This is a genomic window from Streptomyces litchfieldiae (genome assembly GCF_031845365.1).
GTDB lineage: Bacteria > Actinomycetota > Actinomycetes > Streptomycetales > Streptomycetaceae > Streptomyces > Streptomyces litchfieldiae.
In genome coordinates this window covers 1-55,972 of the sequence record NZ_JAVREL010000031.1, presented here as the reverse complement: position 1 = coordinate 55,972, position 55,972 = coordinate 1, and the positions used below count along the sequence as shown (strand labels likewise).

The window sequence follows — 55,972 nt, the reverse complement described above, 5'->3', positions numbered from 1 at the left end:
GGCAGGCCCGTCCACCCGGGCAGCGCCGTGCACAGCCGCACCGTCCCGTCCGCCGCCACGATCCCCGGGCTGCCCACGCCCACGGCCCGCAGGGTGCCCGCGTCCACCGCGTTGCCCTCGAGCAGTTCGGCCACCACCGCGTCCAGCTTCGCCAGCCGCTCGGCCGCGGGCGCCGCCGTGTCCACATCGTGCGCCACCGTGCCCAGCCGCCGTCCCGACAGGTCCCCGAGCACAGCCGCGACCCGGCGCGGCCCGACCTCGACGCCCAGCAGCCGCCCCGCCTCCGCGCGGAACCGGAACCTGCGCGCCGGGCGCCCCGGACGCCGCTCCCCGGCCGCACCGGTCTCCGCGACCAGACCCGCCTCGCCCAGGCCCTCCAGCACGCCCTCCACCGTGGGCCGGGACAGCCCCGTCACCCGGGCCAGATCGGTCAGCGAGCAGGACGGCTCCGCCTCCCGCAGCGCCCGCAGCACCACCGCGGAGTTGATCTTGCGCAGCAGCGAGGGATCACCGCCCGTGAGACTCCCCACCATCCGCCTCCCGCGCGCCGAGTGAGAGCTGAGTGAGAGCTAGAGAATCGCCCCCGGAGCGTACGCCGCCGCCTCGGGGTGGCGCTTGACGACCTCCTCCACGCGGGCGAGCACCGCCGCGACCTGCCCGGCCGCCGCGCCCGTGAACGACAGCCGGTCCGCCATCAGCGCGTCCAGCCCGGCCCGGTCCAGCGGGATGCGCTCGTCGGCGGCCAGCCGGTCCAGCAGCTCGTTGCGCTCGGCGCCCTCGCGCATCGCCAGCGCCGACGCCACCGCGTGCTCCTTGATCACCTCGTGCGCGGTCTCCCGGCCCACCCCGGCCCGCACCGCCGCCATCAGCACCTTCGTGGTCGCCAGGAACGGCAGATAACGGTCCAGCTCCCGCTCGACCACCGGCCGGAACGCGCCGAACTCGTCCAGCACCGTCAGGAACGTCTCCGCCAGCCCGTCGAACGCGAAGAACGCGTCCGGCAGCGCCACCCGCCGCACCACGGAGCACGAGACGTCGCCCTCGTTCCACTGGTCGCCCGCCAGCTCCCCGGTCATCGACGCGTACCCGCGCAGGATCACCGCCAGGCCGTTCACCCGCTCACAGGACCGGGTGTTCATCTTGTGCGGCATCGCCGAGGAACCGACCTGCCCCGGCTGGAACCCCTCGGTCACCAGCTCCTGCCCGGCCATCAGCCGGATCGTCTTCGCCAGCGACGACGGCGCCGCCGCGAGCTGCACCAGCGCCGTCACCACCTCGTAGTCCAGCGACCGCGGATACACCTGCCCCACCGAGGTGAACACCTGCCCGAAGCCCAGGTGCCCGGCGACGCGGCCCTCCAGCTCCGCCAGCCGCCGCTCGTCGCCGCCCAGCAGGTCCAGCATGTCCTGCGAGGTGCCCACCGGCCCCTTCACCCCGCGCAGCGGATAGCGCGCCAGCAGCTCCTCCGCCCGGCCGATCGCCACCAGCAGCTCGTCGGCGGCCGTGGCGAAACGCTTCCCCAGCGTGGTCGCCTGCGCCGGGACGTTGTGCGAGCGGCCCGCCATGACCAGCTCCGCGTACTCGCCCGCCAGCCGGCCCAGCCGCGCCAGCACGGCCACCGCGCGGTCGCGCGCCAGCTCCAGGGAGAGCCGGATCTGCAACTGCTCGACGTTCTCCGTCAGATCGCGCGAGGTCATGCCCTTGTGCACCTGCTCGTGCCCGGCCAGCGCGTTGAACTCCTCGATCCGCGCCTTCACGTCGTGCCGGGTGACCCGCTCGCGCCGCGCGATCGACGCCAGGTCCACCTGGTCGAGAACCCGCTCGTAGTCGGCGACCGCCGCCGGCGGCACCGCCACACCCAGATCGGCCAGCGCGCGCAGCACCGCCAGCCACAGCCGGCGCTCCAGCACCACCTTGTACTCGGGGGACCACAGGCGCGCCAGCTCCACGGAGGCATAGCGGCCGGCCAGAACGTTCGGAATGCGCGGCTTGTCAGTCACGGCACCGGATTCTACGGGTACTCCTCCGCGGGCAGCGGGGCCAGCTCCGGGCGCTTGGGCGCCCGCCCGTCACCGGAGGAACGGCCGGTCAGCCGCCGTCCGATCCACGGCAGCAGATGCTCCCGGGCGAAGCGCGCGTCCGCGGCGCGCCGCGCGGCCCAGTTCAGCGGCGCGGCCAGCGGCAGCGGCTTGTCCCAAGCGAACGCCGCCCGGTGCCCCAGCCGCTCCCACACCGCTTCCGCGACCCGGCGATGCCCCTCGGCCGTCAGATGCAGCCGGTCGTCCGCCCACAGCCGCGGGTCGCCCAGCGCCCGCGACGCGAAGAGGTCCACCACCAGCGCGCCGTGCCGCTCCGCCAGCTCGTCGACGAACGCGAACAGCCGCTCCATGCGCGGCCGGTACCGTTCGAGCACGGGCCCGCGCCGCCCCGGGCTGCGCATCAGGACAAGCTGCCGGCAGGACGGCGCCAGCCGGGCCACCGAGTCCTCCAGCAGCCCGCACACCTCGTCGATGTCGCACCGGGGCCGCAGCACGTCGTTCAGCCCGCCGACCAGCGTCACCAGATCGGCCCCCATCGCCGCCGCGGTGCTCACCTGCTCGGTGGCGATCTGCCGCATCAGCTTGCCGCGCACCGCGAGGTTCGCGTACTGGAAACCGGCCTGGCGCGCGGCCAGCCGCTGAGCCAGGAGATCCGCCCAGCCGCGGTAGGTCCCGTCCGGCAGGGCGTCCGACATGCCCTCGGTGAACGAGTCCCCCAGGGCGACGAAGCTACGGAAATCAGATGCGCTGTCCATGGCGGCCAACATCGTAACCAGGCAGATGGCCCCGCCCCGACCCGGCGGGCGCCGACGGCCGGGCGGTGTGAGACTGATGCCGTCCCGGGAGGTGAGAGCGGCCATGGCTGACCCGGAGAGGCTGCTGGAGGACCTGCTCGCCGAGGCGAACGCCGCGGGTACGGACGAGCTGCCCGGCGTGCTCGCGAGCTGTGCCGGTCTGCTCGGCTTCGATCAGCTCGTGCTCTACCTGACCGACGTCCAGCAGCGGAACCTGCTCCCGCTGGCCGAGCGCGAGCCCGTCCTCCCGGTGGACGGCTCACTGGCCGGCTGGGCCTACCGGACGCTGGCCATCCGCGTGGAGGAGACCCGCACCCAGGGGCTCGCGGCGTGGTTCCCGCTGGTGGACGGCACCGAGTCGTTGACCGGACTACGGGAGGACACGCCGGGGAGACGCGTATCCCCTGCCTGGCCTAGTCGGTAGACCTTGCGCACCTCGAACGGTGAAGGAGCGCATAGGTGTTGGACGAGGCGACTCGTGATGTCCGGTCGATCCGCCTGCCCCGGTGGGGGCGGGTGGCGGCTGTTGAAGGTGTTGTGCCGTGGCTGGTCGTTGATGACGAGGACCGACTGGTGGAGCCGGTCCGGAGGTTCCTGATCGACTTCATCGCCCGGGACAACCGGACCGGCAGTGTCCGCAGCTACGCGTACGACCTGCTGCGCTGGTGGCGGTGGCTGCGCGTCGTTGATGTGCGGTGGGATCACGCGACCTCTGCCGAAGTCAGGGACTTCGTGCTGTGGCTCGGAGGAGCGACCAAGTCGCGCAGGTCGGCCCGCACGGACTCCGCGTCGACCACGGGGACCACGAATCCCATCACGAAGAAGCCGTACCTGGACGACCGCTACAAACCGCGGACGATCCGCCACAGCAACGCGGTGCTCCGGAGCTTCTACGACTTCTGGATCGAGAGGGGCACCGGGCCGCTGGTCAACCCGGTGCCCCTCGCACGGTCCGACCGGCGCCGGCCACATGCCCACCACAACCCGCTGGAGCCGTTCCGGCGCGGTGAAGGGCGGCTGCGCTACAACCCGAAGGTGCCCCGGCGCCGGCCGCGGCAGATGCCGGACCAGCGGTGGAACGAACTGTTCGGCGCCCTGCGTTCGAATCGTGACCGGGCGATCCTCGCGCTGGCGGTCAGCAACGGCGCCCGCGCGTCGGAGCTGCTGGGCGTGCGCGGAGTCGACCTCGACTGGGGCGACCAACTTGTCCGGGTGGTGCGCAAGGGCACTTTGGCCGAGCAGTGGCTGCCGGCCAGCCCGGAGGCTTTCGTCTGGATCCGTCTCTACCTCGCCGAGGGCCCGCCAGCTGATCCGCAGGCCCCGCTGTGGTTGACCTTGCGCCGCCGCGACCGCGGTGAAGGGCTGGCCTACCAGCCCATGAACTACGAGGCCCTGCGGGCGGTGTTCCGGCGGGTCAACGCCCTGCTGGGCACGAACTGGTCGATGCACGACCTGCGGCACACCGCCGCCCTGCGCATGGCCCGCGACGAGAGCCTGTCGCTGCGGGACGTGCAGACGATCCTCGGCCACGCCCACCTGAGCACTACCGCGGACATCTACCTGGTCGAAGAAGAGTCGCAGGTCATCCGCCGCGTCCAGGACCACCTGGCCGAGCTGAAGGAGCGGGCGAAGCGCCCCGCCCCGTCCGTCGCGGGGGGCTACGACGACAGCGACCTGGCCGTGCTGTTCGGCGGAGGTGCGGCATGACGCGCCAGGCACCTCGCCGCGCCAACTCCATCCGCCGAGCCGGGACCGGCCCGACACCGGCACGGCCGCTGTTCGTCGAGCACGACCTGAAGGCCGATGAGGACCGCATCGGCCCGCGCGAGCGGCTCAGCCGGGACGAAGTCCTCGCCCTGCTGCCGACCTCGCCAGTCTGGCCGCAGCGAAAGTACAGCCGCGGACTCGCACCGGGAACTATCCGCCTCGCCGGGGCGGGAAAGATCCTCGACTGGCTGCTGAGCCATCCCGGAGAGGGGTGGCAGGCTCGCTGGCGGGCCGCCGACGCCGACCGCGGCAAGGAATGGATCGACCCTCTGACCGAGGGCGACCCACGCTGCCCTGAGGCCCGACGCAATGAGATCATCATGGGGCTGAACAGCCTGATGGTCAGCAGGATCGTGCTGCCCCGCTACGGGTTCCTGCGCGGCTACGGGGCCCTGAGCCTGCTCAAGGACGTCCAGCGGATGTTCCCCGCCGGCCAGCTGAATCGCATGCGCGAGTACGGCACCGAGCTCGGCATGACGCCCCGCCACATCGATGAGGGGCTGCGGGTGATCTCCTCGATGATCCTGCACACCGGGCGGGACCTGGAACAGCTCACCGGCGAGGACGTCTTCCACCTGCGGGCGGTCGGCCGGCGCGACCGGGGCGAAGCCTATGTGGGCACCCACGCCGCCCGGGACCTGCTGCGCGGCATCGGAGTCATCGACTCCAAGGACACCCTCAAGGACGCGTTGCGGCACGGGCAGCGGCCCACCGCCGAACTGGTCGACGCCTACAACCTCCAGTCCACCCCGGTCCGCAACATGCTGGTCCGCTACCTCGAAGAACGCCGCCCCGGCGTCGACTACGGCACCTTCCGCGGCCTGGTCCGCGAGCTGGCCGGGGTGTTCTGGGCGGAGATCGAGGCCCACCACCCCGGCATCGACACCCTGCGCCTTTCCCAGGACGTGATCGACGGCTGGAAGGAACGGCTGACCACCTACACCGACAAGAGCGGGCGGGTGCGTGAGCGGCGTTCCCGGATCGACGTGATGATGCGCGTCCGCGGCTTCTGCCTGGACATCCAGGAATGCGCCCACGACGACCCGTTCTGGGCCCAGTGGGCCGTCCCCAGCCCGATTACCCGTGGCGACGGCGCGGGCAATCACAAGCTCATCGCCCAGGTCCACTCGCGGATGCACCAGCGCGTCCGCGAGCGTCTGCCCCACCTGCCGGTGCTGGTGGAGACCGCTGAACGCGTCCGCCGCGAGGCAGCCGCCCTGCTGGAGGCCGCCCGCGCCGCCCCGTTCGAGGAGGTCTTCGAGCACGAGGGCACCCGCTACCTTCGCATCCTGCCCAAGGTCAACCAGGTCCCCAGCCGCCTGGACCACGGCTCCCGGCACGTCTACATCAAGGAGGTCGGCAGCACCGGCCGCCGGATCAACCAGAGCGACGTCGAAGACGACGCCTTCTGGGGCAGGGCGGTCATTGAGACCCTGACGTCACACCGGCGTCCGGGCCGAGGAACTGACCGAGCTGACCCATCTTGCTCTGGTCTCCTACAAGCTCCCCGAGACCGGCGAGATCGTTCCGCTGCTACAGATCGTGCCGTCCAAGAGCAACGAGGAACGGCTTCTGCTCGTCAGCCCGAACTGGCCAGCGTCCTGGCCACCATCGTCAAGCGCCTGCGCGACGCGAACGACAGCAAGATCCCGCTGGTCGCCCGCTACGACCACCACGAACGCGTCACCGGCCCGCAGCTCCCCCACCTCTTCCAGCGGCGGCCCTACTGGCAGGCGCAGGTCATGAACGAGACCTCGGTCAAGCGTCTCCTTGACCGCACCCTCGCGGCCACCGGCCTGCGCGATGCCGCTGGCGAGCCCCTGCGCTACACCCCGCACGACTTCCGCAGGATGTTCGCCACCGAAGCCGTCACCGGCGGCCTGCCCGTCCACATCGCCGCGCGCATCCTCGGCCACAAGACGCTGACCACCACCCAGGCATACCTCGCCGTCTTCCAGGACGACCTGGTGCGGACCTACCGCAGCTTCCTCGACCGGCGTCGCGCCGACCGGCCCCAAGACGAATACCGCGAGCCCACCGAGCAGGAATGGCGCGACTTCCAGCAGCACTTCGAGCTGCGCAAGGTCTCCCTGGGCACCTGCGGCCGCCCCTACGGAACCCCCTGCAAGCACGAACACGCCTGCATCCGCTGCCCGGTCCTCCAGATCGACCCCCGCCAGCGGCCCCGCCTCATCGAGATCATCCAGAACCTCCGCGAACGCATCCGCGAAGCCCGCGGCAACGGCTGGCTCGGCGAAGTCGAAGGACTCCAGGTCAGCCTCGACGCCACCACAGCCAAGCTCAACAGCCTCACCCGGGCCCCGGCCGACGGCCGACCCCAACTGGTCGACCTCGGCATGCCCGTCTTCACCGACCGAGCACCCTCACCACCAGCGACAGGAAAACCAGACCATGGACCCGATACGACTGATCTCGTTCGGCTACCTTCACCTTCCCCAAGACCAGGACGGCAGGCCGATCCCGCCGACCGCTGACCGCGTTGAGGACGTCCGCGAGCGGCTCCGCGACCCGGCCGCCGCCCGCGACATCCTCGACTTCGACGGCTTCCACCCCCGCGTCCAGGACGTCGTCCTCCACACCCCCGGCGCCCGCGAACTGATCGACAACCTCGTCAGTTACGCGACGCTCCCCGCTGGTCCTCGCGGCATCGCCATCGGATGCGCCGGAGGTCTCTAGCCACAAGCCACTGTTGCTGGGATTTCAGTTACTGTGAGTTGCTTCATGTTCACTCGTTGATGATCGATGAACTTGAGGCGCGTACTTGCGGGCGTTGGTGACCAGCTCGCTTACGACCAGCTGCACCATGCCCATCGCCCGCTCCGACACCGGCAGCCCGTGCACGGCCTGCACCGTGGTGAGGAAGTCGCGGGCCATGGCACGGGCCTCGGCGATCTCCGCACTGCCCTCGAACGCGGCACCGGCCCTGATCAGACGGTCGGCAAGCGGGTCCTGGCCCTCATTTTGGGCAGCAGCATCCATGGAACGGCCTCACGTCCGAAGCGCCGGGCAGTGCCCACCCCGCATACCCCGGAACACCACAGCACACGCCAACACACGAGGTCACGGCGACGCGTAAACCTACGGGCCGTGCCTCCGCGGCGTCGAAGTGGGCCGACCGCATCAGATGCCTGTGCAACGAGGCCAGCCGTGCCCTTCTCAGCGGTGGCGCGGGCGAGGCAGCAAGGCGAACGCGCTCTCCGCTATCGAGGTCAGGCGGGCGGGGCTGAGGCCGTACGCGCCTACGACATCGGTCCCGCGGATGATGGTCAGCAGAAGGTACGCGAGGTCGTCGGGATCCGCGTCGGGGTCGATGTCGCCGTTGCGCTGCGCCGCTCGCACGCACTCGGCCACCGCCGTCGCGACCACGGAGAAGCAGTCGTTGGCCAGGCGTTTCACCTCGGGGTCGGAGGCGCCGATCTCCAGGGCCATCTTGGCGGCGAAGCAGGCCGCCGCCGTCCGGTCAGGGGCGGGGGGTACGTCGGCGGCGAGTGGCACCCCGTGGACGGCGCGGAGCAGGTATGCGTGCAGTCGTTCCAGGGCGCCCTCGTCCGGTCCGGCGAGCGCCTTCCGCGGACCCTGTGCCAGCCGGGCGAAGTAGCCGGTCATCGCCTGCAGCAGCACGCCGTGCTTGCCGTCGAACGCGGCATAGAGGCTGCCGCGGCCCAGGCCGGTGGCGGCGCTGATGTCGTCGACGCTTGTGCCGTTGTAGCCCGAGGCGCGGAACTGCCGCTCGGCGGCATGGAGGACGTGGTCGCGGTCGAAGCTTCGTGGTCTCGCCATGCAAAGACGGTAAAGCCGACCTGCCCTTCTTGACAAGTCAGTACAGAACCATCTAGGTTTCGGACTGTTCAGTAAACAACCGTCCTGAGCTCACCGGACAGGCTTGGTCCGGGCTTGCAGGACCGGTGCGGACCGTGTCGGCCTCAGCGCGGGCGACCCCGTGCAGCGCCCGATGAAGTCATGCCCACAACCGAAGGAACCACCATGCAGACAGCTCCCCCCGTGGCCCTCGTGACGGGCGCCTCCTCCGGGATCGGGCGGGCGGCAGCGCTCGCCCTGGTGGGCGCCGGCTTCGCGGTGGTCGGCACGAGCCGCAACGCGGCGAACGCCGAGCCGCTCGCCGGGGTGACGTTCCTCGATCTCGACGTGGCCAGCGACGAGTCGGTCCGCTCCCTGGTCGAGGAGGTGGTCGAGCGGTTCGGCCGGATCGACGTCCTGGTCAACAACGCAGGCGTGGGCGCGGTCGGCGCCGGCGAGGAGAGCTCGATCAACCAGGCCATGGAGGTCTTCGACATCAACGTCTTCGGCCTGATTCGGATGACAAACGCAGCGTTGCCCCACATGCGTGCTCAGGGCAGTGGCCGCGTGGTCAACGTCTCCTCGGTACTCGGTCTGATCCCAGCCCCCTTCATGGCCGTCTACGCCGCCACCAAGCATGCGGTCGAGGGCTACTCCGAGTCCGTCGACCACGAGCTTCGTGAGCACGGCGTCCGGATGCTGCTGGTCGAGCCGGCCTACACAAGCACGAGTTTCGAGGCGAGCAGCATGGCACCCGACTCGCCCCTGCCGATCTACGCCGCACAGCGGGAGGTCTCCCGAGACGTGCTGGCCACGGCCGTGCGCAACGCCGACGACCCGGACGTTGTCGCGAAGGTGATCGTCGCGGCCTCCACCGATTCCAAGCCCAAGCTCCGGTACACCGCTGGCTCGATGGCCAAACGCGTCAGCGTCCTGCGCCGGATCGTGCCCTCGCGCGCCTTCGACAGACAGATCCGCGAGCTCAACCGACTGGCGGGCTGACTCCGCAGTACACCCGGCGCCTGAGGAGTCGCACGTGTCCAAAACGGTCGCCGACCACATCCTGGGCTTCCTGAACAGCTGACCCCCTGCAACCACCCAGAACTCGAAGGGTTGACCGAACCATGACTGACAAGGAAAGGCAGGAGGCCGTGGCTGTGACGACTCCTCCGTACGCGAGCGACGCACTGGCCGAGGGGACCGTCGACGCGGTGGTGATCGGCGGGGGCGCCGCCGGGCTGAACGGTGCACTGATCCTCGCCCGCTCCCGCCGCTCGGTCGTCGTGATCGACAGCGGCTCCCCGCGCAACGCGCCCGCGGAGGCCATGCACGGCTTCATCGTCTTGGACGGCACCCCGCCGTCCGAGATCCTTCGACGGGGCCGGGAGCAGGTGCGCCAGTACGGCGGACGCGTCGTGTTCGGCGAGGTGGTCTCGACCGAGTCCGCCGCCCCGTCGGCGGACGGGGACCTGCGGTTCACCGTCACCCTGGCCGACGGCCGCCGCGTCACCGCTCGCCGCATCCTGGTGGCCACCGGCCTCACGGATGTGCTGCCGGAGGTGCCCGGGCTCGCCGAGCACTGGGGACACAGTGTGGTGAACTGCCCGTACTGCCACGGCTGGGAGGTGCGCGATGAGCCCGTCGGTATCCTCGCCACCGGCGCGGCCTCCATCGGCCACGCGTTTCTGTTCCGTCAGCTGACCGAGGACCTGACCTACTTCACCCACGGCACTGACCTGGACGAGGACAGCCGCGCCCGCTTCGCCGCCCGCGGCATCCGCGTCATCGACACCCCGGTCACCGAGGTCGTCAACGACGAGGACGGTGCCCTCGCCGGGGTGCGCCTGGCCGACGGCCAGGTCGTGGCCCGCCGCGTCCTCGCGGTCGCCGCGCCGATGCAGGCCCGCACCCAGGGTCTGGAAGGTCTGGGCCTGCCGGTGCAGGACCTGCCGAAGGGCCGCGGTTTCGCCTCCGGTATGGCCGGGACCACCGAGGTGCCGGGTGTGTGGGTGGCCGGCAACGCCACCGATCTGACCGCCCAGGTCGGGGCCTCCGCAGCGGCCGGCGCACTGGCCGGCGCCGACATCAACAGCATGCTGGCCACCGCGGACACCGACGCGGCCCTCCAGGGGATCGCCGAGGGAAGCCCACAAGGGGCCACAGGATGATCTCGAAGCCCGGAGATCTCAGCCCGTCACCCGCTCGCCTCATGGGCAATCAAATGATTCCGCTCGTCCGCCCCGTCCCTCTCAGGAGCTACTGATGCCCTTCCTTGCGAACACGCCCGTGGAGAAAATGACCGGGCCTTACGCGCGGCGCTGGTGGGCGCTGCTCGTGCTGTGCCTGAGCCTGCTGATCACGGTGATGGCGAACACGTCGCTGATAGTCGCCGCCCCCGACATGACCACCGACCTGGGCCTGAGCAGCAGTGATCTGCAGTGGGTCGTCGATAGCTACACCGTTCCGTACGCGGCGCTGATGCTGGTGCTGGGCGCGATCGGCGACAAGTACAGCCGGCGCGGCGCGCTGGTGCTGGGTCTGCTGATCTTCGCCGCCGGTTCGGTGATGGGGAGCATGGTCGACGAGACCTCGCTGGTCATCGTGGCCCGCGCGATCATGGGTGTCGGCGCCGCGGTCGTGATGCCGGCCACGCTGTCCCTGGTGGTCGCGACCTTCCCCCGGAGCGAGCGGACCAAGGCCATCACCGCCTGGGCCGCGACCTCCGGGCTGGCGGTAGCCCTCGGCCCGCTGGTCTCCGGCTGGCTGCTCGAGGACCACGCCTGGGGCTCGACCTTCCTGATCAACGTGCCGATCGCCGTCGCCGCCGTGTTCGGCGCACTCGCCCTGGTACCGCCGTCCAAGGCGGAGGGCATGGGCCGGATCGACTACGTCGGTGGTCTGCTGTCGATCGTCTCCGTTGGCTCCCTGATCTACGCCGCCATCGAGGGCCCGCACTCCGGCTGGGGCGCCGGCCCCGTCACCGCCGCCGTGGTCGCCGGTGCCGGTCTGGCCGCCTTCGTCGCCTGGGAGCTGCGGCACCCGCACCCGATGCTGGACGTCCGAAAGTTCGCGCTGCGGCCCTTCAGCGGCGCGATGCTCGCGGTGATGTTCTTCTTTTTCGGTATGTTCGCCGTGATCTACTACTCGACGCAGTTCCTGCAGTTCGTCCTCGGCTACGAGGCCCTGGACACGGGCCTACGGCTGCTGCCGCTGGGCGGTGCGGTGTTCCTCGGGTCCGCGGTGACCGGGATGCTCACCCCGAAGCTGGGGGTGAAGGCGATGGTCGTGACCGGCTTGGCCGTCGGCACGGCGGGCATGTTCCTGCTCACCCAGATCGACAAGGGGTCGACGTACGGGGACTTCCTGGCGCCGCTGATGATGCTGGGCCTCGCGCTCGGACTGAGCATCTCCCCGGCGACCGACACGATCATGGGCTCCTTCCCCGAGTCCGAGCTGGGCGTCGGCGGCGGTGTCAACGACACCGCGCTCGAGCTGGGCGGGGCGCTGGGCATCGCGGTGCTGGGCTCGCTGCTGGGCACGGCCTACCGGGACGAGCTGACCGACCTGGTGGGCAACCGGCTCCCGGCGGAGGCGATGGAGACCGCCAAGGACTCGGTCGGCGCCGGCCTGGCCGTCGCGGAGCGGGTCGCGCAGGATCCCTCCGCCGGGCCCCAGCAGGCCCAGGCCGCCGTGGACGCCGTCCACCAGGCCTTCGCCCACGGCGTCGCCCAGACCAGCCTCATCGGCGGGATCGTCATGGCCGCCGGAACACTGATCGTCCTCGCGGTCCTGCCGGGCCGGCGCGGGTTCGCGAGGAAGAGCGCCGAGCCGGGGGCCGGGACGGCGGCGAGCGAGGCGGCGACTGTGCGGGAGCACACCGGGGCCACCCGCTAGTAGATCGCCGGCGGGGCGTCCGCCGGGTCGCCGGGGACGCGTCCGCGGGATCGCCGGGCACCGCCTCCGCCGGATCGCCCGCCAGGCGCGTCGGGCAGGAGCCCCGGCGGCGCGAGACGCGCAGGGCGCGGGCGTGGTCCACGGTCCACGGCCACGCGGATCCTCTGCCGGAACACCTCACCGTCCTTGGCCTCCGGGCCGCCCCGGGGCTCTCCCTCCGGGGCGGCCCGGAGGCCAAGGGCCGTGAGGTGACAGCGGCGGTCGCCGCAGACGCCGCCCTGCGCCGACAGGCGACCGCCGCTACGCCGCACTCCGCTATGCCGCACCCGCCGCTGCTCGCACCCACGCGGCGGCGTCGTGCCACCGCCCTGCGGCCCTGCTCGCGCCCCCGCCCTCTGAGCCTCGCGCCCCCACGGCGCCGCTCGCGCCGGCACCTCTCTGCCGCCGTCACCCTCAGCTGCTCGCACCTCGCGACGGAGCCACGCACGTCACACCCGTCCCCCTCAAGGCGTAGGCCTGAGCCTCAGGTTCTAGGCCGACTGGCGGAGGGCCTCGACCACGGCCGCGGTTCGGGGTTGTGGGCCGGACGGGGAAGCGGGCCATACGGCCGCGATGCGGCGGTGGCCCGCCACCGGGACCGTGGGCAGGGCCACGGTTTCGGGTGGGGCGCCGGTGAGGGCGAGGGTGGGGAACACGGCCGCGCCGAGGCCCGCCCGGACCAGGGGCAGTACGCCTACACCCAGCATCGGGCGGCCACCGACAGCGACGTCGGCCAACGTGCGGGAATACCGGCTGTGCACCCGCGCCGACTCGCGACCGCAGTCCGGACACGCCACCGTCAATTCGCGGGTACGAGCAGCGATGCGGACCGTGCCGCCCGCCACCCACACCTGTTCCACCCGCACCGTGTCCAGGTGCGGAGACACAGTTCGTACGAGGTCGTCACACTCGCTGACACTGCCGCTATCTGTGACGGAGTGTCACCGGCGCACGGTGGCACATCCCGGCTTCACGAAAATCTTGCCAGGGCCACGTTCACCTGTACGCCGACATCCCGACCTGCTTGGACACCGTCAGCACCGCCGCGGTATTTGGTCGGGTACTCGGCCCGGTGCTACAGCACCAGCCGGACGGCTCGGGCCCTCAGCTCGGGATCCACCTTCTTCGGCATGACATGCATCCTTCCAACTCAGAAAGATGCGGCGTCAAACCGTCCCCTACCTGGTCCACGCTGAGTCTCGATCAGAGCGTGGCACTGCGGTCTTCTGCTGTTCGCCTCGGCGAGGACTTCGCCGGCATCTACGGGCCCGAAACACCCGCACGCAGCTGGAGGCCGCGCTCAAGCGGGCCGGTCGCAAGCGGGGCATCCCGCCCGAGGCCGAGCGGCTCCGTGGTGTCCTCCGCGCCGACTACCCTCACCAGCCGCCCATGGTCGAGGACGCGCTGGGCAAGCAGATGCTCGCGCTCCTGGTCCAGTTGGAGGCCGCCTGCACCGCTGCCGACGACCTCGCCGAGGCGGTCGAAGAGGCTTTCCCTCAGCACCCGGACGCTGAGATCATCCTCAGCTTCCCCGACCCCGGCCTCGGCGTCCAGCTCGGCGCCCGGGTGCTCGCCGAGATCGGAGACGACCGGTCCCGCTTCGCGGACGCCCGCGGCCTGAAGGCCTACGCCGGTGCCTCGCCCATCACCAGGGCTTCCGGCAAGAAGTCGAGCATCACCCGCAGGTGGGTGAAGAACGACCGGCTCAACGCAGCCGGCTACCTCTGGGCCTTCGCCTCCATCACCGCCTCCCCCGGCGCCAAGGCCCACTGTCGGCGACGCCGCGACGACCACGGAGACTGGCACGCCGCCGCCCAGCGCAACCTCGTCAACCGCATGCTCGGCCAGCTCTACTACTGCCTCCAGAACCGCAAGCTGTTCGATGAAGACACGGCCTTCCCCACCGCTCTCGCTGAAGCCGCTTGACATGTTGAGAGCCTGAGGTGTCTACGCGGCCGGGTCCCGCCGCCGGGACGCAAGGTACTGTTCCGCGCGCTGCCGAGACCGCGCACACCACCGTCGTCACCGCCAGTACGGTGACGTCAAGGCATCGGGACAACGAGCTGTACCGGCGGGTATGACGCACTGACGTCACGCAACGTCCATCTGTACGCGAAGTCCTCCCAGGTCAGCGCTAGCGCCGAGAGCCTACCGACGGGTCCCATGATCCCCCTTCAAGATCATCCCGTGCCCCTTTTTAGCTCACCTCGGCGATACCCGGAACCGGGACGGCAGACGAACCATGCTCGATTGACGGTGGAAGCAACAGCTCGCAATAGGCGAGAGAACTGGCGGACGTCACAGGGCATGCAACCTGACCGAAATCCTCGGCCACCGCATCCGTGACCTGGGCCGACACGTCGAGATCGAGCACCTCCACGCTCACCTCCCCCGCGTCCTCAAGAAGGCCAGCTCGCGAGCAACCCCTTAGTCCGGGAAAGAGCGGCTGGGCGTCCTGGGCGCGTGGGCCGGGACCCTGGACGCCGCCCGGCTGCGGCACGGCCGGGTGCTTGCCTCGCTGCTCGCCATGATGGTGACCTCCAAGCGCGCGCACAGCGACACCTTCACGCTGCTCACCCGGGCCGCGCCCATGCGCCTGCCCGCGGAGATGCTGCGCGCGTTCCTGCCACCACGCACCGTCGGCGATGGGCGGGTCGTCTCCACCGCCGTCCTGGAACCGGCCTACGAACTCGGCGGCGACGCCTTCGACCACAGCCTGACCGGCACCCATCTGCACGCCGGGATCTTCGACTCCATGGGGCACAATCTGGCCTCCGGACTGACCACCGCCGTCGCGCTGGCCGGCTGCCGCAACGCCCGGCGCAACGGCGCCGACCTGCCCGGGCTCGTCGGGGCCATCGACCAGGCGCTGGCCGAATGGCTGCCCGAGCAGTTCTGCACCGGCGTCCTGCTGCGCCTGGACCTGTCCAGCGGGCTGCTTCGTTGGTGCAACTGCGGCCACCCCCCCGCCGCTGCTGATCCGCGACCAGCGCATCGTGGAGCGGGCGCTGGAACGGCCCGAGCAGCTTCCCATGGGCGCCGCGCTGCAACTCACCGACGGCAGCCGGGAGATCTACCAGGTGATGCTGGAGCCCGGCGACCGGGTGCTGCTCTACACCGACGGCGTCACCGAGGCCCGCGTTCAGGGCGGGAGCCGTCTGGAGATGGGCCGGTTCACCGACGCGATCATTCGCGCCACCGCGGGGGGCGAACTCGCCTCCGAGGTGCTGCGCCGGCTGATCCACGAGATCCTCGACCACGAGGGCGGCCAGTTGCGCGACGACGCGACGATGCTGCTGATCGAATGGCGGCCGCCGCGCGGCTGAGACCGGCGGCCCCCGTGGACGGCTCAGGTACCGAACCCCTCGGCCCGTTCCTCCTGCTCGTCCTCGGCGATGTGCATCGCCGCCTCCTCGGCGGTCGCGGCGCCGCCGTCGATGCCGACGTCCTCGGCCACGATGCCGTCCGGGTGGCGGGTGAGCCCGCTGTCGCCGCGCAGCAGCCGGCCGGCCCGGTCCTCGCCGGAGATCTCGTCCGCCAGCGGCTCGCCGGCCATCCCGGGCTGGTCGCCGATGCCGTTGCCCTCCGGCTCGTGGACATCGGGCACCTCCTCGGCCAGGCGCTGGTCCAGGGGCTCCCGGTCGCGCTTCCCCCGGGCCGTGGTGCCGTGGTCGTTGACCGCCAGCGGCTTCTCCGGGGGCGAGTAGCCCTCGTCCAGCGTCTCGTCGAGCTGCTTCTGGTCCAGCGCGTTGTCGAGGTCCACATCGGCCGGGTCGTCCCGGGTCCCGTACTCGGGTGGCTGATAGACCTCGTCGCCCATCGATGCTTCGTCGGACATGGTCCGCCTCCCTCTCGGAGTGACAGCCGCGGGCGCCGCCTCAGCGGTCCGCAGAGCCGGAACTGCCCGCGAAGAGCATCTGGGCGAGGTCCTCGTCCAGGGACTGGCGGACCTTATCGGTCAGCCCGCCCACCGTGGCCTCGTCCGTCACCTCGATCACGCACCGGGCCTCGTGTATCGCCTTGCGCGGATCCGCCCCGGATCGCTGGGCGACCCGGTCGAAGAACTCCTCGCGGCTCATCCGTACGCCGGTGGCCGGCAGGTCGGGGGCGGCGGCCACCCGCCGCAGGTGTTCGCCTATCTCGTGTGGGAGCTGGGACGCCAGCTTCTCCGCGACCGGGGGCGGGATGCGCTCGGAGAGCGTCTCCAGGCTGGCTCTCGTGGCGGCCTCCGCGGCCCCCCGGCTGTCGAGCCGGGCCCGTGCCTGTACCTGTCCGATGAACTCGTCGTGCTGCATGATCGCCTACTCCTTGTGCGGGTCCTCGCCGGGTTCCCCCGAGCCAGTGGAGTAAAACGGTCATACCAGTGCATCAACGCCTGGTTGGGGCCCTGCCTCGGCAATCGATATCTACCGATGGGACGCCCCCCGCGCGCCCGGTCCGGCCCGGACCGGGCGCGCGGCGCGCTCACCTCAGCACATAGGTGAGGGTGCCGAAGCCGAGCTCGTCGAAGCCGCCGCTGGTGGTGCCGTAGTCGCCGCCACCGCCCTCCGGGCTGATCGAGCGGGCCATCTCGGAGAGATTGGGAGTGGAAAGGCCCCGCCTGGCCCAGTAGTGGTGGTAGACCCGCTCCCACACCGGGCGGACCTGGCCCCGGCCGCCGCTGCCGATGACCGTCTGCTCCCGCGCGGCGCAGTTCTGGCCGGTGCCCCAGCGGTAGGTGGTGAACGGCACGTCGTAGCCGAGGTTGTAACGGGCCACGTACTCGGCCGCCTTGAGGAAGCGGTTGCTGTCGGCGCCGTAGAGGTCGACGCCCTGGTTCCAGGCCATCTCGCAGATGGTGCCCATCAGGCCGATGCCCATGATGCTGTGGGCCTGGTCGCGCCCGCTCTCCTGCCACTGGGCCAGGTTGCTGCCGTGCAGGAACGGCACCGCGTGCGGCAGCGAGCCGTTGCCGGCGCCGTTGTAGAAGTAGTCCACGATGCGGTCGAACTTCGCCTGGTCGTCGCACAGGATCCCAATGGCCATGATGGAGGCCATGTTGCACAGGTCCCAGTTGGCCCAGTAGTTGGTGATGCAGGCGTCGTTGTGGTTGACCAGGAAGTGGTCGTTGAGCGGATAGAAGACGTTGAGCATCATCCGCTGGAAACGCGCGAGGTCGAAGCCCGAGTAACCACGCATGATCTCGGCGGCGTTGGCGAACTGGTAGCCGTAGATCCCGGCGGCCAGGAAGCGGTCGGCGTTGCCGGTGACCGTGGTGAGCGTGCCCGACCAGGCGTTGAGGATGTCGCGGGCCTTGTTGCCGTGCGCCGCGTCCCCGGTGACCTTCCAGCGCAGCGCGTTCTGGTAGGCGGCGTGGATGTCGTTGTAGAGCTGCGGGTAGTTCTGGCCGTCGCCACCGCGGATGATGGTCGCGGTCGGCCACCCGGCTCTTCATCCGGTCGAAGTCGGACTGCTTGCGGAGCATTCCGGGATGGGTGAACGCCAGCGGCCGGGCCGGGTCGGCCTGGGGCGTCGGGCTGTCGGAGGCTGCCATGGACTGTCCGGCATGCGCGAGTCCGGGAATCGCCACGGCTCCGCCGCCGAGGACGGCGGCTTTCAGGAGGCGGCGGCTCGGATTCTCCGGGCGGTGCGTGCCCTGGGCTACCGGCAGCCGGGAACTCGTGACCGCCGTCCGCTCCACCAAGCAGTTCCTGACGTATGTCTCGTCGGGCCCGTTCCAGTACGCCGTCGCCGAGGCACTCGCGCTTCCGGATGCGTACTTCGAGGCGTTCCGGGCGGACATGCTGGCCAAGCGGGACGTGCTGGCGGCGGGGCTGGCCGAGGCTGGGTTCGACGTGTTCACGACCGCCGGGACGTATTTCATCACCACCGACATCCGGCCCCTCGGCGAGACCGACGGCTTCGTCTTCTGCCGCGCGCTACCCGAGCGGGCCGGTGTCGTCGCCATCCCGAACGCCGTGTTCTACGACCACCGCGAGGCCGGAGCGCCCTTCGTACGGTTCGCGTTCTGCAAGCGCACCGAGGTGCTGGCAGACGCGGCGGAACGGCTCCGCAAGGCATTCGCGGGCTGACCGCCGCCCTGCCGGACTGGTCGATACGTTCCCCGCCGCCTGCCGCGCCTCGCCCGCCCGGCGCTTTCGCGCCGCGGGCCATCATGTCGGCGCTTGCCGCACCGACAGAGGCAGACGTACAATTTTCTGTACGTGGAAGGAGGGTCGATCGTGAAGACCATGACGTATTCCGAGTCGCGCGCGCGGTACGCCGAGGTGCTCAACTCCGTCACCGACGACCGCGAAGAGGTCGTCATCACCCGGGCCGGACATGAGCCGGTCGTCATCGTCTCCCTTGAGGACTACGAGTCCCTGAAGGAGACGGCGTACCTCCTGCGGAGCCCGGCGAACGCCCGGCGCCTGCTCGCGTCCATCGACGAGTTGGAAAACGGCGGCGGCACCGTACGCGAGCTGGCGACCGACGAGTAACGGCCGCGAATGAAGATCACCTTCTCCTCCCGAGCCGGGGAGGACTACCTGTGGTGGCAGCTACAGGACCGGAAGATCCTGAAGCGCATCAACACACTCATCGCGGACATCGCCCGGAACGGCAACGAGGGGATCGGCAAACCGGAGCCCCTCAAGCACGGATTCCAGGGCTACTGGTCGCGCCGCATCAACGACGAGCACAGACTGATCTACAAAGCCACCGAGGACGGCGTCCTGATCGCACAGTGCCGCTACCACTACGAGAGCTGACCGGACTCGAGCGGATCGAACACAGCCTCTGTCGGCCTCAGCGTCGCGCAGCGATCAGCGCGTCGGCACCTCATCGTCGGCGCTGGGATCCCACTTTGGTCGCGGACCTGCGCAGTCGCTTGGCCAGCGCCTTATCCCGAGCCCTCAGAAGCCGCCCTGCCGCCTCCAGCACAGCCCCGGTGGCGGGGTGGCGGCAGCGCCACAGGTCGTCGGCGGCCTGTTCCAGGAGCGGCAGCACCGCACCCCCCTCCTGTTCCAGGAACATGGCGAATGCCTCGTCCGCCACGCCCAGCGGGCCCCACAGATGGTCCACGAGCCCCCACATCTGGAGTTCCGGGCCGTGTCCTTCGGGGATCTCGCCGCGGTCGGCCAGTGCGATCGCCGCGGTCTCGGCGCAGCCGGGGACCTGGGAGGCCGCGGCTTTGCGCAGGACCGCCAGCGCTCGCGGTTCATCCAGTTCGGCGAGCACCGCCGCGGCGGCAAGGCGGCGGAGGGCGGCATCGGCTTCCAGACCGGCACAGGCGTCGATGAGCTGGACTGCGGCTGAGCCCTGGCCCCGATGACTGATCCATCCGGTGATCTCGGAGTGGGCGGCCTCCGGGTCGTAGTCGAGCAGGGCGTCGAGCAGGGTCGGGGCGTCCGCGTCGGCCAGTTCGCCGATGACAGGGGCGTGGAATCCCTCGGCGAGCAGGTACTCGCGCAGTCCGTGGCGTCCCAGCGCAGTGAGCCGGAGCCGTGTCCCGGCCGGCGGAGTGCCGTCGCCGTCCTCGGCGCCCGCCTCGATACCGAGGATGCCTAGGATGACGTGATCCCGCTGCCGGTTCGTCTCCGGACCGGTCTCGACCTCCGCCGCCTGATACTCGGCGAGGACAACGGCCGCCTGGTCGAGGATCTGCAGGAGGAGCAGTTCGACCAGCCGTGCCTCCTGCTTCGGAAGGCCCTCGCGAAGAGCGCCGACGAGCAGCGCGGTGTCCAGCCATTCGCCGTCGGGAACCTCGTACAGCGCCCGCAGCACCACCGCCGCCAGGCCGAGGCCGTCCTCGTCCTCTATGTCCACCGCGCCCAGCAGCGCCGGGGACAGGCCGAAGTTCCCGAGGTCGTTCAGATCGTCGAGGTCGTCTCCGAGCGCATCGCACCAGAGTTCCAGTACCTTCTCGTCTTCCGCGGCGGCGGGCAGGCCGGCACCGGGGTGGGCGACGCCCCTGCCGATCTCCACCAGGTCCGCGTACACGGCGAGCCTCCAGGGGTCGTCCAGGCAGGGCAGATCTCCGGAGCTGCGCAGGCGGGCCAGCCGCTTGTCGCGCTCTTCGGGACAGAGGGCCCTCAGTTCGTCGTCCTGAGTCCACAGCTCGAGTTCCTGGACGGCCCGGCGGCCCAGTGCGGGCTTGAGCACGTCCCGGGACGTGACGGCTCGTCCGCCCTGGCACCAGTGGGCCAGGCGAAGCGCGGAAGCGATCAGCGGCACCGTCCGGGCGGCCTCGGCGAGTTCCGCACGTGGTGCGAGGGAGACGGGCCGCACCGGAACGGACACCACCATGTCCAGGCCGTCGTCCTCGTCGATGTGGATTTCGCCGCAGGAACAGCGCCGCTCGCCGGGGGCGGCCGCGGCCTGGCCCGGTGCCGGGGCAACCGTGGGCGGCCGCGGGTCGAGGCCGGCCAGTTGCCGGTCCAGGGCCTCGCGGTCGAAGCGGGCGGGATCGAAGCCCTTCTCGCGCAGGGTTTCCACCAGGTCGGCCCACGGCTCGGGGGCCGGTGCGCCACGGTCCGCGACGGCGTCGAGTACGGCTTGCAGCCCCCAGGCTCCGCCGATGTCCTCGGCGCGGGGCATGGCGCGGCGCCCCCCGGTACAGCTGACCCGTCGGTCGGGGGCGGACGCGGGGAGGATCTTCTCCAGCGTGATCCGGTGCTGCCAGTCGTCGCCGAAGTCGTAGGTGTACTCCAGTCGGCTGCCTTCGTGGGGCAGCACCTCCGCCACGGTCACGGACTCCTCGTCGGCGTCGCGGAAAGGATCGCGGTCCAACGGTGCGTCGAAGTCGACGAATTGGCGGACCGAGCCAGGTTCGGTGAAGGAGTGCAGGTGCGAGTCGTCCCAGCCGAAGCATGTCTGGACGATGTCGTGCAGGCAGCCGAGCGAGGTGTCGGCGGGCAGGGTGACCCGACGCCAGATCGGCGGGCTGGTGTCTCGCAGGACGATCTTCAACTGGTACGTCGGCACGGGCTCGGCGGTCACGGCAGTCACGGCAGTCACGGCAGTCACGGCGGGAAGTTCCCTCAAGGCGGAGGCGGATTGCGGCACCGGTAACGGGCGGCGATCGCGAAGGGTCGCGCCGGTTTCCCGGCTGGTGCCGGTGACATCTTCCCGCACTGCGCCGAGTGGGCGAAGCGCTTCTGGCGGTCGGCGGCCATCGGCGCGGATAGCCTTGACCTTCCGAGGGCTCGTGGGCTACTGTCCGCGCCCTTCTGAACAGTTGCAAGGAGTCTGGCCAGGGGTGGACGTGAGGGCGAAGGTTGATCCGTCGGCGGAGCCGGAGTCGGCGACCCCGGACCTGGAACGGATGTCTGCCCGGTTGCCGGAGCTTGCCTTGGGCGAGGCGGTGTTCCTTCCCGCGGACCCGCCCCGGACGGGGCGGATGGCGTTCTGGACGCCCGGGAGCGAGCCACCGGACCTCGGGGTGGAACCCGAGGAACTCACCGTGGTCTGTCCGCACGGTTCGTCCGTGCGCCGGGCGCGGGTGGCCGCCGTGTCGCTCTCCGTGGAGCAGGCGCTGCCGCTGCTGACCCGCTGCCGGGCACTCGGCGCGGACGGCAGCGGGCGGGCGTCGGCCGGTACCGCGTTCTGGGGCACAGCGGCCCTGCTGGGGCTGCGTCTGCTCGCCCGGGGCCGGATACTGCCCGGGGTGTCGCCGGAAGGGTTCGACGCGTGGCGGGTCGGCCCGCTGGACACCGAGGACCACGAGCGGCTGGTCACCCTTGCCGCCGCCATGCCGCCGGAGGCTCGCGCGGTCGCGGTTCCCGGATCTTCCCCGCTCACGCTCCCGGCGGCCGAGCCGCTGCTGCGGGCCTTCCTGGACGCCGTGGCCGATTCCCTCGCCCGCCCTCCCGCCGCCCGCCGGGTGACCGGCCAACCGGCGTTCGCGGCGCGCGCCCCGCAGTCCGTACCCGAGCAGCGGAGGTGGGCGGCGGAGGTCGCCGCCGGCCGCGACGCGGGGCTGGCGGTGTCGCTGCGGCTGGAACTGGACCGTGCGGACTCCGTCCGGGCCGTGGTCCAGCTGCGCAGCCTGGCCGATCCCACGGTTCTCGCCGACGCCGCGGACCTGTGGTCCGGCCACGCCACCGCCCCCGAACTGTTCGGCCCACGGGCCAAGGTGGACACGCTGCTGACGCTGCGCCGGGCCGCCCGCGCCTGGCCCCCGGCCGGACGACTGCTGGACTCCGCCGCCCCGGCAGGTCTGGAGCTGTCCGACGAGGAGGCCCAGTCGCTGCTGGGTGACGCGGCGGAAAGCCTTGCCGCCGCCGGGGTCGCCGTGCACTGGCCCAAGGAGCTGGTGCGCGAGCTGACCGCCTCCGGAGTCCTGGAACCCGTACGCCGTCAGGGGACGCGGTCTGCGGCCGAGTCCTTCCTGTCCTCCGGCGGCCTGCTGGAATTCCGCTGGCGGGTCGCCCTCGGGGAGCGGGAACTCACCGAAGAGGAGCTGGAACAGCTGGTCCAGTCACACCGGCCGATCGTGCGGCTACGCGACCAGTGGGTGGTCGTGGACCCGGGGCTGGTCCGCCGGCTGCGCCGGGCCGCGCAGTCCAGGACGGCCCCGGCCTCCTCGCTCACCCCGATCGACGCCCTGGGTGCCGCGCTCACCGGCAGCATGGAGGTGGACGGCGAACAGGTGGCGGTCACCGCCGGCGGCGTACTGGAGGAGCTGCGCTCCCGGATCGCCGACCCCGAGGCCCGCGCCGCGCGGGAGCCCCAGGGGCCGCCGAAAGCCCTGGCCGCGACCCTGCGCGACTACCAGTTGCGCGGCCTGAACTGGCTGCACCGGATGACCTCGCTCGGCCTGGGCGGCTGCCTCGCCGACGACATGGGCCTGGGCAAGACCGTCACCCTGATCGCTCTCCACCTGCGCCGCCAGGAACGGAAGAGCACCGCCGGCCCCACCCTGGTGGTCTGCCCCGCCTCGCTGCTCGGCAACTGGGAGCGCGAGATCCGGCGCTTCGCACCGGCCACCCCGGTGCGCCGCTTCCACGGCCCCGGCCGCGACCTGGCCGGCCTCGACGACGGAGCGGACGACGGCTTCGTCCTGACCACCTACGGGACCATGCGCCGCGACGCCGAACGCCTCGCCGGGCAGCCCTGGGGCCTGCTCGTCGCCGACGAGGCCCAGCACGTCAAGAACCCGCACGCGCTCACCGCCCAAGCCCTGCGCCGGATCCCCTCGCGGGGACGGGTTGCGCTGACCGGCACCCCGGTCGAGAACAACCTGTCCGAGCTGTGGTCACTGCTCGACTGGACCACCCCGGGCCTGCTCGGCACGCTCACCTCCTTCCGTGACCGGTACGCCACGGCCGTCGAGGGCGACCGCGACGAACAGGCCGCACGACGGCTGGCCGCTCTGGTCCGCCCCTTCCTGCTGCGCCGGCGCAAGGCCGACCCCGGCATCGCGCCCGAACTGCCGCCCAAGACCGAGACCGACCAGCCGGTGTCCCTGACGAAGGAGCAGGTGTCGCTGTACGAGGCGCTGGTACGCGAACTCATGGCCGAGATCGAGGACAAGCAGGGCATGGCGCGGCGCGGCCTGGTGATGAAGCTCCTCACCGGCCTGAAGCAGGTCTGCAACCACCCCGCGCAGTTCCTGAAGGAACCCGCGGGCGCCAGGCTCCCGGGCCGTTCAGGGAAACTGGAACTCCTGGACGAACTCCTGGACACCGTTCTGGCCGAGGACGGGTCGGCCCTGGTCTTCACCCAGTACGTGGCCATGGGCGCGCTGATCGAGCGCCACCTGGCCGACCGCGGCGTGGGCACCCTGTTCCTGCACGGAGGCACCACGGTCACACGCCGCGAGGAGATGGTCGACGCCTTCCAGAGCGGCGAGAAGAAGGTGTTCCTGCTGTCCCTCAAGGCCGCCGGGACCGGTCTGAACCTGACCCGGGCCGGACACGTCATCCACTACGACCGCTGGTGGAACCCGGCCGTGGAGGACCAGGCCACCGACCGCGCCTACCGGATCGGACAGACCCAGCCGGTCCAGGTGCACAAGCTGCTCGCCGAGGGCACGGTGGAGGACCGGGTCGCCGAGATGCTCCGCCAGAAGCGGGAGCTGGCCGACTCGGTGCTCGGCTCGGGCGAGGCGGCCTTCAGCGAACTGAGCGACAGCGAACTGGCCGAACTGGTCACGCTGCGAAGGACGGGACGATGACCGGGCGTGGCCGGCCGGGCGAGTCGGCCGCCCGTACCTTCGAGGCACTCCCGCCGGCCAAGGGCAGCCGCGCGCCCTTCGCCGAGTCCTGGTGGGGCCGCGCATGGCTGCGCTCCCTGGAGGAGTCCTCCCTGGACTCCGGCCGCCTCTCGCGCGGCCGGACCTACGCGCGCGGCGGCGCGGTCGGACCGGTCACCGTCGCCCCCGGCTCGGCCGCCGCCCCGGTACAGGGCAGCCGCCGCACCCCCTACCGCGCCACGGTCCAGGTGGAGCAGCTGACGGACCGGCAGTGGGACCGGCTGCTCGACATGATCGCCGAGCGGGCCGCCAACATCGCCGCACTGCTGGACGGCGAGATGCCCGCCGGGCTCGCCGACGACGCGGCGGCCGCCGGCGTCCCGCTGCTGCCCGGCTCCCGGGACCTCGACCCCGAGTGCAGCTGCCCCGACTGGGGCTACCCCTGCAAACACGCTGCGGCCCTCTGCTACCAGGTCGCCCGGCTCCTGGACCGCGACCCCTTCGTGTTGCTGCTCCTGCGGGGCCGCGACGAGCGGGAGCTGATGGACGAACTCGGCCGCCGCAACACCGCCCGCGCCTCCGCCGAAGCCGCGGTGTCCGCGACGACGGCAGGAGCACATCCGGACGGGTCCCCGGCCCGGACCAGCGATCCCGCCGGGCCCGCCTTCGCCTCACGCAGCGAACTGCCGCCCCTGCCCGCCCCGCCCCCGCTGCCCGACCGGGCCGGCCGCGGCCCCGCGCTGGCGGGCTCGGCCGTCCCTGAGCCCGGCGTGGACCCGGCCGCACTCGAACTGCTCGCCGCCGACACCGCGACGCGTGCCCGCCATCTGCTCGCCGGAGCCCTCGGTCCGCGGCATGCCGACACGGCTCCACCCGTCCCGCTCACCGAATGGCAGGACGCCGTCCGCCTCGCCGCCGCTCACCCCACCCCGGAGGTCTTCGCCCTGATCGCCGCGAACTGCGGCCGCACCCCCCGCGAACTCGCCGCCGCCACCCGCGCGTGGCGGTACGGCGGCGCGGCGTCCCTGGACGGACTGGAAAGCTCTTGGACCCCGCCGCCCTCCCGCCTGGAGCGCGACCGCGAGGCGCTGCGAGCGGACTGGGCCGACGGCAGACCGCCCCGGCTGCGTTCCTGGCGCAACCGCTGGACCGTCGAGGGCCGCGACGCCCAACTGCGCCTGGGACGGGACGGACTGTGGTACCCGTACACCAAGGACCAGGGCACCTGGTCCCCGGCGGGGCCCCCTGACGCCGATGCCGCCGTCGTCCTGACCGCTCTCCTCGAAACATGATGCTCGGGGTGCCCCTGCGATCCACCGATTCCGTCCCGCCGCCGCCCATTGCATCGGTCGCGCGGCGAAGATGCGCGGATCCGGTCGGCGCCCCGACCCGGCGACGGCGGACTCCGATGAGCCTGTTGCACGACACACGAATGAGTGTGTGAACGAGGAGTCGCCTGCATGAGATTCCTCCCTGCGGTGGGGGGTTTGGCGCATCATGGTCGCCGCAGCTCGCAGAAAAGGTTGTCTACCGTGCTCGTACTCGAAACTTTGGTATGGGCGCGGCCGAAAACGGACCCCCGCCGGCCCACGCCGTCCCGGCCCTTTCGCGGCGGGAGTTCACCGGTCGAGCACCGCCATCGCCGCGTTGTGCCCCGCCACGCCGCTCACGCCGCCGCCCCGCAGCGCGCCCGCCCCGCACAGCAGCACATTGGCGTGCCGGGTGGCCACCCCCCAGCGCGCCGCCGCCCCGTCCAGCGCCGCCTCGTCCTCCGGCTCCACGAAGGGGAACTCCAGGTCGCGGTGGAAGATGTGGCCGCCCGGCAGCCGCAGGTCCCGCTCCAGGTCCAGCGGGGTCCTGGCCTCCAGGCACGGCCGGCCCTCGCCGTCCTCGGCCAGGCAGTCGGCGAGCGGCTCGCCGAGGTGTTCGTCGAGGGCGGCGAGCGTGGCCCGCAGCAGATGCCCGCGCGTCGCGTCGTTGTCCGCGGCGAACAGCCGGGCGGGGGTGTGCAGCCCGAACAGCGTCAGCGTCTGATAGCCGCGCGCGGCCAGCTCGGGGGAGAGGATCGAGGGATCGGTGAGCGAGTGGCAGTACACCTCGCTCGGCGGCACCCGGGGCGGCTCGCCCTCCGCGGCCTGCCGGTAGGCCGTCTCCAACTGCCCGTAGCCTTCCGCGATATGGAACGTCCCCGCGAACGCCTCCCGGGGATCGGCGGCCGGATCGCGCAGCGCCGGCAGGCGCCGCAGCAGCATGTTGACCTTGAACTGCGAGCCTTCCGCCGGGGGCGGCGACGGCCCGCCCAGCAGCCGCGCAAGCGCCTGCGGCGACGCGTTGACCAGCACCCACGCGGTGCCGACGACGCCCTCGCCGGTCTCGGTGCGGAAGGTCACCTCCGCCCGGGTGCCGTCCGTTGCCAGGGACGTCACCTCGTGCCCGAGGCGGATCTCGGCGCCCGCGGCGCGCGCCGTCACGGCCAGCGCGTCGGTCACCGCGCCCATGCCGCCCACGGGCACGTCCCAGTCGCCGGTGCCCTGGCCGATCACGTGGTAGAGGAAGCAGCGGTTCTGGAGCAGCCGCGGGTCGTGCGCGGAGGCGAACGTGCCGATGAGCGCGTCGGTGAGGACCACGCCGCGCACCAGGTCGTCGGTGAACGTCGCCTCGATCGTCTCGCCCAGCGGCCGTTCGAACATGGCGTCCCAGGCGGCCGGTTCGTCGATCGTGGCCCGCAGCTCCGTCCGGGTCGGCACCGGCTCGGTCAGCGTGGGGAAGACTCGGGCCGCGACGCGGGCCGTCATGGCGTAGAAACGCTGCCACGCGTCGTACTCCCGCTCCGAGCCGGTGAGGCGTGCGAACGCCTCCCGCGTCCTGGCCTCCCCGCCGCCGACCAGCAGCCCGGTTGGCCGCCCGCCGCGCTCCACCGGCGTATAGGAGGAGAAGAGGCGCTTGCGCAGCGACAGGCGCAGGCCCAGGTCCGTCACGATCCGCTGCGGCAGCAGGCTGACCAGATAGGCGTAGCGGGAGACCCGGGCCGCCACCCCGGGGAACGCCCGGTCCGACACGGCGGCGCCGCCGGTGCGGCCGAGGCGTTCCAGCACGAGCACCCGGCGGCCGGCGGAGGCGAGGTAGGCGGCGGCGACCAGGCCGTTGTGACCGCCGCCGACGATCACGGCGTCGTACGTGGTGAGGGCGGGCATGGCCCTTGGTAACACGCGGCGTCGGCCCGCGGCCAGTGTCAGGGCCGACACCGGCGGGCCGCGCCGGGCGCACGCCGCGCGGCCTGCGCGGGGACGGCTGATCGGGAGTTCTCCGCCGTAAGGTGGAGGGTTGTCATGTCTGCCCGCGTCACCGAAGGAGCCCATGCCGCACGACGCCGCCCTCCCGCCGCCCGAGGCCGGGACCCCGCTGGCCGACGGGCCCCCGCCGGCCGCCCAGATCCGCCGCATCCTCCGCCTCTTCCGCCCCTACCGCGGCCGGCTGGCCGTCGTCGGCCTGCTGGTCGGCGCCTCCTCGCTGGTCGCCGTGGCCTCGCCGTTCCTGCTCCGCGAGATCATCGACGTCGCCCTGCCCGAGCGCCGCACCGGCCTGCTGGCGCTGCTGGCCCTCGGCATGGTCGCCACCGCCGTGACCAGTTCGGTCTTCGGCGTGCTCCAGACGCTGATCTCCACCACCGTCGGCCAGCAGGTGATGCACGACCTGCGCACCGCCGTCTACGCCAAGCTCCAGCAGATGCCGCTGGCGTTCTTCACCCGGACCCGCACCGGCGAGGTGCAGTCCCGGATCGCCAACGACATCGGCGGCATGCAGGCCACCGTCACCTCGACCGCGACCTCCCTCGTCTCCAACCTCACCGCCGTCGTCGCCACCGTCGTGGCGATGCTCGCGCTGGACTGGCGGCTCACCCTGGTGTCGCTGGCCCTGCTGCCGTGCTTCGTGTGGATCGCGCGCCGCGTCGGCCGGGAGCGCCGGCGGATCACCACGCAGCGGCAGAAGCAGATGGCGGCGATGGCCGCCACCGTCACCGAGTCGCTGTCCGTCAGTGGCATCCTGCTCGGCCGCACCATGGGCCGCGCCGAGGCGCTCACCCGCGAATTCGCCGGTGAGTCACGGCAGTTGGTGGATCTTGAGGTCCGGGCCTCCATGGCGGGCCGCTGGCGGATGGCCACCATCGGCATGATCATGGCCGCCATTCCGGCGCTGCTGTACGGCTCGGCCGGAGTGATGTTCGAGCTGGGCGGCACGCCGCCGTCGATCGGCACGCTGGTCGCGTTCGTCTCGCTCCAGCAGGGGCTGCTGCGGCCGGCGGTCTCCCTGCTGTCGACCGGCGTGGACATCCAGGCGTCCCTGGCGCTGTTCCAGCGGATCTTCGAGTACCTCGACCTGCGGGTGGACATCACCGAGCGCGCCGACCCGGTGGAGCTGGACCGGGCCCGGGGCGAGGTGCGGTTCGAACAGGTCTCCTTCACCTACGACGCGGGCGCGCCGGCCACCCTGGTGGACGTGGACCTGACCGTTCCGGCGGGCGGGTCGCTGGCCATCGTCGGCCCGACCGGCGCCGGGAAGAGCACCCTGGGCTATCTGGTGCCGCGCCTGTACGACGTGACCGAGGGCCGGGTGACGCTCGACGGCGTGGACGTGCGCGACCTGACCTTCGCGGCGCTCGCCCGGTCGGTGGGCGTGGTCTCCCAGGAGACCTATCTCTTCCACGCGTCCGTCGCGGAGAACCTGCGGTTCGCCAAGCCGGACGCGACCGCGGCGGAGATCGAGGCGGCGGCCCGCGCCGCCCAGATCCACGACCACATCGCCGCGCTGCCCGACGGCTACGACACGATCGTCGGCGAACGCGGCTACCGCTTCTCCGGCGGCGAGAAGCAACGGCTCGCCCTCGCCCGCACCATCCTGCGCGACCCGCCGGTGCTCGTCCTGGACGAGGCCACCAGCGCGCTGGACACCCGCACCGAGCGGGCGGTGCAGCGGGCGATCGACTCGCTGTCGGCCGGCCGCACCACCATCACCATCGCGCACCGGCTGTCCACGATCCGCGACGCCGACCAGATCGTCGTCCTGGACGGCGGCCGGATCGTCGAGAGCGGCACGCACGAGGAGCTGATGGCGCTCGACGGCCGGTACGCCGAGCTGCTGCGGCGGGACGCCCGCGCCCCGGAGGGCGACGGGATCCGCGAAACGGTGGAGGTCACCACGCCCTGAGCCCAACGCTTGGGGAGCCCTTCGGGGCTGGGCTAAAAACTGTGCGAACGATCGTGCTAATATCTCGGCTGTCACCGACACCCGAGGGGATCCCGAGATGCATCTCAGGGCAGCACTCATCCGCACCTCGCTCAACGGCACCGCCCGCGTCGCCCCCCGGCTGGCCGGCCGCTGGGCGCTGTCGCTGTTCTCCCACCCCATGACCCGTGTGGCCGTCCGCCCCGCCGAGGAGCCCGTGATGCGGCGGGCCGATCGGGGCGAGTTGGTGGTGAACGGCAAGACCGCCGTCGTCTACCGATGGGGCGCCGGGACGCGGCCCGTGCTGCTCATGCACGGCTGGCTCTCCCGCGCCTCCCGGTTCAGCCCGCTGATACAGGCGCTGACCGAGCGCGGATACAGCCCGGTGGCCTTCGACGCCCCCGGCCACGGCGACGCCGGCGGGCGCGGCACCACGATCCTGGAGTACCGCGACATGGCGCGCCAACTACACGCCGAACACGGCAGGTTCGCCGCCGTGATCGGCCACTCCGTCGGCGGCATGGGCGCGTTCTTCGCCCTGCGGGACGAGATCGGCGCCGACCGGCTCATCACGATCGGCGCGCCCGCCGAGTTCGGCTACCTCGTCGACAGCTTCCGCGCCACGGCCGGGCTCGGCCGCTGGGCCGGACCGGAGCTGCGGCGGCGCATCGAGAGCGACGTCTTCCCCGGCGAGCACGACATCTGGGCGCGTTTCTCCGCCACTTACCGCCCGGGGCAGCTCACCATGCCGATCCTCGTCATCCACGACGAGAGCGACGACATGGTCACCATCGAGCAGTGCCGCCGGGTGAAGGCCGCCCACGACGGCCGCGCCGACCTGCTCATCACCCGCGGCCTGGGGCACCGCCGCATTCTCGCCGCCCCGGAAGTCATCGAGGCCGTCCTCGACTTCGTCTCCGCCACGGAACCGGCCGCCCGGACCCCGGACTCCCGTCCCTGACCCCGATCCCCGCGGGAGCTCCGCTCACCGACGACGCACGGCCCGTCGAGCAGTCCGGTGGCCTCGAAGATCTCGGAGGTGAACCGGGCGCCACCGGTGTGCTCGCCGGCCACGAAGTCGAACTCCGTCAAGTCCGGCGTCTCGTCGCCGTCGTGCCGGTCGTTCTGCCCGCCCGCGCGCGGGAGTTCAGCGGCTCGACGCCGCCGAGAGCCGCGCGGTGATCGCTGCCTGGGCCCGGTCGTAGCTGGTGTCGTCCCCGTGCAGAGCCGAGTCCGAGTTGGCCATCTCCAGCATCGCCACCAGCTCGAACGTCAACTGCGCCGCGTCCAGGTCCCCGGGCACCTCCCCGGCGCGCCGGGCCTCGTCGATCAGGCCGCGCACATAGGCGATCCACTCGGTGCGGGCGGCGGCCACCGCGTCGCGCACCGCTCCGTGGCGCGCGCTGAACTCGGCCGAGACCGCGGTGAAGAAGCACCCGCCCGGGAAGACCCGGTCCCGGGAGTACGCCAGATACGCCTCGCACAGCCGCCGCACCCGGGCCAGCCCCGGCGGGGCCTCCTCCGCCGGCCGCACGACCCGGTCGACGTACACGGCGCGGGCGGCGCGGACCGTCGCGAGCTGCAATTCCTCCTTGGACCCGAAGAGCGCGAACACCCCGCTCTTGCTCAGCCCCAGCTCCCCGGCGATGCGGCCGATCGAAAGCCCCTCCAGGCCCTCGACGGAGGCGATGGCCATGGTCCGGCCCAGCACGAGCCGCCGGGTCTGGTTCCCCCGCTCCACCCGCCCGTCGGTCACTGTTCCGGCCACCGTGCCGCCCTCCGTCCAGCCGATCCCCCATCGTACTGACATCGGGCCACCGGGGCCCGCCCCGGCTAAGTGAGGACGAGCAGCACCTCGGTGACCTCCTCGCCCCGCCCCGCGGCGAAGTCCTTGTTCTCCCCGTAGACCGTGAAGCCGCACTTCTCCAGCACCCGCAGCGAGCCGTAGTTGTCCCACGCGGCGGCCCCGTACAGCGGGCGCACCGGGTACTCGGCGAGGAACGCCGTCAGCGCCGCGCCGGCGATGCCCCGGCCCCAGTGCTCCCGGCCGACCCAGTACGACACGTGCGGCTCGTCGGGCCCGCCCCAGGCGGACACCTGCCCGACGATCCGGCCGCCCTCCAGCACGGTGCGGCTGGTCACGCCCTCGTCCCGGAGCAGCCGTGCCCAGCGGGCGTCGAACGCGGCCCGGTCGTCCGGGTCCGGGGGAGTGAAGGCCGCCATCCGCACCGCCTCCGGGTCCCGCTGGAAGTCGAACAGCACCGGCAGGTCCTCCGCCGTCGTCGGGCGCAGCGTCACCCGCGCGGGGCGGCTCACCGCAGCCGGCCCGCGCTCGCCAGGGCGTCGAACACCGCGTGGTCCACCGGCGCCGTGCGCTCCCGGTCGGCCAGCGACAGCCAGGCGATCTCCTCGATCTCGCTGCTGGCGATCGGCGTCCCGCGGTGCTCGGCGGTGTAGCAGGCCATCCGCACCAGCGTGCCCTCCGGGTGCCCGTCGGCCTGCGCGGTGTAGGTGCCGAGGTGCGTCGCCGTTTCGGGCAGCAGCGTCACGGACAGCTCCTCCCGGACCTCCCGCACCAGGGCCGCCACTTCGCTCTCGCCCTCGTCGACCTTGCCGCCCGGGATGTAGAAAAGGCGCCTGCCGCGGCTGCGCGCCCCCAGGATCCGGCCGCCCTCCAGATGCACCCAGGCGACGGTGTCGATGAGCCGTGTCACTGCCCTGTCCTTCCCTGCCGTGCCGCTCGGGGATGACCTCTCGTCCCCGGGCCGCGACGATGATGTCATGGGTGTCTGGGAGCGTGCGATGGAGAATCCGGAGGACCCCGGCCGGGCCGGCCGCGGCGGGCCGCTGTGGCTGCACCCCGACGACGACCTGGCGCCGAACCGGCCGGGCGAGACCCTGCACGGCAAGGTGGCCGCCCTGCCGTCGGGCGCGCTGCGCCGGGTCACCGACCGGGTGCTGCGCAGATCCGGCGAGGCCGACGCGCTGCGGGCGGCGCTGCTCGCCGAGGAGGCCATCGGCGTGCGGCTGGACGCGCTGGCCGGGGACGGCTGGCGGGTGCTGCACTCGATCCCGCTGCCCGGCGAGGCGGACCTGCCGCACCTGGCGATCGGCCCCGGTGGCGTGCTGAGCCTGCGGTCCGTGCGGCACGCCGGGGCGCGCGTCTCGGTGGGGGAGGACGTGGCGCTGATCGACGGCCGACGGCAGGAGCCGTACGTTCGCCGCTGCCGCCGGGACGGGCGGCGGGCGGCCCACGCCCTCAGCCGCGGCTGCGGCTTCCCGGTCGCGGTCCGCCCGGTGCTGGTGGTCGTCGCCGCGCGGGGCATGGCCGTGACCTCCGCGCTGCGCGACGTGGAGGTGCTCCGCGAGCACCAGCTCGCCGGGCTGGCCCGGCGGGGCGGCGTCCTCAAGCCGGACAGCGTCGAGGCCATCTACGGCGTGGCCCGCGACCGCCGGACCTGGCGCGCCGCGTGAGACCGGCCGCGCCCGGCCCGTCACCGGCACGCTCAGCGAACGGAGGGCCGCCCGATCACCTCGGGCTCCGGGCGGAACACGCAGAACTCGTTGCCCTCCGGGTCCGCCATGACGTCCCAGTCCAGCTCGGCGTCCCGGCGGCGCAGCATCGTCGCGCCCAGTTTCAGCAACTCCTCGGTGTCGCCCCGGACATCGATGTGCATCCGGTTCTTCACCGTTTTCTTCTCCGGCACCGGGTTGATCCAGATCGTGGGCCCCTCGCCCGCGGGGTCCCGGATGGGCACCGGCCAGTGCTCCGGGATCTCCTGGCCCGGCGCGCCGCCGCTGCGCTCGTACCCCAGCACGGTGCACCACCAGTCGGCGAGCGCCTGATGGTCGTTGGCGTCGAGGGCGAGGTCCTTGAAACGTGCGGGTGGCATGGCGCGAGCCTAGGGCCTGTCCCGGGGATCGTCGCGGGTCCACGCCGGGCGCCGGCCCCGGGCGGCCCGGCCGCCGTCAGTCCGCCACCCCGAACTCCGCCACCACTCGCTCGGGCCTGATCCGCACCAGCAACTGGCCGGGCACGCCGTTGCGCTCCCCGAACTCCCGCGCCCGCTCCTCGCCCATGTAGCGCGCCGCGATCCGGGTGGCCCAGGTCAGCAGCTCCGCGGGGTCCTCGCTCAGCGAGGCGACTCCCTCCACGACCACGAAGTCGTAGGGCGGCCGGGGCGCGTCGACGCCGAGCGACACCCGGGGGTCCCGGGCCATGTTGCGGCCCTTCACGGACGTCGCGTCCGTGGTCAGCACCAGCTCCTCGCCGTCCGGCACGAACCACACCGGGGCCACGTGCGGCCGCCCGTCGGCGCGGACGGTGGAGAGCATGCCGGTCCTGGTCCCCTCGGCGAGGAACGCCAGCCGTTCGTCCTTCGTCATCACGCGCGCCATGGGCTCATCCTGCGTCAGTCCGCGGGTCCCGGCCACCGCGCCGGCAGCCCGTGCGGGTGAGCGGTCGCCAGCAGCCGTTCGGCGTCGCACCCGGAGCGGACGCTCAGCCAGAAGTCGTGCCGCCCGTTCACCTCGCGCGGCTCGAACGCGACGACCGCGAAGCCCGCCTCGGGTGTCGCCGCCGCGGCGAGCCGGTCCAGTTCACCCGTCACCTTCGTCCACTCGGCGGCGTCGACGTACTGCCGCATGACGGAGTGCCAGACCACCGTGAGCGTGCCCGGCTCCAGCTCCACCGCCGACAGGAACTCCGCCGCCCCGGCCCCCTCCACCGTCGCCGGCACCTTGGCGGCGATGCTCAGCGCGCCGTCCAGCCGCTCCATGCGCTCCCGCTGGTCGGGCCACACATACGCCCGCAGCGCCAGCGAGCCGTCCGCCGACAGCGGGTCGATCGGGGCCGGGTCGCAGCCGCGCCGCTCCACGATCCGCAGTGCCTGGTGCCGGGCGGCGCCCGCGCGCAGCCAGTCGGGCACCTCGCCCGCCCAGGTGCCGGTCAGCCGCACCGCGGAGTCCACCGGCCCCCAGGCGAAGTCCTCGTCCAGATAACGGAATTGCTCCGCCCGCAGGTTCAGCCCCGCGCTCGACCCCAGCTCGAACAGCCGCACGGGAAGCTGCGCGGTGGGCACCAGGTCCAGCAGCGCGGCCATCAGCAGGCTGGCGCGGCCGACCTCATTGGTCTGCGGCGGGCGCCGCAGCCAGTCCGCGATCCAGTCCGGTTCGGCGGCGACCGCCGCGCGGAACGCCGGCCAGGCCGCGTCGGGCCGCGCCGGGTCGAAGACGCCCTTGGCGCTCGGGTAGTGGGCGGCCAGCTCCGGCGCCCGCCCGGTCAGCGCCAGCGCGTGCACCGCGCCGAAGAGCCGCAGCGGAACGGCCTCGTCGGCCGTCGTGCCGGGATACCCCGCCACCGCGTCGGCGCACGGACCGCCGTCGCGGATGTCCTGGGCCGCCCGGTCCAGCAGCGCCGCGTAGAGCGGCGAGCCGAGCCGGGCGCATGCCCCGGCCTGCTGGGTGAAGATCCGGGCAACGTGTTCACGGGGCATGAGTACTCCTCCCAGGGGGATGCCCAAGATCATGGGGCCCGGCGGGGGCCGAGTGGAAGACCTGCCGGAGGAATATGCCCCTCGATATTCGGTTGCCTCGTATTCCCGTGCCCCGATTGGCTGTGATCATGACAGTATCGCCGCCGGATTCCCCGAACAGCTCTCCGCAGGGCTCCCCGCGCACCGCCGTCAACGCCGCCGTGAACGCCGCCGCGGACGCCGCCGAGTACGCGGCCCTCCTGCGGGCCGCACACGCGGATCCGGCCGTCGCCGGCGCGGTGCTCACCGGCTCCCAGGCCCGGGAGGGCATGCCCACGGTCCACTCGGACCACGACGTCTTCGTCATCACCCGGGACGGCCGGCACACGGACATCGGCGCCCGGCACACCGCCGTGCTGGACGTGGTCGTCATGCCGCTGGCCGAGTTCCGCACCCACGGCCTGCCGGAGTCCGGCAGCGACTTCAACCGCTACGCGTTCGTGCACGCCCAGGTCGTCAAGGACACCGAGGACGGGCTCATCGCCCGGCTGGTCGACCGCAAGGCCGCCCTCACCGGCGAGGAGGCCGGCCCGACCGCGGCGGGCTACCTCGACGCGTTCACCAACATCACCTACCGGGCGCTGAAGAACCACCGCGACGGCAGGACCCTGGAGGCACGGCTCGACGCCGCGGAGGTCCACCCCTTCCTGCTCGGCCACATCTTCGCGATGGAACGCCGCGTGCGGCCGTTCAACAAGTACCTCGGCTGGGAGCTGGCCCACCACCCGCTGGCCGACCTCCGATGGCGCCCCGGCCGGCTGCTGCCGCTGCTGGACGAGCTGCTCGCGCGCGGCGCGCCCGGCACGCTGCGGACCCTGTTCGCCGAGGTCGAACCGGCCGCCCGCGCCGCCGGGCACGGCCCGGTGCTCGACGCCTGGGGCGACGACCTCCGCCTGCTGCGCGGCGCCGATCACTGAGGCGCCGTGAACGGGCGGGCGGGGAAAGCGCGTTCTACGATGGGTGGTCATGAGCGCTCCCCGCATCGTCGTCTTCACCCGCACCACCGGTTTCCGGCACGACTCCATCCCGGCCGGCATCGAGGCGTTCACCGAACTGGGCACCGGGAACGGCATGGAGGTCCTGGCGACGGAGGACCCCGGCGAGCTCGTCGAGCGCCTGCCCGGCAGCAGCGTCGTGGTCTTCCTGTCCACCAGCGGCGACGTCCTCACGGACGCCGCGCGTGACGCGCTGCGCACCCATCTGGCCGGTGGCGGCGGCTTCGTCGGCGTGCACGGCGCCTCCACCACCGAGTACGGCTGGCCGTGGTACGGCGAGGACCTGGTCGGCGCCGTCTTCGACGGCCACCCCGACCTCCAGCCCGGCGTGGTGACCGTCGAGGACCACGACCACCCCGCCACCGCGCACCTCGGGGACCGCTGGGAGTTCACCGACGAGTGGTACAACTTCTCCGTCAGCCCGCGCGGCCGGGTCCGCGTGCTGGCCACCGCCGACGAGACGACGTACTCCGGCGGCCGGATGGGCGACGACCACCCCCTCGTCTGGTGCCACGAGCTGGCCGGCGGACGGTCGTTCTACACCGCCCTGGGCCACACCTCCGAGTCCTTCTCCGACCCCGACTTCCGCCGCCACCTCCTCGGCGGCCTCACCTGGGCGGCCCACCGCGCCTGAGCGGGCGCGCGACCGACGGAAGGACGGCGCCATGACGGCCATCACCCGGGTACGCGGCGACATCACCGAGCAGCACGTGGACGTCATCGTGAACGCCGCCAACTCCTCCCTGCTCGGCGGCGGCGGCGTGGACGGCGCCATCCACCGCAAGGGCGGCCCGGCGATCCTGGCCGAGTGCCGCGCCCTGCGCGCCTCCCGCCTCGGCCGCGGCCTGCCCACCGGGCGGGCGGTCGCCACCACCGCCGGCCGGCTGCCGGCCCGCTGGGTCGTGCACACCGTCGGCCCCGTCCACTCACCCGACGAGGACCGCTCCGGGCTCCTCGCCTCCTGCTACCGCGAGTCGCTGCGCGTGGCCGCCGGACTGGGCGCGGCCACCGTCGCGTTCCCCGCCATCTCCACCGGCGTCTTCCGCTGGCCGCTCGCCGACGCCGCCCGCGTCGCGGTGTCCGCCGTCCGGGAGGCGACGGCCGGGCGGGACTTCGCCGAGGTGCGGTTCGTGCTGTTCGACGACCGCGCCTACGACGCGTTCGGTGCCGAGCTGTGACCGGACGCCCGTGCGATGATGAGCCGGCCGCCAGCAAACGTTCGCACCCGCGCGAGGAGCACCGGTGAACTACGCCGCAGCCGCCGACCGATACGACTCCATGCAGTACCGACGCAGCGGCCGCAGCGGGGTGCTGCTGCCCGCCGTGTCCCTCGGCCTGTGGCACAACTTCGGCGACACCTCCCCCCTCGCCACCCAGCGCGCCGTGCTGCGCCGCGCCTTCGACCGGGGCGTCACGCACTTTGACCTGGCGAACAACTACGGCCCGCCCTACGGCGCCGCCGAGGCCAACTTCGGCGTCCTCTTCGCCCAGGACTTCCGCCCCTACCGCGACGAGCTGTTCATCTCCACCAAGGCCGGCTACGACATGTGGCCCGGCCCCTACGGCGACTTCGGCTCCCGCAAGTACCTGCTGGCAAGCCTCGACCAGTCGCTGCGCCGGATGGGCCTGGACTACGTCGACGTCTTCTACTCGCACCGCTACGACCCCGAGACCCCGCTGGAGGAGACGCTCGGCGCCCTGGACACCGCCGTCCGGCAGGGCAAGGCCCTGTACGCGGGCATCTCCAACTACCCGGCCGAGCAGCACCGCCGCGCCGTGGAGATCCTGCGCGGGCTGGGCACGCCGCCGCTGCTGCACCAGTCGCCGTACAACATCCTCAACCGCGCCCTGGAGACGGGCGTCCTGGACGCCATCGGCGACACCGGCACCAGCCTGATCGCCTTCTCGCCGCTCGCCCAGGGACTGCTCACCGACCGCTATCTGGCGGGCGACGTGCCGGCGGACTCCCGCATGGCGATCGGGCACTTCCTCAAGCGCGACGCGCTCAGCGAGGACCTGCTGCGCCTGCTCCGCACGCTCAACGACATTGCCGCCCGCCGCGGCCAGTCCCTCGCCCAGCTCGCGCTGACCTGGGTGCTGCGCGACCCGCGCGTGTCCTCCGTGCTGATCGGCGCCTCCGGCGTGGCCCAGCTCGACCAGAACCTGGCCTCCCTGGAGGCGGAGCCGATCAACCCCGACGACCTGGCCGAGATCGACCGCCTCACCTCGGCGTCCGTGGCGGAGTGACGGCCGCGCCCCCGGCCGGCACCGGGCGTGCCGCTTCCGCCGGGCCGCGGGCCACCGTGGTCCCGCGCGGCGCCCCGCCCGCCGAGGTCAGGGCGACGCCGCCGACCAGCAGGGCGGCGGCCGTCAGGCTCGCCGGGGTGACCGCCTCGTCCAGCAGCAGCGCGGCCGAGGACATCCCGAAGACCGGGACCAGCAGGGCGAACGGCGCCACCCGAGAGGCGTGGTAACGGCGCAGCAGCCAGCTCCAGACGCCGAAGCCGAACAGCGTGGCGGCCCACGCGACGAAGACCACCGCGCCCACGCCGCTCCAGTCCAGGCCGCGCAGCGCCTCCCAGCCCTCTCCGGGCCCCTCGAAGACCAGCGAGAGCGCGGTCAGCGGCAGGACCGGGACCAGGCTGGCCCACACCATGAAGCTCAGCGCGTCGTCCGGCGCCGCCTTGCGGGTGAGCACGTTCGACACGCCCCAGAACACCGCCGACAGGATCACCAGCGCGAAGCCGGTCACCGGGCCCGACGCCCCCTCCTCCACGGCCGCCACGGTGATCCCGGCCAGCGCCACGCCCATGCCCAGCACCCGGCGGCGGCCGGGCCGTTCGCCCAGCGCGACGGCCGCGATCAGCGCGGTGAACACCGCCTGGCTCTGGATTACCAGCGACGCCAGACCGGCCGCCATCCCGGCCGCCATGCCGAGGAAGAGCACCCCGAACTTGCCCACGCCCAGGGCCAGTCCGACACCGACGATCCAGCGCCGGGCGACCGCCGGCCGGCGCACCAGGAAGACGGCGGGGACGGCGGCCACCAGGAAGCGCAGCGCGGTGAACAGCAGCGGCGGGAAGTGGCCGAGGCCGACATCGATCACCACGAAGTTGACGCCCCAGACGGCGGTGACGAGAACGGCGAGCAGGATGTGAGGGGTTCGCATGGTCCGAGCATCCACGGCCACACCGTGAAGCACTAGCGACTATTTCTTCGCGGAACACTTCAGTAGCACTGAGGAGTGTCAGTCCTCCGGGTCGATCAGCTCGATCGAACGCAGCGCCGCGCCCCAGGCCGGCTCGTCCCCGGGATGTGCCGCGGTCACGTCGAGCACCGTGTCCGTGAGCTTGATGACGTGCTCGTCGCCGTGCGCCGCGGCCCGTTCGAACACCTCCTCGGCGGTGAGGCCGCCCGCCGCCGGGGCCGGGCGCGGTCCGCCGTCCGGGGCGTAGGACGCGACCACGCCCGCGGCGGCCGTCCAGGCCGCACCCAGGCTGGCCGGCCACAGCTCGCGGGGGAGCGCGGGCAGCGTCCGCAGCACGGCGTTCGGCGCGGTAGCGGCGTGCACGAGCATCACCGGCTGGCCGTGGGCGTGCGTGGCGTAGTGGCCGACGGCGGCCCGCACGAGTTCGCGCAGCCGCTCCCGGGCCGCGTCCGGGTCGGCCGGAGGGCTCGCCGCCCACGCCGGAAGGGCGGTGATCTGCGGCAGCCGGTGCCTGATCCCGCCGGAGCGGTCGGGCACCGGCGGAACGGCCCGCAGCGCCGCGCCGGCGGCCTCGGGCGCGGCCAACGCCTCGATGCCCGAAGGCAGTTGCTGGTGCCGGGCGGCCCAGTAGCCCAAGCCGTGCGCCAGTTCGGCGAGCCGTGGCCCGGTCTCCCCGTCGGTCAGCAGCAGCCGGACCGCGTGCCCCACGCGGATCACCGGGTGGGTGGCGCCCGCCACGATGCCCGGCAGCAGCCGGGGCCACCACTCGGCCAGCACCGCCCGCCAGGGCGCCTCGGCCAGCCGTTCGCCGAAGAACGTGATCCAGTCGGCGAGATGGCGCGCGTCGCCCAGCGCCGCGCGCCAGTTCTCCGCCGTGATCCGGCCGTAGGAGGCGGGCGGCTCCTCCAGCCGCGCCCGGTAGCTGTCCAGCCACCGGTGCACCCTTGCCCCATGCCCGTGGCGGGCCAGTGCCTCCACGGTCATGGGCGCGTGATTGGTCAGCCAGCCGCGGATCTCCGGCCCGGTGTCATGGAGCCGGACGAGCGCCTCGTCGAGTGTTCCTGTGGCGTCTGTGTCCATACCCCGACGCTAGGGACCCGCCCGCCCGGCCGTAACGGACCACAGTCCGGTCCCCGGCCGTCCCCCGGACCTACTCCCATCGACCGGCCCCGTTCACATGGCCGGATAGAGTTGCCGGGCACGGACATTCGGGGAAGGAGCGGACGTTGACGGAACTGCGGGTGGCGGCCGAGGTGTGTGAGGCGTTCCCGGATCTGGCGGTGTCCGCCGTGGTCGTCGAGGGGCTGCGGGGGGACACGCCGTGGCCCGAGACGGAGCGGCTGCTGGCCGGCCTGGAGGCCGCCGCGGCGGCGGGGGAGTGGACCCCGCTCGCCGAGACCGACCCGGCGCTGGCCTCCTGGCACGCCGTGTACCGGGCGTTCGGCACCAACCCGCGCCGGTTCCGCCCGAGCGTGGACGCGCTGTCCCGGCGGCTCGGCAAGTCGGGCCGGCTGCCGCGCATCAGCCCCGCCGTCGACGCCTACAACGCCGTCTCCCTCACCCACGGTCTCCCCTCGGGCGCGTTCGATCTCGCCGCCGTGGAGGGCGACATCGCCGTGCGGTTCGCCGTCCCGGGCGATGTCTTCACCCCGCTCGGCGAGCCCGGCACCACGGAGGAGGCCCGGCCCGGCGAGGTCGTCTACGCCGACGCCGCGGGCGTGCTCACCCGGCACTGGAACCACCGCGACAGCGACCGCACCAAGGTGACGCCCTCCTCGCGCGACGTGGTCTTCCTGCTGGAGACCGTCGAGCCGGCCACCGGGCGCAAGGTCGTCGAGCAGGCCACCGCCCAGCTCACCGCCCTCCTCGAACCGCGCGCCGCCCGCGTCGCCACCCACCTCCTCACCCCCGAGCGACCGGCCGCCGCGCTGCGCTGACGGCTGCTCGGCCGGGCCGCCCAGCGGATGCGCGCCGAGCTGGACTCCAGGCCCGCACCGTCGCCGCCCGCGGCCAGGCCGTTCGTTCCGGATCGCCGGAGACGGTCAACGCCCCTCGGGCGCAGTTGACCTCAAGCCGACTTGAATTGTCAGGGTGGTCGCTGACCGGAATCCCCGGAGAAACGAGGCCCGCAGCATGACCACCACGTCCGCCACCCCGACCCTGGTCGAACTGAGCCGGAAGGTCGCCGAGTTGAGCGACCGCGTCCGGGAGCTCACCGATCGGTCCGAGATCAGCACCCTGGTCGACGCGTACTTCCTCAGCATGGACCGGCGCCGGTTCGACAGCGAGACCGTCGCGTCGCTCTTCACGCCGGACGTCACGTTCGACTTCCCGGTCGGCGGCTCCGACCTCAGCGACTACGCGGAGGCGTTCGGCGAGGTCTTCGGCTGGTACAAGTTCACCCACCACGTCAGCGGCAACCACATCGTGCGCCTCGACGGCGACCGGGCCACCCTCCGGTGGAACGCCATCATGGTGCACGTCCACTCGGACGCCACCGTCACCGCCCGCGGCCTGGAGCCGGGCGCGCGCTTCGACACCGGCGGCGTCTTCGAGGCCGAGGCGGTCCGCACGGCCGACGGGTGGCGCTTCCGGCGGCTGGTCCTGACCGACGAGGTCGGCTGGACCAACGGCACCCCGCCGCCCGCCGGACCCGCCCTGTGAGCGGTGCCCCACCGCAATGAGCCGAAGCGGCCTTCAGCCGCGGCCACCCGGGCGCGGCTACGGCTGGCGCCCCAGGAGGGCGACCAGCCGGTCCTGGCGCGGCGCCGCCTCGGACACCGGGACCGGGGGCGCGAAGATGCCCATGTCCTGCCAGCCGTCGACCTGCGTCTCGGCGTACCCGTACGCGAGCGCCACCAGGTCCGGATCCAGCCGGTCGTCCGCCTCGATTCCGCGCGCCAGGTCCCAGGAGTGCGCGGCGAGGTCGAGCGTCATCTGCCGCAGATACTCGTCCGCCGGCGTCAGCCCCGCGCTGGTGTGCACCGGCGCGTCCAGCGCGCCCGGGCGGTGGGCCGCGCCGCGCGACGCGGCGGCGGCCGACTCCCAGGCGGCCACCGGGTCCTCGCCCAGCACATCGCCCTCGAAACGGTCGCCGACCTCGTCGAGCGCCGCGCCCTTAAGCAGCCACGGCGCCCACAGGTGCTCCACGGTCACATGGCCCACCAGGTCCCGCACCGACCAGTCCGCGCACGGCGTGGGGGAGTCCCACTGCTCGGCACGCACCTGGCGCACCCGGCGCCCGAACTCGTCGAGCCCCTGGTCGAAACCACCGAGCAGATCCATGGACGAATCCCCTCACTCGCGGACCAGAACCACCTCCAGCGTACGCGGGCCGTGCACGCCCTCAACTCGGTCGAGCTCGATGTCGCTCGTCGCCGACGGCCCCGAGATCCACGTCTGCGGGCGCTCCGGCACCAGGCGCCGCAAGGCCTCCGGCACCGAGTCGACCACCTGCTCCGGCACCCGCACCACGCACACGTGGTGGTCGGGGACCAGGGTGATCCGGCGCCGCCCCTGATCGGGCCCGCCGTCCAGCACGATGGTCCCGGTCTCGGCGATCGCAACGGCGCAGCCGGTGACGACGCTGTCCGTGGCGTCGAGGTCGTGCGGGGTCAGCTCGGCCGTGTCCGCCACCCGGCTGACGCCGTCCGCCGCCGACAGCCATTCCGGCGGCAGCCCGGCCGGCGCCACGACCGTGCGCGCGCCGCGCGCCGCCAGCAGCCGGCCGATCAGCTCCGGCAGCCCCGCGGCGTCCGTGTGGTGCACCACGGCGCGGTAGTCGGCCAGGTTCTCCGCGAGCGTCGCCACCGGGTCATCGGGGGAGTGCGTGGTCTCGTAGTCCCGCGCGACCGGCACGTCCTGTGGCGACTCACCGCGCGGCACGTCCGCCAGCGCCCGCCGCACCCGGCCGAGCACCACCTCCCGGCCGCTCATCGCCCGCTCCGTCCGCCGCGCGTGCGCTGCCACCAGTCGCGGAACGACTCCGCCGGCACCGCCGGCACCTCCCGCGTGTCGGTCCACGCCTTCCCCGGCCCGGGCAGCCGCCGCGGCTGGAAGCGCCGCGTGCGCGCGGCCGCCCGCTGCCCCGCCCGCAGCACCCCCGGATGGTCCAGCGCCCACCGCGCGGCCCGCATCGCCGCCCGCTCGGCGGCATGGCCCCGGGCCGGCCGCAGCCGGGTGCGCGCCCCGCGAACGGTCACCTCCCCGCCCTGGACCACGCGCTCACGCAGATGCACCAGCACCTCCGGGATGTCGATGGCCACCGGGCACACCTCGTAACAGGCCCCGCACAGGGACGAGGCATAGGGCAGCGACGCGTCCAACTCGCTGGCCACACCGCGCAGTTGCGGCGTGAGGATCGCGCCGATCGGCCCGGGGTACGCCGAGCCGTAGGCGTGCCCGCCCGCCCGCTCGTACACCGGGCACACGTTCAGGCAGGCCGAGCAGCGGATGCAGCGCAGCGCCTGGCGGCCCACGGTGTCCGCGAGCGCGTCGCTGCGCCCGTTGTCCAGCAGGACCAGGTGGAACGTGCGCGGCCCGTCGTCGTCGCGGGTGCCGGTCCACATGGACGTGTACGGGTTCATCCGCTCCGCCGTGGCGGAGCGCGGCAGCAACTGAAGGAAGACCTCCAGGTCCTGCCACGTCGGCACGACCTTCTCGATGCCGACGACCGAGATCAGCGTCTCCGGCAGCGTCAGGCACATCCGCCCGTTGCCCTCGGACTCCACCACCACCAGCGTGCCGGTCTCGGCCACCATGAAGTTGGCCCCGGAGATCCCCACCTTGGCGTCGAGGAACTTCTGTCGCAGATGCAGCCGCGCCGCCTCGGCCAGATCGGCCGGGGCGTCCGTCAGCCCCTCCGGCGCCGGGCGGCCCCAGTCGGCCATCCGCTCGCGGAAGATGTCCCGGATCTCGCCCCGGTTGCGATGGATCGCCGGGACCAGGATGTGCGACGGCAGGTCGTCGCCGAGCTGCACGATCAGCTCCGCCAGGTCCGTCTCGTTGGCCCGGATCCCGGCGGCGTTGAGCGCGGCGTTCAGGCCGATCTCCTGCGTCGCCATCGACTTGACCTTCACCACCTCCCGCTCGCCGGTCTCCCGCACCAGCCGGGTGACGATCCGGTTCGCCTCCCGCGCGTCGGCCGCCCAGTGGACCTGGCCGCCCGCCGCGGTGACCGACCGCTCCAACTGCTCGAGGTAGTGGTCGAGATGACGCAGCGTCCGGTCCTTGATCGCGGCGCCGGCCGCGCGCAGCCGCGCCCAGTCCGGCAGTTCGGCCACCGCCCTGGCCCGCTTGTCGCGGATCGTGTGGGTGGCGTGCGTGAGATTCGCCCGCAGCCGCTCGTCCCGGGTGGCGTCGGCCGCCGCCCGCGGAAAGGCCGGCATGCCCAGATAGGTGCCGCTCACCACTGCCTCTCTTCCGTGCTGGCCAGGATCTCGGCGATGTGCACCGGCCGCACCGGTGACCCCCGCCGGGCGAGCGTGCCGCCGATGTGCATCTGACAGGAGTTGTCCACGGTGCACACGGCCGCCGCGCCGGTCTCCTCGATGTGCCGCGCCTTGTCCGCGCCCATCGCCGCCGACACCGCCGCGTTCTTCACCGCGAACGTGCCGCCGAACCCGCAGCACTCCTCCGCGCCGGGCAGGTCGACCAGCTTCAGCCCCTTCACCCGCGACAGCAACTGGCGCGGGCGCTCGCCCAGGCCCAGCATCCGCAGGCCATGACAGGTCGGGTGGTAGGTGACCGTGTGCGGGTAGTACGACCCCACGTCGGTCACGCCCAGCACGTCCACCAGGAACTCGGTCAGCTCCAGCGTCCGGGGCACCACCGCCTCCGCGGCCCGCGTCAGCGCCGGCCCCCGCCCCTCGGCCTCGGACCGGGCGCCGATCCGCGGATAGTTGTCCCGGACCATCGCCGCGCAGGAGCCGGACGGGGTGACGATGTAGTCGTAGGACGCGAACTCCCGCGCGAACCGCCGCACCAGAGGCTCCGTCTCATGCCGGTACCCCGTGTTGAACTGGGGCTGCCCGCAGCACGACTGGCCGGCCGGGAAGTCCACCCTGACCCCCAGCCGTTCCAGCAGCGCCACCACCGCCTGGCCCGTGCGTGGGTAGAGCGTGTCGTTGACACAGGTGACGAACAGCGCGACCCGCATCTCAGTCCTTTCCGCCGCCGGTCAGCCGGGCCGCCGCCCGGTCCCAGGCCGTGCGGTCGCCCGAGGGTTCATGGTGCCGCAAAGGCTGGGTCGCGCGCAGCAGCGACCGCAGGGCGCCGAGGCCGCCGCGCACCGCGCCGGCCGCCCGCGCCTGCACCAGTATGTTCCCCAGTGCCGCCGCCTCGGCCGGACCGGCCACGACCGGCAGCCCGCAGGCGTCCGCCGTGAGCTGGCACAGCAGCTCATTGTGCGCGCCACCGCCCACGATGTGCACCGTGTTTACCGCGAGCCCGGACAGCCGCCGCGCGTCCGCCACCGCCGCGCGGTGCGCCAGCGCCAGCGAGTCCAGCACACAGCGCGCCGTCTCGGCCGGATCGCGCGGCTCCGGCTGCCCGGTGCGGCGGCACGCCGCCGCGATCCGCTCCGGCATCCCGCCCGGCGCGATGAACTCCGGATCGCCCGCGTCCACCACCGAACGCAACGGCGTCGCCCGCGCCGCCGCGGCCAGCAGCGGCCCCAGCTCCTGGGGATCGCCCGCCGCCGCCCACTCGCGCAGACACTCCTGGAGCAGCCACAGCCCCATGATGTTGCGCAGATAGCGCACCGTGCCGTCCACGCCCAGCTCGTTGGTGAAATTGGCGCGCCGGCTCTCCTCGGTCAGCACCGGCGCCGTCAGCTCCACGCCCGCCAGCGACCACGTCCCGGTGGCTATGTACGCGAACCGCTCGCCGTCCGCCGGCACTCCGACGACCGCCGAGGCCGTGTCGTGCGACCCGACCGCCGTCACCGGCACCGGGCCGGTCAGCCCCGTCTCCGCCAGCACCTCCGGCAGCAGGTGCCCGGCCGGATCGCCCGGCTGCCGCAGCGGCGCGAACAGCGACAGATCGACGCCCACCGCCTTGGCCACCCGCTCCGACCAGTCCCGGGTGCGCGGATCCAGCAACTGGGTGGTGGAGGCGTTCGTCACCTCCGTGCCCGCCTCGCCCGTCAGCCAGTACGCGATCAGGTCCGGAATCAGCAACAGCCGCTGTGCCGCCGCCAGTTGCGGACTGCCCTGGGCGGCCGCGAGCTGGAAGACGGTGTTGAACGGCAGATGCTGCAACCCGGTGGCGGCGTACAGCTCGTCCGGCGCCAGCCGCTCGCCGACCCGCTCCGCCATGCCCTCGGTACGGCCGTCCCGGTAGTGCACCGGATTGCCCAGCAGCGCCCCCGTGGCGTCCAGCAGACCGTAGTCCACCGCCCACGAGTCGACACCCACCCCGGCCAGCCGCCCGCCGGTCGCCCGGCCCGCCTCCCGCAGGCCCTCGACGACCCCGCGGTACAGCGCCAGGATGTCCCAGTGCAGCGTCCCGCCGATCCGCACCGGCTCGTTGAGGAACCGGTACACCTCGCGCAGCGACAGCTCCCCGCCGCCCGCGTACCCCAGCATCACGCGCCCGCTGGACGCGCCCAGATCCACCGCGGCGAACGGACGGCCGGCCGCCTCCGCACCGGAGACGGCCGGCGTCCCACTCCTCTCGACGCCCATGGTCAGCGCAGGAACGCCGCGGCCACCCCGGCGTCCACCGGGATGTGCAGCCCCGTCGTGTGGCTGAGGTCGCCGCCCGTCAGGGCGAACACCGCGTTCGCGACATGCTCGGGCAGCACCTCGCGCTTGAGCAGCGTCCGCTGCGCGTAGAACTCGCCCAACTGCTCCTCGGGCACCCCGTACACCGCCGCCCGCCTGGCGCCCCAGCCGCCGGCGAAGATGCCCGAACCACGCACCACGCCATCGGGGTTGATCCCGTTGACCCGGATCCCGTGCTCGCCCAGCTCCGCCGCCAGCAGCCGCACCTGGTGCGCCTGGTCGGCCTTCGTCGCGCCATAGGCGATGTTGTTGGGTCCGGCGAACACCCCGTTCTTCGATGAGATATAGACGATGTCACCGCCCAGCCCCTGCTCGATCATCACCCGGGCCGCCTCGCGCGACACCAGGAACGAACCGCGCGCCATGATGTCGTGCTGGAGGTCCCAGTCCTTGACCGTGGTCTCCAGCAGCGGCTTGGAGATGGAGATGCCCGCGTTGTTCACCACCAGGTCCACGCCGCCGAACGCCAGCACCGCCGTCCGGAACGCCGCCTCGATCTGCTCCTCGGAGGTCACGTCCACCGTGACCGCCACCGCCTTGTCCGGGCCGCCCAGCTCCTCGGCCACCGCCGCGGCGGCCTCGCCGTTCAGGTCGGCGACCACCACGCAGGCGCCCTCCGCCGCCAGCCGCTGCGCCGTCGCCCGGCCGATGCCCGAGCCCGCACCCGTCACCAGCGCGATCCGCGTGGCCAGCGGCTTGGGCGCCGGCATCCGCCGCAGCTTGGCCTCCTCCAGCTCCCAGTACTCGATGCGGAACTTCTCCGACTCCTCGATCGGCGCGTACGACGACACCGCCTCCGCGCCCCGCATCACGTTGATCGCGTTCACATAGAACTCGCCGGCCACCCGCGCCGTCTGCTTGTCCTTGCCGAACGAGAACATGCCCACGCCCGGCACCAGCACGATCGCCGGATCCGCGCCGCGCATCGCCGGCGAGTTCGCGTCCGCGTGCCGCTCGTAGTACGCCCGGTACTCCTCGCGGTACTCCGCGTGCAGCTCCTTCAGCCGCGCCACGGCCTCGTCCAGCGGCGCGCCGGCCGGCAGGTCCAGCACCAGCGGCCGGACCTTCGTGCGCAGGAAGTGGTCCGGGCAGGAGGTGCCCAGCCGGGCCAGCCGCGGGTGCTCCTCGCGGGCCAGGAAGTCCAGCACCACGTCCGAGTCGGTGAAGTGCCCCACCTGCGGCCGGTCGGCGGACGCGATCGCCCGCACCACCGGCGCCAACGCGGCGGCGCGCGCCCGCCGTTCCTCCTCCGGCAGCGCCTCGAACCCCGGGCGCACCGCGCCGAACGGCTCCGCCTTGCCGCGCCGCGCCAGGAACTCCTCCGCGGTGCGGATGATGTGCAGCGAGTTCCGCTCGCACTCCTCGCTGGTCGCGCCCCACGCCGTGATGCCGTGGCCGCCCAGCACACAGCCGATCGCCTGCGGATGCGCCTGCTGCACCGCCGCGATGTCCAGGCCGAGCTGGAAGCCGGGCCGCCGCCACGGCACCCACACCACCTGCTCGCCGAAGCACTCCTTGGTCAGCGCCTCGCCGTCCGCCGCGCACGCCAGCGCGATGCCCGAGTCCGGGTGCAGGTGATCCACGTGCGCCGCGGCCACCAGGCCGTGCATCGCCGTGTCGATGGACGGCGCCGCGCCGCCCTTGCCGTGCAGACAGAAGTCGAACGCGGCGACCATCTCGTCCTCGCGCTCCACCCCCGGGTAGACCGCGCGCAGCGCCCGCAGCCGGTCCAGCCGCAGCGCCGCCAGGCCCTCCGGCCGCAGCGTGCCCAGGTCGCCCCCGGACCCCTTCACCCACATCAGCGCGATCTCGCCGCCGGTCACCGGATCGGTCGCGGTGCCCTTGGCCGAGGTGTTGCCGCCGGCGTAGTTGGTGTTGCGCGGATCGGCGCCCAGCCGGTGGGAGCGCGCCAGCAGCTCCTCGACGGTCTGGTGCGTCGCGCCCCGCGTCTCGTTGTCCCGCGTCGTCATCTGTTCAGGCCCCCCAGCCGGCCTGCTGGCCGCCCTTGCGGTCGTCGATGATCCGCTGGGCCCAGCCCGAGCGATGGTAGGCGGCGATCGGATCGGGGTCCAGCCCCGCCTCCTCGCGCACGTCGGCCAGCAGCGGCCGGACATCCGTGTTGAACGCGTCCATCAGCACCGCGTTGGCGCCCAGCACGTCGCACGCGGCCTGCGCCGCGGCCAGCGCGTCCCGGTCCACCAGCAGCGCCTTGGCCGTGGCCTCCTGCACGTTCATCACCGACCGGATGATGGCCGGGATCTTCGGCTCGATGTTGTGGCACTGGTCCAGCATGAACGCGACCTCGGAGCTCAGACCCTCGCCCCGCACCACCTCGTACATGATCCGGAAGAGCTGGAACGGGTCGGCCGCGCCGACCATCAGGTCGTCGTCCGCGTAGAAGCGGGAGTTGAAGTCGAAGCCGCCGAGTTTCCCCTCGCGCAGCAGCAGCGCGACGATGAACTCGATGTTGGTGCCGGGCGCGTGGTGCCCGGTGTCCACCACGACCTGCGCCTTGGGGCCGAGCTTGAGGCAGTGCGCGTAGGCGGTGCCCCAGTCCGGCACGTCGGTGGTGTAGAAGGCCGGCTCGAAGAACTTGTACTCCAGCAGCATCCGCTGGTCCTCGCCCAGCCGCTCGTACACCGCCGTCAGCGCCTCGGCGAGCCGGTCCTGGCGGGAGCGGATGTCGTCCTGGCCCGGGTAGTTGGTGCCGTCGGCGAACCACAGCTTCAGATCCCGCGAGCCCGTGGCGTCCATGATGTCCACGCACTCCAGCAGGTGCCCCAGGGCCTTGCGCCGGACGGCGGGGTCGGGGCTGCACACGCTGCCGAGCTTGTAGTCGTCGTCCTGGAACACGTTGGAGTTGATGGCGCCCAGCCGCAGTCCGCGTTCCTTGGCGTAGTCCGCCAGCGCGGCGTAGTCGTCGACCCGGTCCCACGGGATGTGCAGGGCGACGACCGGGGCGACCCCGGTGTGCCGGTGCACCTGCGCGGCGTCGTCGAGCTTCTCCTGCGGGCTGCGGGGCACGCCCTGCTGGGCGAACACCTTGAAGCGGGTGCCGGAGTTTCCGTAGGCCCACGACGGGGTCTCGATTGACTGCGTGGTCAGGGCCGCCTTGACGGCGGATGGGGCGGTCATGCGATCAGGGCTCCCGGGGTGCTCAACTCGCGTATGAATCGTTTCACTAAGGACGAAGCTAAGAGCGCCCGACGAATGCTGTCAAGGGAGATGTGGCCGATTGGCCCGCCGGTCGGCGCTCGGCGCGGCCCCCCTCCCCGAAAGTGGCGGATCTTGACTGCGGACGCGCCGCGTGGCTAGCTTGCGCCCAGTCCGATGAATCCTTTCAGAAGGGTGGGCGGCCATGTCGCGGGTCTGCTTTCTGCTCAAGGTCCGCGAGGACCGCATCGAGGAGTACCGGGCGCGGCACGCCGACGTCTGGCCGGAGATGCGGGCGGCGCTGTCGGCCGCCGGCTGGCACAACTACTCGCTCTTTCTGCGCGAGGACGGCCTGCTCGTGGGCTATCTGGAGACGGACGACTTCGCCGCCGCACAGGAGGCGATGGCGGCCACGGAGGTGAACGCCCGCTGGCAGGCCGAGATGGGCGAGTTCTTCGAGTCGCTGGACGGAGCCCGGCCGGACGAGGCGATGAAGCCCCTCCCGGAGGTCTTCCACCTCCCCTGAGAACCGCCGGGGCATCCGGCCGGTCCGCGCGGTGCATACCATGGCCGGGCGGCGAGAGCGCTGACGAGATGAACGGGGCACGGACATGGCGAATACGGTGGGAATCAAGGAAGTGGCCCGGCAGGCCGGGGTGTCGGTGGGGACCGTGTCCAACGTCATCAACCGCCCGCACATGGTCGCCGAGGAGACCCGGCAGCGCGTACAGACGGCCATCGCCGAACTGGGCTACGTGCGCAGCGAGTCCGCCCGCCAGTTGCGCGCCGGACAGAGCCGCATCATCGCCCTGCTCGTGCTCGACATGGCCAACCCCTTCTTCGTGGACGTCGCTTCCGGCGCCGAGCGGGTCGCCCGGGCCTCCGCGCTCGGCGTGATGCTGTGCAACAGCGCGCAGAGCACCTCCGAGGAGGCCGACTACCTCTCCCTCTTCGCCGAACAGCGCGTCCGCGGCGTCCTGGTCACCCCCGCCGACATGACCGGGCGGAATCTCGCGGACTTCCGGCGGCACGGCATCCCGTTCGTCTTCGTCGACCGCGTGCTGCCCAGCGCCGAGGGCTGCTCGGTCTCCGTCAACGACGTGCTCGGCGGCACCCTCGCCGTGCGGCACCTGCTGGAGCAGGGCCACACCTCCGTCGCCTATGTCAGCGGCCCGATGTCCCTCCAGCAGTGCCAGGACCGCAAGGAGGGCGCGGTGGCCGCCCTGGTCGAGGCCGGCCTCGGCGAGTCGGCCCTGCGCCACGTGGCCGCCGAGCGCCTCGACGTCGCCTCCGGCCGCGACGCGGGCGCCCGGCTGCTGGGGATGTCACCGCGCCCGTCGGCCGTGTTCTGCGCCAACGACCTGCTGGCCCTGGGGGTGCTCCAGGCGCTGTTCGCCGCCGGGGTCAGCGTGCCCGGCGAGGTCGCGCTCGTGGGCTACGACGACATCGAGTTCGCCGCCGCCGCGGCCGTTCCCCTCACCTCGGTGCGCCAGCCCGCGGTGCGGATGGGACGGCAGGCGGCCGAACTGCTGCTGGAGGAGACGGGGGAGGACGCCGGCCTCCACCGCCACCAGCGGATCGTCCTCGACCCCGAGCTCATCGTCCGCCAGTCCAGCATGGCCGTCCGGTCCTGAGCCCCCGGCTCCCCGCGCCGCGCGCGGTCGCCTCGTAGCGTGGAGCCATGAGCGACTCCTTCCGGACCAGCGTCCTGAACGTCACCACCGGCTCCCGCGAGGCCGTCACCGATCTCACACGCGACTGCGAGGCGTTCCTCGCCGAATCGGCCAACGGCGCGGACGGCCTGCTGAACGTCTTCGTCCCGCACGCCACCGCGGGAATCGCCATCCTGGAGACCGGCGCCGGCAGCGACGACGACCTGCTGGCCGCGCTGCGCGACCTCCTCCCCGGCGACGACCGCTGGCGCCACCGCCACGGCAGCCCCGGCCACGGCCGCGACCACGTCCTCCCCGCCTTCATCGCCCCACACGCCACCCTCCCGGTCCTCGCCGGCCGCCTCCAGCTCGGCACCTGGCAGTCCGTCTGCCTGGTGGACACGAATGTCGACAACGCGTTGCGTCAGGTGCGGCTGAGCTTCCTGGGCTGAGCCGGCGCCTTCTGGGTGCGACCGCCAAATCTCCTTACCCTGCGGGCGGAACGGAGACGCGGTGCGCGGTACGGATCTGGAGATGCTGGAGCGGTCTTTCGACGGATGCGGGAAGTGTTTGCTGGGGGTGCGCCGTCTTTCCCGGATGAAGGAGGCTACGGCCTCGCCGGAGCGGCAGCGGCCGGACGTCCTGTCAGCCGCGGCGGCGGTGGGCGGGCATATCGTCGACTGGGCGGACGACTGGGAGGTCTCCGGTGCGACTGACCCGTTGACGCGGCCACAGTTGGGGCCATGGGTGCGGGGGGAGCGGGGACCGTTCGACGGCCTGGTCGCTGCGGCGGTCGACCGGCTGGGCCGTAATGTCGTGGACTGCCTGAACACCGGCTACCGCATGCGTGACGAGAAGAAGATCCTTGTCACCTACCACGACGGGCCCTGGGACTTGGACGACCCGGCCGACGAGAACCGTTTCACGATCGAGGCATGGGGCGCGCAGATGGAACTGCGCGCGATCCAGCGGCGCAACCGCGACACGACGGCCAAGATGCGGCTCGCCGGTCGGCCGAAGGGCAAGCCGTCCTACGGGTTCCGGTTTATTCGGGCGGCGGTCGGCGGCAGGATCGAGCGGGTGGAGCTGCATCCACATGCCGCTGAGGTGATCCGCGATGTGGCTCACCGGATACTGGCCGACCCGGGATCCCCAGGCTCTGGACAGAGAGGAGGACACTGCGGTACTTCTGAGGGTCGCCGCGATCGAACGTTGGCTCGCCGGTGCACGGAAGGCCGGTGCGACGTGGTGACCGCACAGGCGCCGTTCAGACTGCCGGCTTGGGCCGGAGGAAAGAGTGCAGCCGGTCGACTTGGGTGAAACCGGCGCGTTCGTACATGCGATTGGCCGGGGTGCGGTCGCGCGGGTCGTCGGCCGGGGCGTCATCGTCGACGAACAGAATCACCTGTTGTGCTCCCAGGCCGGCGAGCACGTCGAGTGCGGAGCCCAGCAGCGCGCGTCCCAGCCCACGTCCCTGGGCGGGAGGCTCGACGCTGATCCACCACAGCACGCCGATCCCTGCCTGCGGGCGTCCGATGACGGCCTCCGCCAGGAGCTTGCCGTCCTCTCGCACTTCCAGGCGCTTTCCGGCCGGTTCGGTGCTGTTGGTGACGGTGCAGGCATGCGCGCGCGGCAGCTCGGTGGCGGGCAGATCACGTCGCATGTATCTCCACAGGTCCTCGGATACGAACCCGGCGTCCGTCAGAGCCTTGACGGTGGCCGAACGGTGCTTGACCGGCAGCGCCTCAAGGCCCAGTGTGAGAGCACTGGCGAAGTCGAATGCATGGACCTCACGAGGGCCGAACCGCTCCAGGGCATGCCCCAGAAGCCCCTCCGCCACGGCCTGATCCTCGCCACAGTGCAGCCACAACACCAGCCCCGCTCCGTCCTTGGGCCGCACCGCGCACGACATCACACCAACCACCGCTCCGGAACCATCCACGGCGACGGAGGTCACCGGAGGTTCCAGCTCCTCCCACCAGCCCGCATCGACCTCCGAGCGGCCCGCCAAAGCGTCATGGATCATCGCCGCCGTCGCGACCGGCTGCCCCGGGAGCCGGTCGCGCTCCAGCAGATGCAGCACGGCCTCCTCATCCCGGTCGTCGTACGGCCGCACTTCCCGGAAGGGCTTTCCCACGTTCCACCTCGTTCGTCCGCCCGACAGCTCACACAAGCTGCTCAACCAGCGCCGCGCCACGGACGGATAAGCGGCGACATCCGCGGCGGTCGGCATCCGTCCGCACGCCCAACACCTCAGGCTACTGCCCCGTCGCATTCCGCTCACTCCGGCTGTTGACGTGCTGACCCGGCCCCTCCCCTTGCCTCTTTCGGACCGGCAACCGTGCAGGCCGGGCACGGCCGTGTCCCGGTGCGGTGGCGGAAGGACCGGGCGACAAGGAATCCCTGCGGGACCTCCTCAGTCGCCAGACCAGAACGTCGCTGAGCGACTGGGCGCTGCCGAGTTCCCGCATGCCAGCTGCTTCACGCAACCGGGTGGCGGAGTCATCTCCAGCCTTCTCAATGTAGGTGAGGACGGCGGCGAGTGCGGGCCAGCCGGGTTCGGCCAGGATGTGCTCCGCGAGGTCGGGGAGTGCGCCGCCCACGGCCAAGGTGGCCCGTTTCTGCTGGGCGGGGAGGAGCTGCCGCCCCTGTCTGTTCCAGGCGGCCATGGGGCGGGCGGCTGTGATGTGGTGGGCGGCGCGCAGGTGTTGGGCGGTCTGGAGGGCTGCGGCTGCTTGCTGGTGGTGGGCGTGGGCGGTGTGCCAGCGGTGGGCCGAGGCCACGAGAAGGATGAAGGCGGAGAGGATCACGGCGATGGCGGCGCCGTCCTGGCCGCGGCCGAGGGTGGGCCGAGCAGCGTGGTGTCCTCCTCGTCCATGCCGGTGAATCGGTTGGTGAGGTGGGTGAGTCCGCGGTGGAGGATGGCGCGCAGCATGGAGCCGTAGATGGCACTCGCTCCGTACTCCCCTGCGGGCGGGGCGGGTGCGGCCACCCCGCCCGTAGCGGCCGGTAACGGGCCGGGGAAGGGAGTGCCACCACCGCGTTCAGCGTGGAGCGCGACGTCGTGGGTGTGTCAAGTTAACGGCTGATCTTGGTTGTTGAGGTGTCAGTTGTTGCTCGGGGTCAGACGGCCCTCGAAGGCGATCTGGAAGGCGTTCAGGGCGGTCTTCGTGCGCCGTGAGGCGCTGTTGATTCGAGTGGGGGTGAGAGACCACCGCCGCCCGGGCCGTCGCAGCGGTCGGGTAGGAGCTGAGGACAGCCTGCCCCGGGAGGCGCCGGGGTGGGTGGGAGCAGTCCTGACAAAGCCGGGGTGCGCCAGAACTGCCAGATGGCTTAGGTCCGGTGAGCAGGTCGGAGAGGAGTACGCGAGGAACCGATGTCATAACGTCCCTCAACACTCGTACCGGCTCGAACCTGGTGGATCAGGGCCGGGAACGGCGCGTCCTCGCCAGGAAGGCGGGGAACTTCCGGGAGTCGTGAAGCCGATGACCGGGAGGCTGCGGGGAAGGTCTGCGGCGTACTCGCAGCGAGGCCGTTGGGGCAGAGTCGGGCTCCTCCTTCGACGAGCGAATCACAGTGAACACGGGAACCGTCCCTGGTCTGCCCCTCTTCGTGCACTCCGGCACGGAGACGGGGCTGGGTCCGTCGTCGGCCGACCGGCCTGGGGCGGGGCGGAGCCGCCGTAGTACTCCGAGCCGGGGAGAGCCCGGCGCATGGGGAAGGGCGGCAGCGGAATCGAGGAGATGAGGATGCTGCAAGACCGAAAGACGCCCCGGTGAATACGGAGGCTCCGCGACAGCGGGTATCGGAGATGCAGACCAAGCTTCACCGTTGGGCGGTGGCCGACAAGAGCCGCCGGTTCGACGACCTGTTCAACCTTGTGCACGACCCGGCGA

53 protein-coding genes and 3 pseudogenes (1 of these 56 cut by a window edge) are annotated in these 55,972 nt (G+C 72.3%); 27 read left to right on the top strand and 29 right to left on the bottom strand.

The window, feature by feature from the left end; genetic code table 11:
* The 3 genes in view from RM590_RS33175 to RM590_RS33165 are tightly spaced (at most 39 nt apart) and all read right to left on the bottom strand, a layout consistent with a single transcriptional unit that may run on beyond the window.
* Positions 1 to 530, bottom strand: the beginning of a protein-coding gene (locus RM590_RS33175) for an ROK family transcriptional regulator (RefSeq protein ID WP_311708528.1). 625 nt of this gene lie to the left of the window's left edge; only the first 530 of its 1,155 coding nucleotides appear in the window; it begins with the start codon at positions 528 to 530; the stop codon falls past the left edge of the window.
* Positions 531 to 569: 39 nt separating this feature from the next.
* A complete protein-coding gene (gene purB, locus RM590_RS33170; RefSeq protein WP_311708508.1) occupies positions 570 to 2,000 on the bottom strand; it encodes an adenylosuccinate lyase in 1,431 nt (476 codons plus the stop codon).
* Between the two features lie 11 nt (positions 2,001 to 2,011).
* Positions 2,012 to 2,794 (bottom strand): SGNH/GDSL hydrolase family protein, encoded by a 783-nt coding sequence (locus RM590_RS33165; RefSeq protein ID WP_311708507.1) that lies wholly within the window; start codon positions 2,792 to 2,794, stop codon positions 2,012 to 2,014.
* Positions 2,795 to 2,897: 103 nt separating this feature from the next.
* On the opposite strand from RM590_RS33165, the gene RM590_RS33160 reads away from it, so the two are divergent.
* The 4 genes from RM590_RS33160 to RM590_RS33145 all read left to right on the top strand — a co-directional run bounded on the left by RM590_RS33160 (position 2,898) and on the right by RM590_RS33145 (position 7,297).
* Positions 2,898 to 3,257: a hypothetical protein gene (locus tag RM590_RS33160; RefSeq protein ID WP_311708506.1), complete on the top strand. Its 360-nt coding sequence runs from the start codon at positions 2,898 to 2,900 to the stop codon at positions 3,255 to 3,257.
* Positions 3,258 to 3,370: 113 nt separating this feature from the next.
* Positions 3,371 to 4,540: a tyrosine-type recombinase/integrase gene (locus tag RM590_RS33155; protein WP_311708505.1), complete on the top strand. Its 1,170-nt coding sequence runs from the start codon at positions 3,371 to 3,373 to the stop codon at positions 4,538 to 4,540.
* Positions 4,537 to 7,095 carry a site-specific integrase gene (locus RM590_RS33150; protein WP_311708504.1) on the top strand — a complete coding sequence of 853 codons (2,559 nt, stop codon included), beginning with the start codon at positions 4,537 to 4,539 and terminating at the stop codon, positions 7,093 to 7,095. The genes RM590_RS33155 and RM590_RS33150 overlap by 4 nt, the downstream gene beginning before the upstream one ends.
* A complete protein-coding gene (locus RM590_RS33145; RefSeq protein WP_311708503.1) occupies positions 7,013 to 7,297 on the top strand; it encodes a RapZ C-terminal domain-containing protein in 285 nt (94 codons plus the stop codon). Before RM590_RS33150 ends, RM590_RS33145 begins: the two co-directional genes overlap by 83 nt.
* 24 nt (positions 7,298 to 7,321) lie before the next feature.
* Here RM590_RS33145 and RM590_RS33140 read toward each other — a convergent pair whose 3' ends face one another.
* On the bottom strand, positions 7,322 to 7,600 hold the full coding sequence (locus RM590_RS33140) for a hypothetical protein (protein ID WP_449657251.1): 279 nt from the start codon (positions 7,598 to 7,600) through the stop codon (positions 7,322 to 7,324).
* A 177-nt stretch (positions 7,601 to 7,777) separates the two neighbouring features.
* On the bottom strand, positions 7,778 to 8,401 hold the full coding sequence (locus tag RM590_RS33135) for a TetR/AcrR family transcriptional regulator (RefSeq protein ID WP_311708502.1): 624 nt from the start codon (positions 8,399 to 8,401) through the stop codon (positions 7,778 to 7,780).
* A 204-nt stretch (positions 8,402 to 8,605) separates the two neighbouring features.
* On the opposite strand from RM590_RS33135, the gene RM590_RS33130 reads away from it, so the two are divergent.
* The 3 genes from RM590_RS33130 (at position 8,606) to RM590_RS33120 (ending at position 12,313) form a co-directional block, all read left to right on the top strand.
* A complete protein-coding gene (locus RM590_RS33130; protein ID WP_311708501.1) occupies positions 8,606 to 9,421 on the top strand; it encodes an oxidoreductase in 816 nt (271 codons plus the stop codon).
* 149 nt (positions 9,422 to 9,570) lie between these two features.
* Complete coding sequence (locus RM590_RS33125; RefSeq protein WP_311708527.1) at positions 9,571 to 10,587, top strand: NAD(P)/FAD-dependent oxidoreductase; 1,017 nt, start codon at positions 9,571 to 9,573, stop codon at positions 10,585 to 10,587.
* Between the two features lie 94 nt (positions 10,588 to 10,681).
* The gene (locus RM590_RS33120; protein ID WP_311708500.1) at positions 10,682 to 12,313 is read left to right on the top strand and encodes an MFS transporter; all 1,632 of its coding nucleotides are present in this window, start codon (positions 10,682 to 10,684) and stop codon (positions 12,311 to 12,313) included.
* Positions 12,314 to 12,843: 530 nt separating this feature from the next.
* On the opposite strand, the gene RM590_RS36120 is transcribed toward RM590_RS33120, so the two are convergent.
* Positions 12,844 to 13,149 (bottom strand): transposase family protein, encoded by a 306-nt coding sequence (locus tag RM590_RS36120; protein WP_394814025.1) that lies wholly within the window; start codon positions 13,147 to 13,149, stop codon positions 12,844 to 12,846.
* Between the two features lie 469 nt (positions 13,150 to 13,618).
* Here RM590_RS36120 and RM590_RS33115 point away from each other — a divergent pair.
* Positions 13,619 to 14,278, top strand: a pseudogene (locus tag RM590_RS33115) (transposase); the annotation flags it as partial.
* Between the two features lie 271 nt (positions 14,279 to 14,549).
* On the opposite strand, the gene RM590_RS33110 reads toward RM590_RS33115, so the two are convergent.
* Positions 14,550 to 14,732: a hypothetical protein gene (locus RM590_RS33110; protein ID WP_311708499.1), complete on the bottom strand. Its 183-nt coding sequence runs from the start codon at positions 14,730 to 14,732 to the stop codon at positions 14,550 to 14,552.
* A 54-nt stretch (positions 14,733 to 14,786) separates the two neighbouring features.
* Between RM590_RS33110 and RM590_RS33105 the strand changes: the two are divergent.
* Positions 14,787 to 15,678: pseudogene (locus RM590_RS33105) on the top strand (PP2C family protein-serine/threonine phosphatase); the annotation flags it as partial.
* 23 nt (positions 15,679 to 15,701) lie between these two features.
* On the opposite strand, the gene RM590_RS33100 reads toward RM590_RS33105, so the two are convergent.
* The 3 genes from RM590_RS33100 to RM590_RS33090 form a co-directional block, all read right to left on the bottom strand.
* Positions 15,702 to 16,190, bottom strand: a complete 489-nt coding sequence (locus tag RM590_RS33100; RefSeq protein WP_311708498.1) for a DUF5709 domain-containing protein — start codon at positions 16,188 to 16,190, stop codon at positions 15,702 to 15,704.
* Positions 16,191 to 16,230: 40 nt separating this feature from the next.
* Complete coding sequence (locus tag RM590_RS33095) at positions 16,231 to 16,647, bottom strand: DUF2267 domain-containing protein (RefSeq protein WP_311708497.1); 417 nt, start codon at positions 16,645 to 16,647, stop codon at positions 16,231 to 16,233.
* 169 nt (positions 16,648 to 16,816) lie between these two features.
* Positions 16,817 to 17,686 carry an alginate lyase family protein gene (locus tag RM590_RS33090; RefSeq protein WP_311708526.1) on the bottom strand — a complete coding sequence of 290 codons (870 nt, stop codon included), beginning with the start codon at positions 17,684 to 17,686 and terminating at the stop codon, positions 16,817 to 16,819.
* A 287-nt stretch (positions 17,687 to 17,973) separates the two neighbouring features.
* On the opposite strand from RM590_RS33090, the pseudogene RM590_RS33085 reads away from it, so the two are divergent.
* The 3 genes and pseudogenes from RM590_RS33085 to RM590_RS33075 form a co-directional block, all read left to right on the top strand.
* Positions 17,974 to 18,423, top strand: a pseudogene (locus RM590_RS33085) (aminotransferase class I/II-fold pyridoxal phosphate-dependent enzyme); the annotation flags it as partial.
* Positions 18,424 to 18,573: 150 nt separating this feature from the next.
* Positions 18,574 to 18,831, top strand: a complete 258-nt coding sequence (locus RM590_RS33080) for a type II toxin-antitoxin system Phd/YefM family antitoxin (RefSeq protein ID WP_037676836.1) — start codon at positions 18,574 to 18,576, stop codon at positions 18,829 to 18,831.
* Positions 18,832 to 18,840: 9 nt separating this feature from the next.
* On the top strand, positions 18,841 to 19,101 hold the full coding sequence (locus RM590_RS33075; protein WP_311708496.1) for a Txe/YoeB family addiction module toxin: 261 nt from the start codon (positions 18,841 to 18,843) through the stop codon (positions 19,099 to 19,101).
* Positions 19,102 to 19,171: 70 nt separating this feature from the next.
* On the opposite strand, the gene RM590_RS33070 is transcribed toward RM590_RS33075, so the two are convergent.
* On the bottom strand, positions 19,172 to 21,340 hold the full coding sequence (locus RM590_RS33070; protein WP_311708495.1) for a plasmid pRiA4b ORF-3 family protein: 2,169 nt from the start codon (positions 21,338 to 21,340) through the stop codon (positions 19,172 to 19,174).
* Between the two features lie 316 nt (positions 21,341 to 21,656).
* Between RM590_RS33070 and RM590_RS33065 the strand changes: the two genes are divergently transcribed.
* Both RM590_RS33065 and RM590_RS33060 read left to right on the top strand, forming a co-directional pair.
* Positions 21,657 to 24,509: an SNF2-related protein gene (locus RM590_RS33065; RefSeq protein WP_311708525.1), complete on the top strand. Its 2,853-nt coding sequence runs from the start codon at positions 21,657 to 21,659 to the stop codon at positions 24,507 to 24,509.
* Positions 24,506 to 25,819 carry an SWIM zinc finger family protein gene (locus tag RM590_RS33060; RefSeq protein WP_311708494.1) on the top strand — a complete coding sequence of 438 codons (1,314 nt, stop codon included), beginning with the start codon at positions 24,506 to 24,508 and terminating at the stop codon, positions 25,817 to 25,819. The genes RM590_RS33065 and RM590_RS33060 overlap by 4 nt, the downstream gene beginning before the upstream one ends.
* Positions 25,820 to 26,146: 327 nt before the next feature.
* Here RM590_RS33060 and RM590_RS33055 read toward each other — a convergent pair whose 3' ends face one another.
* The gene (locus tag RM590_RS33055) at positions 26,147 to 27,721 is read right to left on the bottom strand and encodes a phytoene desaturase family protein (protein WP_311708493.1); all 1,575 of its coding nucleotides are present in this window, start codon (positions 27,719 to 27,721) and stop codon (positions 26,147 to 26,149) included.
* A 163-nt stretch (positions 27,722 to 27,884) separates the two neighbouring features.
* Here RM590_RS33055 and RM590_RS33050 point away from each other — a divergent pair, with 163 nt between their 5' ends.
* On the top strand, positions 27,885 to 29,732 hold the full coding sequence (locus RM590_RS33050; RefSeq protein WP_311708492.1) for an ABC transporter ATP-binding protein: 1,848 nt from the start codon (positions 27,885 to 27,887) through the stop codon (positions 29,730 to 29,732).
* Between the two features lie 97 nt (positions 29,733 to 29,829).
* On the top strand, positions 29,830 to 30,711 hold the full coding sequence (locus tag RM590_RS33045) for an alpha/beta hydrolase (protein WP_311708491.1): 882 nt from the start codon (positions 29,830 to 29,832) through the stop codon (positions 30,709 to 30,711).
* Between the two features lie 186 nt (positions 30,712 to 30,897).
* Here the strand turns inward: RM590_RS33045 and RM590_RS33040 are convergent, their stop codons facing one another.
* From RM590_RS33040 to RM590_RS33030, 3 genes are all read right to left on the bottom strand, one after another.
* Entirely contained in the window at positions 30,898 to 31,518 is a 621-nt protein-coding gene (locus RM590_RS33040) for a TetR/AcrR family transcriptional regulator (protein WP_394814024.1), read from the bottom strand.
* Between the two features lie 65 nt (positions 31,519 to 31,583).
* The gene (locus RM590_RS33035; RefSeq protein ID WP_311708489.1) at positions 31,584 to 32,066 is read right to left on the bottom strand and encodes a GNAT family N-acetyltransferase; all 483 of its coding nucleotides are present in this window, start codon (positions 32,064 to 32,066) and stop codon (positions 31,584 to 31,586) included.
* On the bottom strand, positions 32,063 to 32,464 hold the full coding sequence (locus RM590_RS33030; protein ID WP_311708488.1) for an NUDIX hydrolase: 402 nt from the start codon (positions 32,462 to 32,464) through the stop codon (positions 32,063 to 32,065). Before RM590_RS33030 ends, RM590_RS33035 begins: the two co-directional genes overlap by 4 nt.
* A gap of 88 nt (positions 32,465 to 32,552) precedes the next feature.
* Between RM590_RS33030 and RM590_RS33025 the strand changes: the two genes are divergently transcribed.
* On the top strand, positions 32,553 to 33,224 hold the full coding sequence (locus RM590_RS33025) for an NERD domain-containing protein (RefSeq protein ID WP_311708487.1): 672 nt from the start codon (positions 32,553 to 32,555) through the stop codon (positions 33,222 to 33,224).
* Positions 33,225 to 33,256: 32 nt separating this feature from the next.
* Here RM590_RS33025 and RM590_RS33020 read toward each other — a convergent pair whose 3' ends face one another.
* The 3 genes from RM590_RS33020 to RM590_RS33010 form a co-directional block, all read right to left on the bottom strand.
* The gene (locus RM590_RS33020) at positions 33,257 to 33,643 is read right to left on the bottom strand and encodes a VOC family protein (protein ID WP_311708486.1); all 387 of its coding nucleotides are present in this window, start codon (positions 33,641 to 33,643) and stop codon (positions 33,257 to 33,259) included.
* A gap of 76 nt (positions 33,644 to 33,719) precedes the next feature.
* Positions 33,720 to 34,148, bottom strand: a complete 429-nt coding sequence (locus tag RM590_RS33015; protein WP_311708485.1) for a PPOX class F420-dependent oxidoreductase — start codon at positions 34,146 to 34,148, stop codon at positions 33,720 to 33,722.
* Between the two features lie 14 nt (positions 34,149 to 34,162).
* Entirely contained in the window at positions 34,163 to 35,245 is a 1,083-nt protein-coding gene (locus RM590_RS33010; RefSeq protein ID WP_311708484.1) for a DUF2332 domain-containing protein, read from the bottom strand.
* Between the two features lie 128 nt (positions 35,246 to 35,373).
* On the opposite strand from RM590_RS33010, the gene RM590_RS33005 reads away from it, so the two are divergent.
* The 4 genes from RM590_RS33005 (at position 35,374) to RM590_RS32990 (ending at position 38,526) form a co-directional block, all read left to right on the top strand.
* Complete coding sequence (locus RM590_RS33005) at positions 35,374 to 36,201, top strand: hypothetical protein (RefSeq protein WP_311708483.1); 828 nt, start codon at positions 35,374 to 35,376, stop codon at positions 36,199 to 36,201.
* A 49-nt stretch (positions 36,202 to 36,250) separates the two neighbouring features.
* Complete coding sequence (locus tag RM590_RS33000) at positions 36,251 to 36,913, top strand: ThuA domain-containing protein (RefSeq protein WP_311708482.1); 663 nt, start codon at positions 36,251 to 36,253, stop codon at positions 36,911 to 36,913.
* 31 nt (positions 36,914 to 36,944) lie between these two features.
* Entirely contained in the window at positions 36,945 to 37,457 is a 513-nt protein-coding gene (locus RM590_RS32995) for an O-acetyl-ADP-ribose deacetylase (RefSeq protein ID WP_311708481.1), read from the top strand.
* A 64-nt stretch (positions 37,458 to 37,521) separates the two neighbouring features.
* Positions 37,522 to 38,526 carry an aldo/keto reductase gene (locus RM590_RS32990; RefSeq protein WP_311708480.1) on the top strand — a complete coding sequence of 335 codons (1,005 nt, stop codon included), beginning with the start codon at positions 37,522 to 37,524 and terminating at the stop codon, positions 38,524 to 38,526.
* On the opposite strand, the gene RM590_RS32985 is transcribed toward RM590_RS32990, so the two are convergent.
* The gene (locus tag RM590_RS32985; RefSeq protein ID WP_311708479.1) at positions 38,501 to 39,448 is read right to left on the bottom strand and encodes an EamA family transporter; all 948 of its coding nucleotides are present in this window, start codon (positions 39,446 to 39,448) and stop codon (positions 38,501 to 38,503) included. The two genes, RM590_RS32990 and RM590_RS32985, sit on opposite strands and share 26 nt — an antisense overlap.
* 78 nt (positions 39,449 to 39,526) lie before the next feature.
* Positions 39,527 to 40,567, bottom strand: coding sequence for a questin oxidase family protein (locus RM590_RS32980; RefSeq protein WP_311708478.1), 1,041 nt, complete (start codon positions 40,565 to 40,567; stop codon positions 39,527 to 39,529).
* 146 nt (positions 40,568 to 40,713) lie between these two features.
* Between RM590_RS32980 and RM590_RS32975 the strand changes: the two genes are divergently transcribed.
* Complete coding sequence (locus tag RM590_RS32975; RefSeq protein WP_311708477.1) at positions 40,714 to 41,424, top strand: B3/B4 domain-containing protein; 711 nt, start codon at positions 40,714 to 40,716, stop codon at positions 41,422 to 41,424.
* 196 nt (positions 41,425 to 41,620) lie between these two features.
* Positions 41,621 to 42,151, top strand: a complete 531-nt coding sequence (locus tag RM590_RS32970; RefSeq protein ID WP_311708476.1) for a nuclear transport factor 2 family protein — start codon at positions 41,621 to 41,623, stop codon at positions 42,149 to 42,151.
* Positions 42,152 to 42,208: 57 nt separating this feature from the next.
* Here the strand turns inward: RM590_RS32970 and RM590_RS32965 are convergent, their stop codons facing one another.
* The 7 genes from RM590_RS32965 to rhaI are packed head-to-tail and all read right to left on the bottom strand — an operon-like array spanning position 42,209 to position 50,406.
* The gene (locus tag RM590_RS32965) at positions 42,209 to 42,772 is read right to left on the bottom strand and encodes a TIGR03086 family metal-binding protein (protein WP_311708475.1); all 564 of its coding nucleotides are present in this window, start codon (positions 42,770 to 42,772) and stop codon (positions 42,209 to 42,211) included.
* 12 nt (positions 42,773 to 42,784) lie between these two features.
* Positions 42,785 to 43,423 (bottom strand): LutC/YkgG family protein, encoded by a 639-nt coding sequence (locus tag RM590_RS32960; protein WP_311708474.1) that lies wholly within the window; start codon positions 43,421 to 43,423, stop codon positions 42,785 to 42,787.
* Positions 43,420 to 44,895, bottom strand: a complete 1,476-nt coding sequence (locus RM590_RS32955) for a lactate utilization protein B (protein WP_311708473.1) — start codon at positions 44,893 to 44,895, stop codon at positions 43,420 to 43,422. Before RM590_RS32955 ends, RM590_RS32960 begins: the two co-directional genes overlap by 4 nt.
* Positions 44,892 to 45,644: a (Fe-S)-binding protein gene (locus RM590_RS32950; RefSeq protein WP_311708472.1), complete on the bottom strand. Its 753-nt coding sequence runs from the start codon at positions 45,642 to 45,644 to the stop codon at positions 44,892 to 44,894. Before RM590_RS32950 ends, RM590_RS32955 begins: the two co-directional genes overlap by 4 nt.
* 1 nt (position 45,645) lies before the next feature.
* Positions 45,646 to 47,172 (bottom strand): rhamnulokinase, encoded by a 1,527-nt coding sequence (locus RM590_RS32945; protein ID WP_311708471.1) that lies wholly within the window; start codon positions 47,170 to 47,172, stop codon positions 45,646 to 45,648.
* Positions 47,173 to 47,174: 2 nt separating this feature from the next.
* Positions 47,175 to 49,241: a bifunctional aldolase/short-chain dehydrogenase gene (locus RM590_RS32940; protein WP_311708470.1), complete on the bottom strand. Its 2,067-nt coding sequence runs from the start codon at positions 49,239 to 49,241 to the stop codon at positions 47,175 to 47,177.
* 4 nt (positions 49,242 to 49,245) lie between these two features.
* The gene (gene rhaI, locus RM590_RS32935) at positions 49,246 to 50,406 is read right to left on the bottom strand and encodes an L-rhamnose isomerase (RefSeq protein ID WP_311708469.1); all 1,161 of its coding nucleotides are present in this window, start codon (positions 50,404 to 50,406) and stop codon (positions 49,246 to 49,248) included.
* A 223-nt stretch (positions 50,407 to 50,629) separates the two neighbouring features.
* Between rhaI and RM590_RS32930 the strand changes: the two genes are divergently transcribed.
* The 4 genes from RM590_RS32930 (at position 50,630) to RM590_RS32915 (ending at position 53,396) form a co-directional block, all read left to right on the top strand.
* Positions 50,630 to 50,950 (top strand): L-rhamnose mutarotase, encoded by a 321-nt coding sequence (locus tag RM590_RS32930; protein ID WP_311708468.1) that lies wholly within the window; start codon positions 50,630 to 50,632, stop codon positions 50,948 to 50,950.
* Between the two features lie 85 nt (positions 50,951 to 51,035).
* Complete coding sequence (locus RM590_RS32925; RefSeq protein WP_311708467.1) at positions 51,036 to 52,058, top strand: LacI family DNA-binding transcriptional regulator; 1,023 nt, start codon at positions 51,036 to 51,038, stop codon at positions 52,056 to 52,058.
* Positions 52,059 to 52,105: 47 nt separating this feature from the next.
* Positions 52,106 to 52,528, top strand: a complete 423-nt coding sequence (locus tag RM590_RS32920; RefSeq protein ID WP_311708466.1) for a YjbQ family protein — start codon at positions 52,106 to 52,108, stop codon at positions 52,526 to 52,528.
* A gap of 61 nt (positions 52,529 to 52,589) precedes the next feature.
* The gene (locus RM590_RS32915) at positions 52,590 to 53,396 is read left to right on the top strand and encodes a recombinase family protein (RefSeq protein ID WP_311708465.1); all 807 of its coding nucleotides are present in this window, start codon (positions 52,590 to 52,592) and stop codon (positions 53,394 to 53,396) included.
* On the opposite strand, the gene RM590_RS32910 is transcribed toward RM590_RS32915, so the two are convergent.
* Positions 53,344 to 54,213 carry a GNAT family N-acetyltransferase gene (locus RM590_RS32910; RefSeq protein WP_311708464.1) on the bottom strand — a complete coding sequence of 290 codons (870 nt, stop codon included), beginning with the start codon at positions 54,211 to 54,213 and terminating at the stop codon, positions 53,344 to 53,346. The genes RM590_RS32915 and RM590_RS32910 overlap by 53 nt on opposite strands.
* Positions 54,214 to 54,882: 669 nt before the next feature.
* Positions 54,883 to 55,068: a hypothetical protein gene (locus tag RM590_RS32905; protein WP_311708463.1), complete on the bottom strand. Its 186-nt coding sequence runs from the start codon at positions 55,066 to 55,068 to the stop codon at positions 54,883 to 54,885.
* Positions 55,069 to 55,972 lie beyond the last annotated feature (904 nt).

Coding starts and splice junctions, on each gene's coding strand:
- RM590_RS33150 (WP_311708504.1), top strand. CDS start 4,537: ATGACGCGCCAGGCACCTCGCCGCGCCAACTCCATCCGCCGAGCCGGG.
- RM590_RS33025 (WP_311708487.1), top strand. CDS start 32,553: ATGGAGAATCCGGAGGACCCCGGCCGGGCCGGCCGCGGCGGGCCGCTG.
- RM590_RS33005 (WP_311708483.1), top strand. CDS start 35,374: ATGACAGTATCGCCGCCGGATTCCCCGAACAGCTCTCCGCAGGGCTCC.
- RM590_RS33095 (WP_311708497.1), bottom strand. CDS start 16,647: ATGCAGCACGACGAGTTCATCGGACAGGTACAGGCACGGGCCCGGCTC.
- RM590_RS32940 (WP_311708470.1), bottom strand. CDS start 49,241: ATGACGACGCGGGACAACGAGACGCGGGGCGCGACGCACCAGACCGTC.
- RM590_RS33045 (WP_311708491.1), top strand. CDS start 29,830: ATGCATCTCAGGGCAGCACTCATCCGCACCTCGCTCAACGGCACCGCC.
- RM590_RS32985 (WP_311708479.1), bottom strand. CDS start 39,448: ATGCGAACCCCTCACATCCTGCTCGCCGTTCTCGTCACCGCCGTCTGG.
- RM590_RS33010 (WP_311708484.1), bottom strand. CDS start 35,245: ATGCCCCGTGAACACGTTGCCCGGATCTTCACCCAGCAGGCCGGGGCA.
- RM590_RS32925 (WP_311708467.1), top strand. CDS start 51,036: ATGGCGAATACGGTGGGAATCAAGGAAGTGGCCCGGCAGGCCGGGGTG.
- RM590_RS33130 (WP_311708501.1), top strand. CDS start 8,606: ATGCAGACAGCTCCCCCCGTGGCCCTCGTGACGGGCGCCTCCTCCGGG.
- RM590_RS32980 (WP_311708478.1), bottom strand. CDS start 40,567: ATGGACACAGACGCCACAGGAACACTCGACGAGGCGCTCGTCCGGCTC.
- RM590_RS33135 (WP_311708502.1), bottom strand. CDS start 8,401: ATGGCGAGACCACGAAGCTTCGACCGCGACCACGTCCTCCATGCCGCC.
- RM590_RS33065 (WP_311708525.1), top strand. CDS start 21,657: ATGTCTGCCCGGTTGCCGGAGCTTGCCTTGGGCGAGGCGGTGTTCCTT.
- RM590_RS32950 (WP_311708472.1), bottom strand. CDS start 45,644: ATGCGGGTCGCGCTGTTCGTCACCTGTGTCAACGACACGCTCTACCCA.
- RM590_RS33120 (WP_311708500.1), top strand. CDS start 10,682: ATGCCCTTCCTTGCGAACACGCCCGTGGAGAAAATGACCGGGCCTTAC.
- RM590_RS33000 (WP_311708482.1), top strand. CDS start 36,251: ATGAGCGCTCCCCGCATCGTCGTCTTCACCCGCACCACCGGTTTCCGG.
- RM590_RS32930 (WP_311708468.1), top strand. CDS start 50,630: ATGTCGCGGGTCTGCTTTCTGCTCAAGGTCCGCGAGGACCGCATCGAG.
- RM590_RS33015 (WP_311708485.1), bottom strand. CDS start 34,148: ATGGCGCGCGTGATGACGAAGGACGAACGGCTGGCGTTCCTCGCCGAG.
- RM590_RS33020 (WP_311708486.1), bottom strand. CDS start 33,643: ATGCCACCCGCACGTTTCAAGGACCTCGCCCTCGACGCCAACGACCAT.
- RM590_RS33140 (WP_449657251.1), bottom strand. CDS start 7,600: ATGGATGCTGCTGCCCAAAATGAGGGCCAGGACCCGCTTGCCGACCGT.
- RM590_RS32960 (WP_311708474.1), bottom strand. CDS start 43,423: ATGAGCGGCCGGGAGGTGGTGCTCGGCCGGGTGCGGCGGGCGCTGGCG.
- RM590_RS33075 (WP_311708496.1), top strand. CDS start 18,841: ATGAAGATCACCTTCTCCTCCCGAGCCGGGGAGGACTACCTGTGGTGG.
- RM590_RS32995 (WP_311708481.1), top strand. CDS start 36,945: ATGACGGCCATCACCCGGGTACGCGGCGACATCACCGAGCAGCACGTG.
- rhaI (WP_311708469.1), bottom strand. CDS start 50,406: ATGACCGCCCCATCCGCCGTCAAGGCGGCCCTGACCACGCAGTCAATC.
- RM590_RS32945 (WP_311708471.1), bottom strand. CDS start 47,172: ATGGGCGTCGAGAGGAGTGGGACGCCGGCCGTCTCCGGTGCGGAGGCG.
- RM590_RS32965 (WP_311708475.1), bottom strand. CDS start 42,772: ATGGATCTGCTCGGTGGTTTCGACCAGGGGCTCGACGAGTTCGGGCGC.
- RM590_RS33145 (WP_311708503.1), top strand. CDS start 7,013: ATGGACCCGATACGACTGATCTCGTTCGGCTACCTTCACCTTCCCCAA.
- RM590_RS33160 (WP_311708506.1), top strand. CDS start 2,898: ATGGCTGACCCGGAGAGGCTGCTGGAGGACCTGCTCGCCGAGGCGAAC.
- RM590_RS33060 (WP_311708494.1), top strand. CDS start 24,506: ATGACCGGGCGTGGCCGGCCGGGCGAGTCGGCCGCCCGTACCTTCGAG.
- RM590_RS33165 (WP_311708507.1), bottom strand. CDS start 2,794: ATGGACAGCGCATCTGATTTCCGTAGCTTCGTCGCCCTGGGGGACTCG.
- RM590_RS33055 (WP_311708493.1), bottom strand. CDS start 27,721: ATGCCCGCCCTCACCACGTACGACGCCGTGATCGTCGGCGGCGGTCAC.
- RM590_RS32970 (WP_311708476.1), top strand. CDS start 41,621: ATGACCACCACGTCCGCCACCCCGACCCTGGTCGAACTGAGCCGGAAG.
- RM590_RS33050 (WP_311708492.1), top strand. CDS start 27,885: ATGCCGCACGACGCCGCCCTCCCGCCGCCCGAGGCCGGGACCCCGCTG.
- RM590_RS33100 (WP_311708498.1), bottom strand. CDS start 16,190: ATGTCCGACGAAGCATCGATGGGCGACGAGGTCTATCAGCCACCCGAG.
- RM590_RS32920 (WP_311708466.1), top strand. CDS start 52,106: ATGAGCGACTCCTTCCGGACCAGCGTCCTGAACGTCACCACCGGCTCC.